We start from the raw sequence: 54,933 nt of genomic DNA on the forward strand, positions 1-54,933 counted from the left end.
TCTTTCGTTGGGATTTCATCCATTGTACCATGGCATCTAATACAAAAACTTGAATCAGGTCTTTCATTCGGGATGCCACTACCGTGACATGTTTTACAACTGCCACCTTTTCCCATCAACTTAAAATGATGTTCTTTAATGGGGACTCCACTTAACGTATTCTCCGTAGTGTAGGCTGATAAAGATGTCATTAATAAAGCACTAACCAAACCTAATTTATGTATATATTTCATCATTATCACCTATTACACTTTTCTAATCGCAGCTTGATTTCCTGCAATTTGTCCAAACACGAGACCATCAATAGAAGAGCAACCGCCTAATCGGTCCATTCCATGTGTACCACCAGTAACTTCACCAGCAGCAAATAAGCCTGAAATTGGTTCGCAAGTGTTAGAATCAATAACTTCTGCATTAGGTGTAATAGCAACCCCCCCCATGCAATAATGTAACTTAGGTGACAATCGGATTGAATAAAATGGAGGTTTTAAAATTGTTTTCTCATCTAAAGGTTTATTAAACGGATCTTTTGCTTTACCTTGAACAATCTCATTCCATTCATTTACTGAATTTTTTAATGCATCAATATCAACATCATAACGTTTAGCTAATTCATCAAGCGTTTCTGACTTTTTAATTGCACCATCACGGTAAGCCGCTTTAAAACCTTCAGCATGATTTGCCGTTGCTTCACCACAAAATACAAATGGCATATTCGGTTTTTCTTTCGTACCTGAGGCCAATACTGCCAACTGCGCATCCGCACGAGTTCGACGGTCTGCTAATTCATTCATGAATCTCGCGCCAGTTTTAGGGTCAATTGCGATCCCTTCTGCAAAAGCATAATCCGCAAAGAAACTCGCAGGGCCTGCGCCCTTCTCATCTGGTGTAGCCCAAGGACCTAACTGGTACATGTCTAACATTACCGGCAGGGCTCGAATAGACAATAATGACTTAATCATGGTTGCTGAGGCGCCAGGCTGAGCAGTGCTTTCAAGTTCCTGATATGCAGGCATTGTTGTTTTAATAAACTGGTGATCTTGTCCCCATCCACCAGAAGCAACAATTACCCCTTTTTTAGCCTTATAAGCGAATTGACCTCTATTGGAACCACTCTTAAAATCGTATTTTTCACTGACGACAATACCTGTCACACCACTGTCGCCACGAATGACTTCTTCAACATTCGTTCTATTTTGAAATATGATCCCAGCCTTACGAAGGTAGTTATGCATAGGAACGACAATGCCACCACCGGATGCACTTTCGGGTAAATGTGCACGTGGAGCACTATGCCCACCGAGACGAATTACCTTGTCTTGAAACTTTACGCCACATTCCATCAGCATATCGTAGGCTTTGTGCGCTTCTGTAGCTAAAGTGCGACAAAGTTCAGGATGATTAAAACCACGCCCAGCTTTAAGCATATCTTTGATCATTAATTCTGCGGAGTCTTTAATTCCTAATTTTTTTTGCATCGGCGTTAATGGCATACACATCAAGCCACCACATATAGCTGAGTTACCACCAAATGCCTCCATTTTTTCTAGCACTATGATATTTTTTATTCCTGCTTTATGAGCTGAATAAGCAGCCGACAGGCCAGCAAAACCACTGCCGATAATGATAATATCAAATTCTTTATCCCAAGCTCTTCCATAATTATCGTTCGATGCTTTAATTGGAAATGCCATAGCGGCGGTAACGCCTGTTGCTAACTTAAGGAAATCTCTTCTTCCGGCCATAATACCCTCACCCATTAAACATTCTATTTAATAATCAAAAAATAAATTAATAGAAATAATAAATCGCAATAAATCTAATTTTTGGAATTAATTTTACTGCTAATTAAAAAATCGATAATCTTGTAAGCAACATTTAAAATAGGCTAACAATTATCACGATGTATGAGCATATTATTTTTATTAAACATTTGTTAATGTGACTAACGACCGCCATTTATGTCCATAAGTTTTTCTTATAATCTGAGCGTGATCTAGATCTATCTAAAGGAAAAGTCGTGAGATAAATATTGATGCATAACTTTTTAGCATCAGACAAAAATTTAGTGTAAACAGCAAATAATGTCTTCAGTTCAAGAGGGGTAACTTAAAGATTTCCTGAATTAGCTAATACATTATTTGATATTAATTTACAAATAATTATTGGAAAGTGTTAAGGCTATTAATGACCGTTCAGTTAAAAAAAAGGAACCCTAGGGTTCCTTTTCTATTGATTCACTTAAATAAATGACTCGGTTTTTCGTTTGAGTCTTATTTTGCCTTGCGGTCTTTAATATGACTCAAGGCGCGTTTACGGCGACGCTCTTGGCTCATGGTCAGCTTTTCCACTTTGTTTTCAAACGGGTTATCACCCTCTTGGAAACGCAGTTGGATTGGCGTACCGACCACTTTTAATGAACGGCGGAAGTAGTTCATCATGTAGCGCTTGTAAGAATCCGGTAGCTTGCTGACTTGGTTACCGTGAATAACCACGATTGGCGGGTTATAACCACCGGCGTGGGCGTATTTCAGTTTCACGCGGCGACCGTTCACCAATGGTGGCTGATGGTCATCCTGCGACATTTGCATAATGCGGGTCAGCATTGAGGTGCTCACGCGGCGAGTCGCACTGTCGTAAGCTTCTTCAATCGACTCAAACAGATGGCCAACACCCGTGCCATGCAGCGCCGAAATAAAGTGAATACGGGCAAAGTCGATAAAGCCTAAACGACGGTCGAGTTCACTCTTAACACGGTCTTTAATGCCTTGGTCGATGCCATCCCACTTGTTAACGGCAATCACTAACGCGCGGCCTGCGTTTAGGGCAAACCCTAATAGGCCAAGATCTTGCTCGGCAACGCCTTCACGGGCGTCGATGATAAGTAACACCACGTTAGCATCTTCAACCGCTTTGAGGGTTTTAATCACCGAGAACTTTTCAATCACTTCATGGACTTTACTGCGGCGACGTACACCAGCAGTATCGATAATCACGTATTCGCGACCATCGCGTTCCATCGGAATGTAAATACTGTCACGAGTGGTGCCAGGTTCGTCATAAACCACCACACGCTCTTCACCTAAGATACGGTTGGTCAGGGTCGATTTACCCACGTTAGGTTTACCGATGATGGCGAGTTTGATCGGTAAGTCCTGTAGACGCTTTTGCTCAGCTTCGGCTTCTTCTTCAGTGTACTGACGCTCGTCAACTTCTTCCTCTTCGCCTTGGCGCTCAATGCCCATGGCTTCAGCGTAAGGAGTTAAGGCGTACTCAATCATATTGGTTACACCGCGACCTTGGGCGGCAGCCATTTGATAGACTTCACCTAAACCCAAAGACCAAAATTCGGCGCAGGCCGAGTCGGCATCAATACCGTCAATCTTGTTAGCCACCACAAAGGTGGTTTTTTGGCGGCTACGTAAATGCTGAGCGATAGACAAATCCGCAGCGGTTAACCCAGCACGCGCGTCGGTCATAAATAAGACTACATCGGCTTCTTCGATAGCGGCAAGGGACTGCTCGGCCATCTTAGTTTCGATCCCCTCTTCAGTGCCGTCGATACCGCCGGTATCCACCACGATAAACTCATAGCCGGATAAGAATGCTCGACCATATTTACGGTCACGTGTTAGGCCAGGAAAGTCAGCAACCAGCGCATCACGCGTACGCGTAAGGCGGTTAAATAAGGTGGATTTACCGACGTTCGGCCGACCAACAAGGGCCACTACAGGGATCATGATTTCGCCTCTAAAAAACTTTTCAATAAAAAGCCCCCGGAACACACTTCCAGGGGCTCTACAAGGATAACACTTTTAACTAAGGAAGTGTTACAACAGCTAACTTTCCGCTGCGACCTTGCACATAGATTTTATCATCCACCACTAATGGCTGGCTGAATAATCCAGAGCTGTCCACTTGGATACGACCGACAATACTGCCTGTGCTACGGTCGATAAAGTGCAGATAACCTTCAAAATCACCCACGACCAAATAGTCTTTATATACCTCTGGTGAAGTGAGTGTGCGATTGACCAACTCAGAGTTGCTCCACAACTCTAAACCGTTACGTCTATCCACTGAATAGATACGACTATGGTCATCAACCAAGAACAAACTTAAACCCGCCGTAGCTAACTCATTGAAGCTTGAGTACTTACGAGTCCAAATAATCCGTCCGGTGCGCAGTTCCATCGACACCAAGTTACCGTTGTAGCTCACCGCATATAAGTTATCGCCGAGGATCAACGGTGTCATATCCACATCGGCCATACGGGTAAACTCATTGCCACCTGTAGGATTATAGATGGCTTGCTCCCACGCAGCTTGACCGTTGTTTTTGACGACAACAGCCACTTTGCCATCGGCGGTACCAATAAAGAAACCACCCGCTTCATAAGCTGCTGAACCCGTTCCCCGGAGCGTCAGGTTAGGCAACTGCATGTTATAAACCCACAGTTTTGCGCCAGTATCAACGTTATAGGCTTCAAATGAACCTGAACTGGTGCTCACCACCACGACGTCGTCAGCCACGGTTGGCTTAGATAACAATTCGCCACCCGCAATAACATGCCATAATACTTGGCCGTCTTCTGCATTCAGCGCAGCCAAAAGGCCACTCTCACCGCCGATAAAGAGCTTATTGCGTGCCGCTGTTACACCAGCGGCCAAACGTGCACCTTTGTTTTTGGCTAAGGCGTTATCACGGAACTCTTCACTAAAATCTTTTTTCCAAACCTGTTCACCCGTTGCTTCATCAAAAGCAACGACTTCACCATAACGGTCGGCCGCAAAAATTTTACCATAACGAACTGCAGGTGTGAGACGAGAATAGTAATCCCCAACACCATCACCTACAGAGGCGCTCCAACTTACTTCAGGAAATACTGTCGCCTGAATCGCAGTTAACTCACTTACCGGTTCTTCTTCCACATCACTAGAAGAACAGGCGGATAACATGGCTAGGCTTAACCCAGCGGCTAGCAGGTTCTTGCACCAAGACTTCATCAAGGGATCCCTTATGCTTGATTTAAGTTATCAAGTTTGATTTTAAGTGCAGGGCTGGTCACAACACCGCCGTTATCCATTGCTGCCTGATAAGCAGTTTTCGCTTTATCGGTTTGGCCTTGACGAACAAAGAAGTCACCTTTCAGTTCTTCACGTTGTGCTAAAAAGGCTTTATCAGTCACTTGGTCTAGCGTGGCTAACGCAGTGTCAACTTGACCTTGTTCAGCCTGAATACGCGCTAAACGCAGCGTTGCAATGGTGTCTAATCCGGCGCCTGGTTTCGCAGCAATCACTTTCTTCAGTGCTTCTTCGGCCTTAGGAAAATCTTTCGCTTCCACCGCCGTTTTCGCAACGATCAGGTCTAGCAGTGATTGATAGCCCTTTTGGTCGTAATTTTTCGAAAACTCAGCCACGCCAGCAATCATAGCCGCTTCATCGCTTGATTTGGTGGTTAAGGTTTGGAACGCCTGTGATGCTTCTTCGGCCTTCACGATTTTCATGTCGGAATAAGTGTTCCAACCGTACAGGCCGCCTAAACCAACGACCGCCCCGATAACAATCGAGGTTCCATAGTCTTTCCAGAACTGTTTGATAGCATCAACTTGTTGTTCTTCTGTGCTATAAATTTCCACGCGCACGTCCCCTTATTTGCTAAGTTCAGCTAAAAATGCGTTTAATGCATTTCGAGCGACCCGTTGTTGTTCGTTGTCATTGCGTAAGTATTTTACGGTAACCACACCTTCGGCGAGTTCTTCTTCGCCAATCAGTAAGGCTACTTGAGCGCCGCTTTTATCGGCACGCTTCATTTGTTTCTTCAGATTGCCACCACCACAGTGACTCATGACTCGCAGAGTGGGCAATGCAGAGCGCAGTTCTTGAGCCACTTTGATAGCTTCAACTAGGCAGTTATCCCCCATAGCGGCAACATAAACATCCACTTCTGCTGGGATATCTTGTGTCAACTCTAAGGTTTCGAGTAGCAGGACGATGCGCTCGAGTCCCATCGCAAAACCGACGGCTGGCGTATCTTTACCGCCCAGTTGAGCGACTAAACCATCGTAGCGACCGCCCGCAAGTACTGTGCCTTGAGAGCCTAAGCTATTAGTAACCCATTCAAAAACCGTGCGATTGTAGTAATCCAGACCACGAACTAAGCGCGGGTTAACTCGGTATTGGATGCCAACCGCGTCGAGGAGTTCACGCAATTGTGCAAAATGTTGTGAAGATTCTTCGCCTAAGTAATCCATCAGCGCAGGCGCATCACCTAAAATGCTTTGCACTTGGGGATCTTTTGAGTCCAATACGCGCAGCGGATTGCTGTACATACGGCGCTGGCTATCTTCGTCTAGTTTGTCCTTGTGTTGCTCTAAAAAGGCAATCAAGGCTTCACGGTAAGCGGCGCGCTCGGCAGGATCGCCTAAGGTGTTCAGCTCAAGCGTCACATGCTCGCTAATGCCGAGTTTTTCCCATAGACGGGCAGATAACATCAACACTTCGGCGTCGATATCAGCGCTACCAATACCGTAGACTTCAACACCAAATTGATGGAACTGGCGGTAACGACCTTTTTGTGGACGTTCATGACGAAACATGGGACCCATGTACCACAAACGTTGTTCTTGGTTATACAGCAGGCCATGCTCATTGCCAGCACGTACAGTCGAAGCGGTACCTTCGGGGCGTAACGTCAGACTATCGCCATTACGATCTTCGAAGGTGTACATTTCTTTTTCAACAATATCAGTCACTTCACCGATAGAGCGTTTAAAAAGATCGGTATTTTCCACTATTGGAGTGCGGATCTCACTGTAACCATAAGCAGCAACGCTTGAACGTAGTACCGCTTCCACTTTTTGCCATAGAGGACTTTGAGTTGGCAGAATGTCATTCATTCCGCGAATCGCTTGGATCTGTTTTGCCACTGTATCGACTCGTCCGATTTCGCTAAATTAATAAAAAATGTCAGGCATTATAGGCTGTTCAACACTAAACGTAAAATGACCCCGTCAGTTTCGAGGTCTAGCTCAAGCCTTGAATGTTTTTATAACGCTTAACCTATGAGGTTATTCGGCTGCGGTTGTTACTCAGTCGTGTCTTTCACTTGAATGCGGTTAGCCATTTGGCTCGCCTTAGCGCGAATTTTCGCTTCGAGGGAATCGACTAGGTTATCATTGTCGAAACGCTCTTTTTGACGCTCACCTTCATCGTAATAACCACTCTTACGATGACCACCCGTTAAGCCAATGTGCGACACTAAGGCTTCACCAGGACCATTGACCACACAGCCGATGATAGACACATCCATCGCGGTCGTCACATCTTCAAGGCGGCGTTCTAACTCGTTTACTGTGCTGATCACATCGAACTCTTGACGTGAGCAAGAAGGGCACGCAATAAAGTTAATGCCACGGCTACGGATACGCAGTGACTTTAGAATATCAAAGCCGACTTTGATTTCTTCCACCGGATCGGCCGCCAAGGAAATACGCAGCGTATCACCAATGCCCTCGGCAAGCAGCATACCTAAACCGACGGCAGATTTGACCGCCCCCGCACGCGCACCACCCGCTTCGGTAATACCTAAATGCAATGGCTGGCGAATTTGCTTGGCTAATAAACGATAGGATTCCACCGCTAAGAACACATCGGAGGCTTTTACGCTGACTTTAAATTGGTCGAAGTTCAAACGGTCGAGAATATCCACATGGCGCATGGCCGATTCGAGCAGGGCTTCTGGCGTAGGTTCTTTGTATTTGTCCATCAGATCTTTCTCTAATGAACCACCATTAACCCCAATACGAATTGGAATGTTTTTATCGCGGGCGCACTCCACCACACTGCGGATACGCTCTTCGTTACCGATATTGCCAGGGTTGATACGCAAACAGTCCACACCATATTCGGCCACTTTCAGGGCGATACGGTAATCGAAGTGGATATCGGCAACCAAGGGCACTGACACTGATTGCTTAATCACTTTAAAGGCTTCGGCGGCGTCCATCGTCGGCACTGATACACGCACAATATCGGCACCCACTTTCTCTAGGGCGCGGATTTGGGCAATGGTCGCCTCAACATCAGTCGTTTTAGTGTTGGTCATTGACTGCACTGCGATCGGTGCACCATCACCAATCGGTACATTGCCCACATAAATGCGGGTTGAAGGACGTCTCTTTATGGGTGTTTCGTTATACATACTCAATACGCTCTTTTCGGTACTCTGCGCTAAGCGTGAGACTTAAGCCTGTGGGATAGTCAAACGCGCAACACGACCCTTAGGAAATTCAGCAAGACTGATGGCTTTACCATCAACCGTAAAACTAGACACAACGGTCGGGGCGCCTAAGATCACTTTAAACGGAGGCACACCACTGGCTTGAATAGTTGCGCCAGCACCTCGGACCCCATCAACAATCGCTTTGCCCTTGGCATCGACGATGTTGATCCAGCAATCACCCGTGAGTTGAATATTGATATTGGATTGTCCAGCAACCACAGGCATGGTTTGCTCACTCGAAGCCGCTGGCGTGGCACTGTTCACCGGCGCGCTGGCTGTTGGTACATTTTGAGCCGCTGCGTTTGTTGCAGAAGAATTTTGTGTAGAAAGCGTGTTTTGCGCAGTCACACCTGCCGTTTGCACCGCACCTGATGCACTTGGGGGAGTATTAGGCTCACTCGCATTGACTGTCGAATTGACAGACACCTGCCCTGCTTCCATTGCAGCCATATCACTGATATTCGGGTCAATAGTGCTAGCATCAGTATCTTTTACTGGACCATCGGTCGCCATTGAGCCGTTGACCGCGATCTCACTCAAACGTGCACTCGCATCCGTTTCGGTGAGTAAAACATCACCCGGCAAGGTTTGATTCGCAGCGGCTAACTCTTCAGCGGTTGGTTTTGAAATATCGACATGAGTCACTAGCGTCGTTCGTTGCATCCACCAAAGCACAAACAGACCGAGCAACACGATGACAATAAAAAAGCTCAGCCACTTTAATTTAGTGTCACGAGCTTGATAAGTGGTCTTACGGGAAAAACTTTGCATCGCAGGCTGTGTTACATAGGGCACCTGCCTTGCGAGACAGGCTTCGATGAGCGTGTTGTCGACCCCAAGCATACGCGCATAATTTTTAACGTATCCGCGTACGTAGGTTGATGAGGCAATATTAGAAAAATCATCGGCTTCGAGATTTTCAACAATACCAGGCCGCAAATGCAGCTTCACAGCTGTCTCTGCAATGCTCAAGCCCATCTGCTCACGAGCTGTTTTGAGTACGCTTCCGAGCGTTACATTAGGCGTCGACTCAGCTTCTTCTGTTGTCACTGGTTCTACTGACGCGTTCATTTCGTTATCTTTCATTGATGCAAATTAACTCTATATTGCTTGGCTTGAGGCGATGCTGGGAATTTGGCAAGCAATAAAATGCCAAATCGCTTCATGGCAGCATCATCATTCAACGCCTGCTCAATTTTTATTCCGAGCGTTAAACTCTCTGGAGTCTGGGCCGCAACTTGGTGGTAACGCGCTAACTGGTTACGCGCATCAACATAATCACCTTTATCTATCCCAAGCTCAACCAGCTCCAGTAAAGACACCGAGCGTCTCGGGTCATACTTTAACGCCATCTGAAAATACTGTCGTGCCTTTTCTGCTCGTCCCGCGTCTCTGCTGCAAAGACCTAAGTTTTCATAACTGGATGCGGTACGCGTATATTTGGGCATTTCTATTGCAGCCAAAAACATTTTTTCAGCTTTTTCGTATTGCTTTTGTTGGCACAAAAACACCCCAAAGTTATTCATGGAATCGCCAGAGGCGTCCTTAGTATTGATAGCGTCCTGATACGCCTGTTCGGTACGTACTAAATCGCCTACGGTTTGATAGTAATAAGCCATTGCCACATGCACATCTTCGAGCTCTGGCGCATATTCGATTGCTTTATCAAGATTATACTTGGCTTGTTCCGAGTTACCTCGATTAAGGTAGGTTAAACCGAGCTGCATACGCTCCCGCGCAGCGGCAACTTTATCCAGTTTTCGCTCCGACACCGGAATATCAGTCCCTGAATAGGTACGCTCAGTTACGCATCCTGTCACTAATAATGACAGGGCTATTGCTAATGAAAACCCTGACAATCCATGCTTCATGGGCAAGCCTATAAATCTGTGCAAACAAAGAGTTAATTCATTGTGACCGAAATCTGATTTTCTTGCATGCGTTTTTTTGCTAAACGCTTGGTTCGATCGCGAATATCCCCAGCCAGCTGTCCACAGGCGGCATCAATATCGTCACCACGGGTCTTACGCACAATCACGGTTAAGCCATATTGCATTAACACTTTCGAAAAACGGTCGATGCGCGAGTTTGACGAACGGCCATAGGGTGAACCTGGGTATGGGTTAAACGGAATAAGGTTTACCTTACAGGGGGTATCCTTCATTAATTGTGCTAATTCATGGGCTTGTTCGGTACTGTCGTTGATGTGATCGAGCATCACATATTCCACAGTGACACGGCCACGGTTAGCGTTAGATTTGGCTATGTAACGGCGGATCCCCGCAAGGAACTCCTGCAGTGGATACTTTTTATTCACCGGAACCAGAATATCGCGCAGCTCATCGTTTGGCGCGTGGATACTGACGGCCAATGCGACATCGAGGGCATCACCGAGTTTATCTAATGCTGGAACAACGCCTGAGGTCGATAGCGTTACGCGACGTTTTGACAGACTAAAGCCAAAATCGTCTAGCATGATGTCCATTGCAGGGATCACGTTAGCAAGGTTAAGTAGAGGCTCACCCATCCCCATCATCACCACGTTGGTAATGGGGCGCTCGCCAGTATCTTTCGCGAATCCTAAGAAATGCGAAACACGCCAAATTTGGCCAACGATTTCAGAGACAGTTAGGTTGCGGTTAAAGCCTTGCTGTGCCGTAGAGCAGAAAGTACATTCGAGGGCACAGCCCACTTGGGACGACACACACAAGGTAGCGCGGTCATCTTCAGGAATATAAACAGTTTCGACCTCTTGGCCTTCACCGACATGGATGGCGAACTTAATGGTGCCATCGGCGGATTTTTGATAGCTGGAAATCTCGGGCGCCACAATCTCACAGCGCGCCGCCAGTTTTTGGCGTAACACTTTGTTGATGTTAGTCATCTCTTCGAAGTCACTGACACCGAAATGATAGATCCACTTCATCAGCTGATCGGCACGGAAAGGCATCTCACCCAGATCGGCAAATAATGCCCGCATCGCTTTACGATCAAGGTCTAATAAATTGATCTTTTTTTCACTCATAGGACTAACCTCAACACCAAAACCTGCAACAGGGCGGCGAATTATACAGACGCAGAAAAATTTTAGCCAGCAACTCCATTCTCCTATGCTAGAATCGCCGAGGGTCAATGTTGGCCTAAATTATGGAGTTGTAATACCACCAATATGTTAACCCTCATCATTATAGTGCTTGTCGCTGTTGCAGTTTCTTTTCTGTGCAGTGTATTCGAAGCAGTGTTGCTCTCGGTTACCCCTAGTTATATCGCTACGCTCGAACAAACTGACAGTGCTGCGGCGACAAGGTTGCGTAAACTGAAAGAGAACATCGAAGCGCCATTGGTGTCTATTTTGACCCTCAATACTGTTGCCCATACCGTAGGTGCCGCCGTTGCTGGTGCGCAAGCCGCTAAGGTCTTTGGGGATGATATGCTCGGCGTTTTCTCCGGAGTGTTAACCTTTATTATTCTGTTCTTCTCAGAGATTATTCCTAAATCTGTCGGAGCCAATCACTGGCGCCGTTTAGCCCCGAGTGTGTCGATTGCCATTATGTGGATGAAGCGTGCTACCCAGCCATTAATTTGGATGTCGCAGCAAGTGACTCGCCTGCTAGGTAAAGGTGAAGAAGGCCAATATATTCGCCAAGAAATGAGCGCGATGGCCAAAATCGGTCAAGAATCCGGTGAGTTAGACGAACAAGAATCCAAGATTTTGACCCAAATGCTTAAGGTACGTGATGTGCCCGTTACCGCGATTATGACGCCGCGCACCGTGATGTTCTCTTTGCCTATTTCACTGACGCAAAATGAGTTTGTGCAAGAATATCGTGACAAGCCTTTTACGCGTATTCCGGTATACGATCAGGACCACGACGATATTATCGGCTATATCACCCGCACCGATGTGTTGCTGGCTGAGCGTTATACTCCTGACGCGCCAATTGGCGAACTCAAGCGTAGCCTGTTTGTCGTACCCGAAACGGCCAAAATCCTGCCGTTATTTGAGCGGATGATTAAGCGCAACACCCAAATTGCCATGGTAGTTGACGAATACGGCAGTAGCCAAGGTATTGTGACCCAAGAAGATATTATCGAGTCGCTACTGGGATTAGAGATTGTCGATGTGAATGACCCCGCGACCGACATGCAGCAATTGGCGCGTAAACTCTGGACCAAACGCATGAAGCAAAAAGGCATTCGCCTCTCCGATGATGGCGACTTCGAAGCCGCCGCCGAAGATGACGAGGCGCGCTCGGGTTAATGACATTATTTAGCCATTGTTAAAGTAAAGGGAGCTTGGCTCCCTTTCTTGTTTTTGGGGAGAAGGTTATAATCTCCCGCCGTAAAAGAGGTAGGTTATGACACAGGGATACACACTCTCACTCGCGCACATCAACGATACCCATTCGAATTTTGAGCCAAGCCGCGTCCATTTTTCCGTAAATTTGGGGCTTAAATCCCTCGATATCACCAGCCACAGTGGTGGCTATGCACGCCTTGGTTACCATATTAGCAAGGCGCGTGAGCAAGCAGATCAAAGCAAGACGCCGTTTTTATTTTTGCATGGTGGCGATAGTTTCCAAGGCACGCTGTATTTCAGCCATTTTAAGGGTAAGGCCAACGCCCATCTGCTGAATTTACTCGCGCCCGATGCCATGGTGATTGGTAATCACGATATTGATGAAGGCAATGCGCGCTTAGCTGAGTTTGCAAAGCAAATCGATTTTCCGCTGCTGGCGGGGAATATGGACTTGAGCCAAGAGAATATCCACAAGCCGGGTAACCTGCGTAGTGTGGCGAATATTCTGGCCTATGATGAACAAACCCAGCTTGCCAGCTACCTCGAAAAGCCCTTCTACGACAAAAAGCTCGCCATCATCGGCATTACACTGGATCAGATGAAAGAGATCGCCAGACCCGATCCCGATACCCACTTTGTCGATGCGATTGCGACCACAGCGCGCACCGTCGCGCATCTGCATGCCAAAGGCATCAAGCATATTATCGTACTGAGTCACTTAGGTTTAGATCAGGATAAAAGACTTGCCGAACAAGTCGATGGCATCAGCCTTATCGTCGGCGGCCATACCCATACCCTACAGGGCGATTTTAGCGCCTTGGGGTTAAGCAATATACCCTATGGTGAAACCATCCATGGCACTCCAATAGTGCATGCGGGGAAATATGCCGAAACCTTAGGCTTGGCCGAGATTGAATTTGATGCTGCTGGCCGCGCGATAAGTTTAAGCGGTGGCAACTACTTTATGCTCGATAAGCAGTTTATGTTGAGTTCGAGTGAGCAAGTGGATGACACCGACTATCAAGCCGTGCGCCAACGCTTTGATGAACATCCCTATATATTGTGGGATGAAGCCGATGAAGATATTCATGGCGTGATCCACGATATCTATCGCCCTGCGATTGCCGAGATGGAAAACAAAGTCTTAGCTCTAGTGCCTAAGAATCTGGTGCACACTAGACTGCCTTCTAAGGCGCTGCCCCATGGCAGTGAAATCGCGCCTTGGGTAAGTCGCAGTATGTTCCAAGAGGCTAAACTTGAAGACCCTCGCATCCACTTTGCCCTGCATAACGCGGGTGGTGTCAGGCAATCGGTCGCCCAAGGCAGACTGACCCTCGCCGATGTGTTGGGCCAATTGCTGCCCTTCGAACTGCCATTAGTCAAATACGAAATCCAAGGCCAATTTCTATATCAGGCGCTGGAGTCGGCGATTAACGCCGCCACCAATAACAGTGTACGCGGCACAGGCGCTGGCAGCTTCCCCTATACCTATGGATTGCGTTATTACTACGATGGTAGACGCCCCTTAGGGGAACGTTTATTCAAGCTCGAAATGATGCAGCAGTATGGATTATCACTCTGGTATCCAGTGCAACCCGATGCGCTCTATATGGGGGTATCGACCTCTTATACCGCTGCGGGGAAAGAAGGTTATCACCCACTGTTACAGGCACGCTGGCAAGAGCCGATTGAGACGCTCACCCTACCCCAGGCTTTTATTCGCTTCCTCAATCGGGCACCAAACCCCAATTTAGCGGACTTACTCTCACCCCATGTGCATTACACCAGCCATGTAAAACGCTCAGTGTAAGCGCCCGGTGTCAGGGATGTGTATCAGCGCTGCCACAAAGCCCTGCCCTCTTAATTCATCACAGTACTTAGGGCGTGTTGACGCTTCAGGGTTATTTTTGCAGCAGTTTGGCTGGCTTTTATGCAAGGTAAAGTCCGTACAGTGTAGTTATTCTACATAAACGGACGATAACGCAGCAGAAACGCCAGCCAAACGCTGCCCGAAGGGTTCGTCTAGCAAGCTCGTTCTCTTTGTCACTCGTCATTTGAGTAGAATAACTACACATCATTCCTCGTTTCGCGAGCACGAGCTTGCCAGAACGAACAAAATTTAATCTCGAAACGTCAACACGCCCTAGCAATGATTAAGTACTGTGATTAACTCAATCCACTAGCAGCACGTGTACTTTACATCCCACTAAAACAACCAGTCGCAATGGGGCAAACGCTCGGCAAACCACGCCTGCGCCTTGCCTTGGCTGCCCTTGCGCCACGCTAGAAACACTGGCTGCGCTGGTCTTGGGATCTCAACCTTGCACGCGACTAATGTGCCTGAAGCGAGTTCTTCGCGAATCAAATGCTTGGGAAGATAACCTACACCTAGCCCAAGTTGCTGCGCTTTAATCTTGGTCTGCATGTTCGGCACGCGGATGACTTGTCGACTATCAAATAACCCACTGGAGCGCTGCGCGAGCGCCGTTGAGCTGTCGGCCACCACCACGGAGGGAAATTGCAACAAGGCCTCGGTCGGGATTGGATGGTCAAACTGCGCTAAGGGGTGGTGAGGCGCAAGGGCAAAGATGAATTCAAGCATACCGATCTCAACTAAGTGATATTGCCCCTTAGGTAACTCCCCCGTGACCCCAATGGCAATATCGGCGCGGCCCGAATACAGCGCATCCCAACCGCCACCCAATGACTCCTCAGTGATATTGATGGTCACCTGTTTACCTAACTCGGTAAATTCAGCAATCAGTTTAAGCAGTGGTAAATCGGGCACTACAGTGTCTATGGCTAAGGTTAACGCCGACTCCCAGCCCGTTTCGAGTTGCCGAACCGCCTCTTCAAGCCTTGCGGTGGCGGCTAAGATCTCCCGCCCTTGGCGTAATACCAGTTTGCCAACTAAGGTCAGCTCGGCGCGCTGCCCCTTACGTTCAAATAATTTTACCCCTAAATCGCTCTCTAATTTCTGCACTGTATAGGTCAGCGCCGATGGCACTCGGAATAAGGATTCAGCCGCAGCCGAAAAACTGCCTTTCTTATCAATAGCATCTAGCACTATCAATCCATCGAGACTCATCACTGGCAACATAACCGCTCCACATTCAAATTTTTTGAAATATACTTTGAAAATGTTCCGATTTTCTTTCTTAAAGGTCAAGTCTAGACTGCAAACCAATGGAGAGATTGACGCTAAATCTCGACCGACAACCCCATTAACGACATAGTTAAAAAATTTGAATTAAGGAACATCCCATGAAAGCACTTATCACAAAATTACTGACCTCTGCGCCTAGTTTCGCCCCATTGGCCCTGCGTATTCCTATCGGGATCATCCTCATGGCCCACGGCTCGCAAAAACTCTTCGGCTGGTTTGGCGGCTACGGTTTAGAAGGCACAGGACAATGGATGGCCTCCATCGGCTTAACCCCTGGTTACTTAATGGCGCTGATGGCAGGTTCAAGCGAATTCTTTGGTGGCTTGCTGATCATTATCGGTTTACTGACTCGCCCAACGGCACTGGTATTGTCCTTTACTATGGTGGTCGCGATTTTCTCGGTTCACATTGGTAACGGTCTGTTCCTCAGCAATAACGGTTATGAATTTGGTTTAGCCCTGTTAGCCGCTACTGTATCTCTGGCCGTGTCAGGTGCAGGTAAACTGAGTGCCGACAACCTGTTAGCCGCACGCTTAAAATAAGGAGTTAACGATGATCCGTATACGTAAAGCGCAGGACCGAGGACAGGCAGACTTAGGCTGGTTAAAGAGTCAACATACCTTCTCGTTCGCAAGTTACTACGATCCGCGGCATATGGGTGTGTCTTCCCTACGAGTAATTAATGATGACAGAGTCGCGCCGAACTCGGGGTTTGAAACTCATGGCCATAAAGACATGGAAATCATCAGTTATGTGATTTCAGGCACCATAGCTCATAAGGACAGCTTCGGTAATATTAAGACCTTACCAGCGGGTGAGTTTCAGCTAATGTCCGCCGGTAAAGGGATTTATCACAGCGAGTTTAATGCATCAAACACTGAGCCACTGCACTTTTTGCAGATCTGGATCCAACCAGACACCTTAGGCATTGATGCGGGTTATCAGCAAAAAGCCTTCGAGCAAACCTCGGCGCTCACAGCCGTGGTCACGCCAACGGGTGAAAATGGCACCTTAAAAGTGCAGCAGGATGCGACCTTATATCGCCTAATGCTGGCACCGCAAGAGCAAGTGCAGATGCCGCAACTCAAGCCGCAGCGTCAGCTCTATGTGCAACTGGTGGAAGGTACGCTTAAGGTCAATGACCAAGTACTCATCCCGGGAGATGGCGCGCATATCACCGCCGAAGAAGTGGTTAGATTTAGCGCCACTGACAGCCCAGTCACAGCATTGGTGTTTGACTTAGCCTGATGATGCTTACTGACCAATAAAAAACCGCCAAGGAAACGAGGCGGTTTTTTATTACTCTGTGTATGGTGTATGGCTAAAACAGAACAGTCTCTTCAAGCGCAAACCTATGATAAGGACATGATCAAACTAAAGTTCACTAACACCTGCGCCCTGTCGTTTTGTTTGTCTTCAGCGGTGAGATAGCGGCGTAGTTCATTACGGCGAATGCAATTAAAGCCCTGTTTCTCAAAGAAAGGCCGCGCCTGATAGGAGGCTTCAACTGTGAGTCTTTTAAGATTTAGCCTTTTCGCCTCTTCGAGTAGTGCCAAGTATAAATGTGTCGCTACACCAGCACGACCATATTCAGGATGAACAAACAGACAATCAACTTCGCCGACTAAGCAATCAAGCTCTTTATCGGGGCACAACCTTAAACTGATAAAACCAACCAGCTTATCGTCTTCAAGTGCAACCCACGTGGTTGTATCTTCTAACTTGGCCAGCCAGTAGGTATCGCTGCGTGCCTCACCTTGATTTTGCGCCCACGCTAAACGTTCTGTCAGCGAGTAATATTCCTGTGCGCCCTCCATAACACTGGCGTTAAATACCGCCGCCACCTGCGCCACATCCGCAGGAGAAAATAAGCGTATCTGCATTGGAGTCCACTCCTATGGGTTAGTCATGACCAATGGGCACACAGGCTGTGCATTCCCATTCAGTTACAGTTTTTTAGTCATATAAAAACTCGGCAACACTTGGCCCAGTTTTTGTTGATAGCTGCGTTGCTGTTGGACGAATCCGAGTTTAATAAACAGCCCACGGGAAAGATAAGACGCATCGGCACTTAATTGGCTGTAACCTTGCTTCCTCGCCCATTGTTCTAACTGTCTGATAGCCAGTTCACCGAGTCCACAGCGCTGCCAATTAGGATGAATATACAAACTATCGATATATCCCCTATGGCGAAAATCCGTTTCAACATTGATAAAACCTGCACAAATCTTAGTTAAGCTCAGCGCATCTGTCACCAAAATAATCCAAGCTTGGGAACGACTTAAACGTAAATGCCAATGTTTACTGGAACGGGGCGAGGGTGACCAGGCATTTAACTGCGCAGTAGTATAACGCTCATGCTGTATTTGATGAACACAGTGATGAAAAAGCTGACTGACCGCACTTGCATAGCAACGCTGATAAGCGACGACTTCAATTTTCTCGTTAGTTTGGTTAGACATTGACACGGTATGCTCAAATATCATTGCGAGTATTTGCCGTATTTTGCAGTTATTTATTGAGAAGTGATAGCGTTGACATTTATTTAAGCCGAACACCGCTGAAAACAAAACCGCCTCGAACAAGGCGAGGCGGTTTAGGAACTCATCACAACATGAATGTTGCTAAGACATCGATTATTTCTTCTCGATTTGACCAACAAACAACAGCTTGTCGAAGGTGCGGTTTAAGGTTTTGCTGGTGAACTGGTTCATCCACATTTGCTCAACCACAGCTACTTTGTCACCTTTCTTGACTTCAGCTTCTGGGCCTGCAGCCCAAAACGTGTTGTCAGCTTCTTTAATTTGAACATAGGTGTAGCCGCCACCATTCATAGTATCAACCACAGTACCTTCATGAACTACGCCCTGTGCCCAAGCACTTGACATACCTAACGCTAATGTTGCTACAGCAGCTAATTTTACCAATTTTGCCATCATGCCTTTTGTTCCTTGTGTTTTACTAATATGCAGCATTAAAACATGCCATAGGTAATAAATCGCCAATCTCTATCACGAAATACAACACTTATCGCAAAAGTAGGATTTTTATCGCTTAGTAGGGAACTCATTTCAATAGCGGTTTTAACATGCCCTCAAGGCCATTGAGTTTTACCTCATAAATCAGCGCTAACTGCTCCCCTAATTTTCCCTTTGGAAAACCTTGTTGATGAAACCACACAAGATAGGGTTCAGGCAATTCGAGTAAGCGGCGGCCAGCATATTTGCCAAAGGGCATGACCTGATTTACGGCATCGATAAGCTGTTGTTGATCCATGACAGTATTAGCTTGAACTCAGACAGAAAACTAGATTGAGGATGCTACCCTAATACCCGATGAATGCCTATGGCTAATACAAGCTGAGAACGACTAAGGGGGGATAAACTCAGAGCAAACCGCAGGCTTACCCTGAGTTGATACGGCATCAAGCGTAGATTTTACGCAGATTCGGTCCAAGATTCGCACAATGTGAATACTCAAAACCGTACTCAATACAGAGTCGTTCTTCTTCTCCGTGGGCGTTAATGCTCACACAAGTTCCTTGACTCGCATGCTCATCAACAAAAGTCATGACTCGCTCTAACATTATTTTTGCCAGCCCCACATGCCGATACTCAGGTAAAACAATAAAATCCTCAATCGCCAGATGGTTAGCCTTATCACCATATACGCAGGCTGTTGCCACTATCGCGCAGGTATTTTTTGACTGATCACTCGTTAAGCGAATAGATACCCAATATAAAGGCTGTAACGGATGCCCATCAGCCATCTCAACGCCGATAGAAGGATACCCAGCCGCATCGCGTAGATTCAGCAACTCATGAAATAAAGGAGCAGTTTCAACCAGCTCAAATTCAATAGGCATTGACATTTTAATATCCATTTGGGCATCCCTTCACGAATGGTAGAAAAATCAAGGTGATTAGACGGCATTAATGGGAAAGACTAACTCAACAAGGTGGCAATTTGATGACACTCAAGCTTTATGCAAGACAACTTTCGTTTGAAAAGTAGTCGTGAGAGGCCAATGTTTTAATAATATTTTTGCATAAAAAATCAAAATAAACGTTCAAAGTAAACTATACCAAGCCTTAATTTCAATATCATTGCCGCAATGGAGAACAAACATTCATAATCAATTGATGTTAAAAATTCACTAAAAACCTTAATAATCAGATAACTAAAATTCAAAATCGCCTAAGTAATCCCGCTAGCAGAAAGAGTCAAATTAACGGCATATTACATGGTGGCGTCAAATATTAATCACGCGACATTTTATAAAAAAACGTCAAAAATCAGATAATTGACCAACGTTAACACAGGGTTTACATTCGTTTATGACAACAAGGTGCGGTAAAAAAACCATAAGCAACATATTACCGCCCAAGTGATAGCCTAAGCATTGAGGAACTCGTCATGATAGTGTTAGTCGGCGGCGAAAAAGGCGGCAGCGGTAAGAGTTGCCTCGCACAAAATATCGCAGTATTTCTCACCACCGAATGTGGTGCCTCTGTCATCATGGTGGATTGCGATCCACAGCGAACCACATCGGATTGGATCCAAGCCAGAAACAATAATCCGAAACTGGCAAGCATTAACTGTGTACAACTTTATGGCAAGATCCGTAACGATCTTCTGAGCTTAGAACAACACTATGACTTTGTACTCGTTGATTGTGGTGGGCAGGATAATCTTGCATTAAGGGCAACCATGTCAGTTGCATCGCATATATTAATGCCGCTCAGACCCAAACGCCGAGATTTAAAAACCGTGAGTCATATGGATGATATCGTCGCAACTTGTAAGATGATTAACCCTAAATTACACGCGTCTTTCGTTATCACGCAATGCCCCAACCTTCCCAATCAAGCGAATCGTATTTTAGAGGCTAAAGAGGTCTGTAAAACCTACGATATCAATGTATTAGATGCAATTACCTATAGTCGTAATATCTATGATGACAGTGAAGAGTCTGGATTGTCGGTGATGGAGATAGAACCAAAGGGTAAAGCCGCAGCTGAAATCCGTGCTATCGCCTGTGAAATGTTTCAAGTGGACTGCACAGCCTCGTTAACGGCCTTACTCAAACCAAGCACACCAATAGCCGCGCATCGTGCCGCTATCAATCAACCTCAGCCGAATCATCTGAGAGGACAATATGGGACTCAGCGACCTCAAGAAAAACGCTATGCCATCTAGGGGAGGCGTCCAGCCCCTCTCCCTCGATGAGTTTATTGATGCCGCAACCCTTTATGCTATGGGAGAAAGTCATATTCCAAGCACGGGCAACTCAGTGGCGGCGATGGAGCGAGTGAAAGAATCACCACTTGAAGTCACCTTGGATACTTCCAATGTGGTAACTTTGCATCGACCACAAACAGCATCAAGATCCCTTGATACCACGATTGACGACGAACGGCCACATTACCGCAAAGCCACATTTTCACTGAGTGAGGCGGCAATAGCCCATTTAGCAACGCTCTCAGAGGAAAGTGATATTTCTAAATCTAAATTGATCCGTTTTTTAATTGAACAACATTATGCTTTGCCAACCGCATTGAGGCAGATGCGCGAACAGCAAATAAAACAAGCTTAATTGCGCACCATCTCCCACCCTTTACCGATGATCTGAATTAATTAGGTCATCGGACTTTTTTTGTCTAAAAAACCGATAAAAAAATTGAGTCAATTTTTTTTACAAATCTATCCTTAATGTACAGCTGAGCTGATTAATGCTATTGATTAGCATCAATAGCCCGAGTATTTAAGGAGTTATTCTTGTTAACACGTTTGTCAATCCTATTATTCGGACTGGGATTAACGCTAGCACCTCCCGCCTTAGCGGAGTTTTCTTTGGATCAAATTCCCCCCTTGCCGAATAAAACGCCAATCACTTTAGTTGCCGAAAAAGGCTTTTGGACTGACTATCTCACCCAGCAAATGCTACCCAAATTCACCGAAAAAACCGGTGTTAAAGTCAATGTGATTAGCACCGAACTTGAAAGCATGTTCGAACTTCAGACCCACGCATTATTAATGGGGGAAGGAAAATACGATCTGCTCACTATGGAGGCTGGCTGGGCAAAAGAATGGGCGGCAAACGGCTATACAGTCCCCCTGTTGGAATTAGCAAAACTCTATGATCCCGATGGTGAAAAAGCGATGGAAAGCTACCTCGAACCCTACTATCCATCATTACTGAATATTTTATCCTACCACGGAGAATTGCACGCAATTCCCTATAATAACTACGTAATGGGAAGTCATTACCGCGCCGATTTATTTGAAAATAAAACCGAACAGTCTCATTTTCAACAACGGTTTGGCTACCCACTCAAACCCGCGACCAACTTTCAAGAATTAGAAGATCAAGCCGTCTTCTTTACGCGAAAAGCGGGTGAACTCCTTGCAGACAAACCATTGACCCATAACTTTTATGGCCTAGCGTTGATGTCGGGTAATAAACCCCATATTAACGATGAGTTTTCCAGCATTATTTGGAGTTTAGGCGGCGTTTGGATGTGGCCTATTTATGATCAACAAAAAAAACTGACTCACTTTGAAGTTCCGAGTGTCAATCAACAGGCAATTACCGCTGGAATAATCTATCGCAAACTAATGCCCTATGCCTATCCTGCTGATGATAAGTTTGCCTTTAATGAAGCCGCGAATGCTATGGCGACGGGACAGGTAGCCATATGGCCCTTTGCCTATAACAACCTTTGGCCAGCCTCTTTTAAAGTTGAAGCCAATATACCTGGTGCTCGACTTGGGGTATCTCAAGTCCCCGGAGGAACTCCTTACAATGGTGCCTATGCCTTTGCGGTGAGCTACGACAGTAAAAATCCACAAGCCGCCTATTGGTTACTCAAATATATGGGCACTTTTGAAGCCCAATATGCCTATGCGCTTGGCGGCGGAAATCCATGCCGAATGGATGTCGTTACGGCTCCCGAATTTAAACAAGCTTCAAAAAGGTCTGTTGCTGGTGCATTTGAGGCAAGCCACATTGCTAACTTGTTCTGGTCGACTAAAGTATTGGAAGTAGGACACTTTACCACTACAGCAATGGGGCAGATTTATCCAGAATTAAGTCATGCTTGTTATGCCGCAAGCCAGCATGAAGCCAATAGTACAGATATTTTTATTGAGTTAAGCACCAAAATTAAACATTTGCAGAACACCTACGGGGAAGTCCCTGCAATCGACAAGAAAAACAAATGAACTCAAAACGACTGACCAGTCTTAAACAGAAAATTACGCTAGCCTTCTATATTATTCTCGGCATGGCGTTACTCAATGGCATTATCGCTATCCTATTGTCACAACAATTGAGAACTGAAATTGAGCAACTGGTAAATAGTGATGTCGTGAAAGTCACCACTGCGCTGCAACTAGCGAAAAACAGTGAAAGGTTGCAAATTATCACCACAGAATTAAACCACTATGATACTGAGCAACAACGACTGTCCCTACTTTCAGAGTTAACTAATCAATGGGAGCATTTGTTAAAAGATACAAAAGTATTACTAAGTCTTGAAACCACTCCCGAGATGTATCAAGCCCTAAACACAACGATTGATACTCAGCTTTATTATCAGCAACAACTCCCATTGCTCAATACGCTTACGGACAGTGCTTTACAGGCAAAGTTACAGGCACAAAATATTCAAACAAATTTGGCCGGTATGTCATCAGCATTTTCTGATGAAATGCAGACTCAACTGAATCAGACCCATGAACGATTCGCTCTATTAGTTGACCATAAAGATCTCAGTGGAATTACCGACAATCAGATAGAACATCAAGCTATTTCGGAATACCTGCACCAAGGTGAGCACCTGTTTGTGTTATTAGATGAAGTAAAAAATACCCAAAATATAGCGACGTTAAATCACCTTCAACGGGAAGCGATGCGACGACTTATTCAAATGGAAAATATCGTCGCGTCTATGCATTCGAGTAATACAATTTATCTCAACTGGTTATCGCAAATAAAACAAAACATGGTTGGCAATGACAACTTATTTGAGCTATCCCGTAATGCCTTAAAAAGTACTCAAATAGCCAATGCTCATTTTGGCTATCAAGCCAGTGCAGCGAGGCAAATAGCAACCTTCACCCAAGAGTTAGTCAACCATGTTGAAGATGAAATTCAGATCGCAGGCACCGATCTCAAGAGTGATAGTACCTCGTTTGTCATCCTCATCTTTTGTGGAGGTATTCTTTATTGCTTTTTTATCTGGCTCACCAGTTGGCACTTTATTGCTAAAGGTATTATTAAACCCGTGATTGAGACTCGTGATGCAATGAATGCCATCGCCAATGAAAAACTCGATACCCAAATGCCGATTACCGATAACCTTGAACTGCAACAAATGGTGAGTTCACTTGAAACCCTAAAAACCTACGCAGCTCAAGTTAAAGCGATGGCAGAAACCGATGGACTCACTGGATGCTATAATCGCCGCTATTTAGATAGCCAAATACTAAAAGAATTGAGTTACGCCAACGATCATAATATGCCATTGAGTATTGTGATGTTCGATTTAGATCACTTTAAGGAATTTAATGATCAATATGGCCATGTTGTCGGTGATCAATGCTTAAAACAGATCGTCGAGGCCACCAAAGCAATTCTACAACGTCCCACAGATATTCTAGCTCGCTATGGTGGTGAAGAATTTATGTTACTCTTGCCCTCAAGCCATATTGAAGATGCTTACAAAATTGCCGAACATCTGCGCGAAACCATTATAGACTTGCATATTCCCCATCAAGGCTCATCAAACATGGGGATTGTCACCATTAGCTTAGGAATTGCCTGCTGGCAACCTCCGCAATTACTCGATGCAAACAAGCTGATAAGCCATGTTGATGAGGCGCTCTATCGTGCCAAACTAGCAGGGCGAAATCGCACAGAAGTCTTCATTGGCGCTCACTAATACCACTCATCCCGCATTAAGCCACTCACTGAAAGCGTTTTATTTTTAACCAAAGGATTGAGTTCAGTACACTCAATCCCCATTAGCTAATATAACTGACATCAATACCACACTGAGGGACTATGCTCGCCAGTTTAACGATTCTAATATTTGGCCTCAGTGCGATTGCTTGGTTGGCCTCCAGTCGTTGGCGCAAAAACTTCCATCGTAAACAAGTGATGGCAAGCCCCTTTCCAAAGACTTGGCGAGCAATACTAAAAAGAAGACTTCCATTTTTTCATGCATTACCTGCAGATCTTCAATTGCAACTTAAACGTCATATTCAGGTATTTTTAGATGAAAAGCATTTTGTTGGCTGCGATGGTTTACTCATAACCGATGAAATTCGAGTCACTATTGCTGCCCAAGCATGCCTACTGCTACTTAATCGCAAGACCGATTTCTACCCTAAACTAAGACAAATTTTGGTCTACCCCGATGCATTTATAGTCGACAGCCAACGACAAGATCCATCAGGCTTAATCAGGGAGCAACGTAACGTACTCGCTGGAGAATCATGGGAACAGGGACAAGTAATACTTTCATGGAAAAATACGCTTGAAGGCGCTGCCAATCCACACGATGGCAACAATGTTGTCATCCATGAGTTTGCCCATCAATTAGATCAAGAGGATGGCCACGCCAATGGCGCCCCAATTTTAGCTCGTGGCCAAGATTATCTGTCTTGGTCAAGCGTATTTAATCAAGCATTTAATGAACTAGTTGAAGATACTGCCGTCGGTAAACCAGCCCTATTTAATGGCTACGGGGCTACCAACCCAGCAGAATTTTTTGCCGTAGCGACCGAAGTTTTTTTTGAAAAACCAGCAGAACTCAACCAAGAACATCCAGCACTTTATCGAGAGTTAAGTCATTTCTATCAAGTCGATCCGCTCAATTGGCACTGATGTCATTACAAAGTAATAAACACAAGGAATACCCTATGACAATAGCTAAATACAAACATCTTTCAGCCACTTCGCATAATGCCACTCGGCAAAATTCAAGTCGATTCTGTACCACTATGTTCATTCTTGTTGTGGTAGCGTTACTCTTCAGCTCGAATAACCATGCTAATGATAATAATGCCATCATACCAGCAACAAGCGGCATATCAGTCCCATCTGCCGATGAACAAGCCGCAGCTCAAGTACTTGATCAATTGAATCAATATTCCAGTAGTGCCGATTGGGATAAATATTTTTCACTGTATCGTCAGGATGGGATTTTTATCGGAACAGATGCGAATGAGCGCTGGGGAATGGCAGAATTTGAACACTATTCCCGTCCCACAAAAGGCTGGCGCTACGATTTAACTTCGCGCCATTTAGTGCAGCATGGTGATGTAATTCTGTTCGACGAACTGCTCAATAGTCCGAGTTATGGCGTGAGTCGTGGTACAGGAACATTAATCAAAACCAATGGAGAATGGAAAATAGCTCAATATCATTTAAGTTTTCCCATCCCCAATGGTATAGCGAAAAAAATCACTGCTGAAATTAAAAAAGCACAGTAAATCGTTATTTTAAGGACACGGTAAAACACACATTTGCCAGCTGTGAGAAGTGGATGAAAGCTTGAAAATCCACTTCTGTAAAACACCTCTCAGATGGTCCTCTATCTGCATAATAAAAGCCGATCACTTTATTATCCACCAACAAGGGTGCCACTAAAAAACCCGACTCTGGCAATTGCACTTTCAACTCACGACATTGTTCTTGCCATTTTTTGGCACTCGGATTATCAACCCAAAGTGACTCCTTATGCTCCATCGCCATTGGAAATAACCCCTTCTTATCTCCAAGTTCGATAATAAATAATCGCTTCATTTCCTCTGCATCTCTGCCAAGCATAATCCTTGGCTGTAGCTGTTTACGGCTAGGAGACAACAGCAACACACCACAGCGATCAACTCCAACCCCCTCTAAAATACCCTCAAGTACGGTTTGCATGATTTGATTAAAATCGGCTTTATTGATTGCAAAAGCGGTAAGCTCACGCAGTTTAGCTAATTGGATATTTAAATTGGCAGCAAAAATCGGTAGTTCTACTTCAGGCAAACGAGACTCAAGCTTATCGAGCCTCTTGGGATCAGGTAGATAGTCAATCAACACTTTAGCGCCATAGGCTTCAGCTAATTTATGGGTCGCCTTGGTACAACGCTGCATTCTTAAGGTAAATTCACTCTCATCCAGCCCGGTAAAGTTAGCCGCTTGAGTTATAAATTTCTCAAGATCGATCTGATCTGGTATCGCCACTGAGAGCGTTTCGCAAAGTTTATCCGCTAAAAATATACAGCGTATTTCAGGACGAGAGTCATCGGGATTATTTACCGCTTGGATCAATAACTCCCCCAATCCCCAATGGCGAGCAATACTCTGGGTTAGCTGTGAAAAAGAGGTACCTAATGATTCACGAATAAGAGTTCGCTCTTCTGCTGGAGTTTCACATTTCGTTAATTGGCTATCGAGGGTTTCGGTAAATTCTCCCCCGATACTCCAAAACGCACTCTCACCAATATGAAAAAGCAAACAGGCTATAAAGGCCTCCTCTTGAATATCATCATCATAATGACTCAGCATCATCCGAGTTAACATGGCAGCTTGAAATGCCTTAGCCATTAATTTGATTAATCTTTGATATACTGAAGGCGAGAGGTTTTTACTTTCTAACAAGCTAGATAATAATTGTGCAGTGATACAAATATTACGAACTGCATCAAAACCAAGCACAATAGCGGCTCGGCTTACAGTAGAAATTTGCGTACTGCCCTTATGGTAAATAGCGCTATTTGCGACCCGTAAAATACGTGATGTGAGGGCGTTATCATGCATCACGCTACGCCCTAATAAGGCAAGTGAAGAAACGTCATCCTTGGCAAGCTTTTCTAACGTTTGGACGGTGGAACAAAGCGCTGGCATTTCCAACTCACTTATCCGTTTTGTCCAATAATCAACCCCTTTATTAGTATTATTAGGTTTCAACCTAGCTTTCCCTTGATGGTTTAATGTTATTGTTTTTAGTATAGATAGGCTTAAAAAATTCGCCTTGCATCTGGTTCACAATTCAACGATTGATTTTTAAATCCGCAATAGGCTGAACTGAAAACAAAGAAAAGCCCAAGGTTTAACTTGGACTTTAATCAATTACGCCTGCAGATGTAATTTAAAAACCCGCAGTACTTTATCAATATCCTGGCGCGAGACATCTTTATGGGTAACAAAACGTATGGTACGCCCAGGACTAATCAAAATGCCCTCATTACGACAGCGTTGCGCTAAGGACTGTTCATCGATATGAGAAGCTAAGGTTGCAAACACCATATTGGTTTGAACGGATGGCAAGTCAATTTCAAACTCGTCTAATAGGCTTAACTGTTGGGCCAGATATGCAGCGTTTTGATGATCATCTGCCAATCTTTCAACTTGCGCAGTTAGAGCTAACTCCCCCGCAGCTGCTAGAATCCCAGCTTGACGCATACCGCCACCAAGCATTTTTCGCCAACGCGTCGCTTTTTTAATGAGGCGTTCATCGCCTAAGAGTAACGATCCGACTGGCGCGCATAATCCCTTTGATAAACAGATCGAAACGGAATCAAAGTGTACGGCGATATCAGCAATAGCGATCCCTTGTGCCACTGCGGCATTAGCCACTCTTGCACCATCTAAATGAATTTTTAAACCGCGCTGAAAAGCCAGTGCCTGCGCATTGGCAAGATAGGTTTGGGGCAACACTTTCCCCCCGATAGTATTTTCCAAACTCAGCAAGCGCGTTCGGGCAAAATGAATATCATCAGGCTTGATTGCCGCTTCAATTTCGCTAAGAGCAATAGTCCCATCTAATTGATTTAATAGCGGTTGTGGTTGAATACTACCTAACACCGCCGCACCACCACCTTCAAATTTATAGTTATGAGCTTGCTGACCGCATAGATATTCATCCCCGCGCTCACAATGCGACATCAAAGCCAGTAGATTGGCTTGGGTGCCAGATGCCGTAAAAAGTGCTCCCTCAAAACCAAACATCTCGGCGGCCATGTCCTGTAAACGGTTAACGCTCGGATCATCACCATAAACATCATCACCCACTTCAGCCCTCGACATGGCTAAACGCATTGCCTCAGTAGGCTGGGTTACAGTATCACTGCGTAAATCTATCATTTTGTCCTCAACTTCTTCTGCCTATCCCCTATGCGCATATCAAACACGCCTAGCGACTCTAGCCTTAAAGGAAAAAATTGTATAGCTTCCTGACATAGCTGCCGATAAAACATACAACCTAATGCAAAATTTAATCTGATATAATTGATTTATATCGAATAAATGGCAAAACTTGGCGTTATAACGTTTAAAAGCTACAATAGCCAACTAGGATGCTCATGCTAAAGCAATGCCAATCTCCTAGTGATTTTGACTGCTAGATATTAAACATAAGGTGATTTGTGGTGAATATATCCGTAATGCAATGGATTAAACTAGCCTCTTTAGCATTGAGTTTAACCCTAATGCTACCAGCTTATGCGTGGCAGGATACAGATCAAGATGGCGTGCCCGATATTAAAGATGCCTGCCCCAACACAACCGCTAACACTACGGTGATGGCAAATGGCTGTGTTTATGAAGTCGAAGCCACGGCCACTAATATTCAATGTAATCTCAATGACCCCAGCACCTATTCAGCTCCTGATTGTCATCATATTGAGACAGCCATTGTGTATTTTGAGTTTGCGATAGCAGAGGTAGATTTATCGCAGTGGAAAGCATTAGCCTTAGTCAAAGCATTTTTAGAGTCAAATACTGATGTTCATTTAATCTTGGTTGGGCACACAGATATTGTCGGCACACCTGAGTTTAATTATCAGTTATCACTTCAACGTGCGCAAAATGTGAAACAAATTTTGGTTGAAGACTATGGATTCAACCCAAATCGCTTTACCGTTGTCGGTAAAGGTATATCTGAACCAGTAGCAGATAATCGTTCTAGCGAAGGTCGCAGATTAAATAGACGAGTACAATTTTTCGTCAATAATAAGTAGTTTTGTTAGCGTATTTTTAGGGAGTAATTTAATGGAAAACCTTGAAGGCTTATTAAAGCAGGCTCCAGATCTGATCATGACCTATGGAGTGAAGATCTTATTTGCCCTTGTTATCTTTTTTGTCGGTAAATATTTTTCCGGCGTTGCGCAAAAGGTAGTGCGAAAGCTACTCAACAGCCGCAAAGTTGATCCAACGGTGGTCTCTTTTGTAGCCAACTTATCGTGGGCTGTTGTGTTTGTCTTCACCATTATCGCCACCTTAGGCCAAATTGGTGTGCAAACCGCATCTTTAGTCGCGGTTATCGGTGCCGCCGGTTTAGCGATAGGTTTAGCGCTGCAAGGATCATTATCTAACTTTGCTTCAGGCGTGTTAATGGTGTTATTCCGCCCATGTCGCGTGGGTGACTATATTGAAGCTGCTGGTATTGCTGGCACTGTTGATGAAATCACCATTTTCTCAACTAAATTACGCACGCCAGATAATAAGGTTATCGTTGCGCCCAACTCTTCAATCATGAATGGCACGATCACCAACTACTCAGCCTTAGAAAATCGTCGTATCGATTTAGTCATTGGCGTGTCTTATTCTGCGGATATTGCCCAGACTAAAAAAGTTTTAACCGAGATTTTAGATAACAACCAATATGTGCTGAAAGAACCGGGTTACACCGTGGGTCTGTCTGAACTAGCAAATTCTTCAATCAACTTTGTAGTTCGTCCTTGGGTAAAAACGGCGGATTACTGGACAGCTCGTTTCGAGATTTTAGAACAAATCAAAAATGCGCTTGATGCAGCCAATATTGAAATTCCATTTCCACAAATGGATATTCATGTAAAACAACTGCCCGAGAGCAAATAATCAGCAGTGATATTAGAAGGCCGGTGAAAACCGGCCTTTTTTATGGTGATAAGTCGGATTTTGGCGTACCTTAACCGAATATGCACACATATCTGAGTAAGAGAGAGAATATGCCAAAGTATGTTTCATTTCTGGCCGCTGGCTGTGTTTTTAGTTTAATGCTGCTCAGCCCTATGGCGATTGCTAGCAATAAAACCCAAGTAATGATGGGTGAAAAGACTGTCACCCTAGAAGGAAAATTACCTCAACTTGAGCAAATGGCCCCAAGATTTAAAGTCGTTGATGATAAATTCAATCCAATCAACTTAACCGACTTTAAGGGAAAAACCATCCTGATTAGTGCAGTGCCTAGCTTGGATACGGGTGTTTGTGCGTTACAAACTAAACGCTTTAATAGTGAGGTCAGCCACTTTTCTGATGATGTCGTCATGCTAACCATCAGCACGGATTTACCTTTCGCGCAAAAACGTTTTTGTAAAGTTGAGAATGTCGAAAATATTAAAGTGTTATCAGATTCTGTTTGGCGTGATTTTGGCGAGAAGTATGGTCTGTTAATTGAAGATTATGGCTTACTTGCACGGGCGATTTTCATCGTCGATGCCGAAGGTAAACTCAAGTACCAAGAATTAGTACCCAACATTGCCCAGCATCCAAACTATGATGCCGCGCTAGAGGCGCTAAAAACCATTCAAGCACAGTAATAAGCATAAAAATAGGGCATTTAATGCCCTATTTTTTACTAGTGCGTATGTTGGTCACCATTGGCTTGATAGTCGAAGGTAGGCATAGACCAATGATAGCGTAATGCTAACATCCGCCAGCTAAATCCAAAACTTAAGCAAATTAATAGATTAACCCACTCAGCCAATTGATAGGCTTTTAGCGTGATATATAACCCCGCCGTAAAGAGTGAGATTACCGCATAGAGCTCTTTCTTAAAAATCAAAGGCACTTGATTACAAAGAATATCGCGAATAACCCCACCAAAAACACCGGTAACCAATCCCATAACGGCCGCAATAGTTGGACTAAAACCAAGCATCAGGGTCTTTTGCGCGCCAACAATTGAGAACACAGCTAAGCCTAAGGCATCGATTGCCAAAAACAGCTTAGACAAATAACGCATAACTGGCGCAATCGCGACAGTTAACAAAGATGCAAATGCAATCGCAATTAGATAGTGGACATTCTCGACCCAAATCAAAGGGTAATTTCCAAGTAACATATCTCGTAAGGTGCCGCCACCAATAGCGGTAGCACAACCGATAATGACTACGCCGAATAAATCCATCTGCTTACGGCCAGCTGCTAATGCCCCAGTCATGGCCTCAGCCAAAATCCCAATCAGCCATAATAATCCGATAAATTGCGCTTCTTGCATTTAAACTACTTATTACCCATGCATAAAAAACGGATTTTGCCTGATAATCCACGGGCTGGATAATGAGATTATTTAAATTTTGTCATTAGAATATTTAATCTATTGATACCATTTATGCATTAGTCATTTCTAACTTTCAATATCACGCTACGCCACAATCCTTAAATAACAATAAATTAACTAATAGATAGCAGTCCACCACATTCAATTAAGCTTATTTTTTGATAAGTTTTAATAAAGCATAATCAATTAAACTTTGAAATTTTGTAGAAAACTCAACATCACGTCATTCAAGCCTAAATTTTGGCCACAAAAAAGCGGCCTAATAGCCGCTTTTTTAGACTAAAAGTAAATTATTTGTTTTCAGGTTTCGGAGGATAATTCGCCATGACACTTCCAACAGCGTCATTGATGAGCTGGACTCTTTCAGAAGGAGTATTTTTATCACGAATGGTGTCAGCCACCGAACCACGCCATATTAACTTAGCTGTTTTATTATCAACTAAATCAATGATCAACGTACCAACTTCGTATTCTCTCACCGTGGTTTGAGTTTGCATGTTGCCACCCCATCCCCAACCAGGACCATAGTAAGGGTTATAGCCAAAGTTGGTATTGAAAGTATCTACATTAATCTTTTTGTCGATTTTAGTCAGATAGTTAACTAGGACATCAGCGTCTTTTGCATCGACTAACGTCATGCCCTTAGCAGAAAGTTGTGCATTAACTGCATCACGCACTCGCTGATCCATCAGACCATCGAGATGATAACCTGAAGCATCGGTCTTTTGTGCTACCCAAGCATAGGTTTTGTATTGAGAGAAATTGGCACTGGGATCATAGTCCCAACCAGACTTAAGAGAACTACAAGCACTCAAGGCCAGCACTGCTAACCCTACGATAAAATTTTTCATGGTGATTTCCTTGGATTTCGTAAAGAACACAAATGAGCCGATAAATAAATTTAGCTTACAGAGCAATGGCCGATTCTACAACTCAATATAATGAAAAGCAGAGCGTTATTCAGCTTGACTTCAGCAACCGCTTTAAATGATAATGATTATCACTTAAAGCGATTAAGGGATAAATAACATGTACTGGTTCATTAGCGCATTGATTGTTGCATCAGCAATTTTCTGGCTAGCGCCACAAAAAGCCTCAATCGACACCAATAACAATAAACTCACGCCTCATCTCCCGATGATGTTATTGTTTTTGCCTTTGATTGTAATGAGTTGGCTGATATTCGAAGCTGTATCAAATGGTGCAGACTACACCACAATTGCCGCATTTGGTTTTGTTTCCACAGCCTGTTTAATTGCACTTCCCAAATTACATCGTTTTATTATGCCCTGCGCCCTACTCACCGCATTGGCATTAATCGCTATGGTTTTGCAACATCTATAAATTCCGTTTGAAAACATGCTACTTCCCTGCAAAGAGCTAGCATTTACCTTCGGCCACTTTCAGTCTCTGTCTGTGGCCTTTTTTTACCTCTACTTTTTACCTCCACGAAGCATAATGAATTTGATAGACTTAAGCAGTTTACATTCAGATAAAAGATGACTTATGAGAGTAGATCCCAACGTTTCCTTAGTATACAGCACTGATAAAGGTCGCATTACTGCCGAACCAGAAGCAAAAGCACTCCCCGCATCCGATGGCATTGTGCGTATCCACAGAGACAGCAAAGGCCGTAAAGGTAAAGGTGTCTCGGTCATTTCAGGCCTAGGGCTTGACGATGCTGGCTTAAAAGCACTAGCACAAACACTTAAAAAACAATGTGGTTGTGGTGGGACGGTTAAAGATTTCACGATCGAAGTGCAAACCGATAACCGTGAACTACTCAAACAGTTGCTTGAAAAACAAAACTATAAAGTCAAATTAGCCGGCGGTTGATACGCCACGATCCTAAGTAGCTGGATTTTATCTATCGATCAATGCATGTGGGCTGAACGGAGCATTTAATGGAGAGTTTGCAGAACCATTTTTTAATCGCCATGCCATCACTCGATGACACTTTTTTTGAGCGCACCGTCATCTATTTATGTGAGCACGATGAAAAAGGCGCCATGGGACTAGTGATTAATAAACCGCTGGGCATTGAAGTTAACTCATTGCTCGAGCAGATGGATCTCCCAACAGAGCAAGTGTCTGCCGATTTTGCAATGGGAGCGCAAGTCTTAATGGGCGGGCCAGTTTCCCAAGATAGAGGTTTTGTACTACATACTTCCCAACCCTATTGGGCCAATAGTACGGAATTATGCTCGGGACTGATGCTTACCACATCTCGAGACGTATTAACCGCTATAGGCAGTAAGCGCTCACCAGATAAGTTTCTCGTAGCATTAGGTTATGCTGGCTGGAGTAAAAATCAGTTAGAGCAAGAACTTGCCGATAACTCTTGGCTTACGATCCCCGCTGATCACACCTTACTCTTCGAAGTAAACCACGAAGATAGATGGCAACAAGCTAGCCGTTCACTGGGATTTGAGGCTTGGCAACTTTCAACACAGGCAGGCCACGCTTAATCTCACTTTATTTAACGAGTTAATATCAGATGAATACTAAAACCGTGTTAGGTTTTGATTTTGGTACAAAAAGCATCGGCGTTGCCGTAGGGCAACAAATTACCTCCAGCGCAACACCACTTTTATCTCTTAAGGCCGTTGATGGCATTCCAAATTGGGATGAAATAGCCAAACTCATCCAAGAGTGGCAACCCGATTTAGTCGTCGTGGGTTTACCGCTCAACATGGATGGCACAGAACAAGAAATGACCCACAGAGCAAGAAAATTTGCCAACCGACTAAACGCTAAGTTTGGGGTCAAAATTGTCACTCAGGATGAAAGACTCACCACCACAGATGCAAAAGCTAGGCTATTTGAACTCGGCGGCTTCAAAGCCCTCACCAAAGGTCAAGTTGATGCTGTGTCAGCCGTATTGATTGTCGAAAGCTATTTTGAAAATCATTTCGGCGACTAATGAGCGATATCAAAACAAAAGGATAGCCTGAGCTATCCTTTTTTATCTCAACTGTTATAAAGCTTACAGATAGGGTTTAACCAAGCTCGCCATCATGCTGATATGGTCATCATTATCATTTAGCGCTGGAATATAACGGAACTTCTCCCCCCCAGCATGAGTAAAGATATGGCCATTTTCGCCCACGATCTCTTCTAACGTCTCTAAACAATCGGCACTAAATGCTGGACATACAATCGCAACATCACGCACACCTTGACTCGGCAGAGCCGCCATCGTCGCATCCGTGTAAGGTTGTAACCATTTAGCTTTACCAAAACGTGACTGGAATGTAATCGCAAATTCATCTTTGGCCAAACCCAATTGCTCAGCCACAAGACGAGTGGTCTTCATGCAAAAACAATAATAGGGGTCACCCAGATGAAGATTACGCTCAGGCATACCATGGTAAGACAGCACTAACTTTTGTGGCTTGCCATGTTTGTCAAAATCGGCACGAATCGAATTGACTAATGCAGCAATAAACTCAGGGTTATCGTGATAAGTATTAATAAAATGCAGCGAGGGCAAATAGCGCCATTGACAAAGTTCCTTGGCAATAGCGTCAAAAGCGGAACCCGTTGTCGGCGCAGCATATTGGGGATATAAGGGTAAAACAACTATCTTATCAATCCCTTGCTTATGCATATCCTGTAACGTGTTTGCCACTGAAGGGTTACCATAGCGCATAGCTAAGTGAACCGACACTGGATAACCATCGGCGGTTAATTTATCAGACAATTTAGCCGTTTGCCGCAAACTGATATCCATCAGTGGCGACCCAGCTTCTGTCCACACCTTTTGATAAAGTGCCGCGGACTTTGCTGGGCGAACGCGCAGCACTATGCCATGTAAAATCAGCATCCAGAGGAGTTTTGGAATTTCTACCACCCGAGGGTCGGATAAAAACTCTGCAAGGTAACGCCTTACGGCCGATGCCGTTGGCGCATCTGGCGTGCCAAGGTTAAGTAACAACACACCCACTTTGCCACGCGTTGCGTGACCCATCTCTTTTGATAATCCTGAAAACCTAGCCAAAGTAGCCTCTTAAAATTTGTAAATGAATAAATTGGGCATTAAAGCACGGATTCTATTGCCTGCTTAAGCTCGGCACTATCGGGTTTAACCTTAGAATTAAATTGCTGCACAGTATTGCCATCGCCACTCACTACGTATTTGTAGAAATTCCACTTGGGTGAGCCAGCTTTATCGCCTAAGTATTTGAATACACTGTTAGCATCACTACCTCGGACGGGAGACGTCGCGAGCATGGTGAAGGTGACACCATAGTTGATGTAGCACACCTTAGCTGTGTCTTTTTCATCATTCTCCTCTTGGAAAAAATCATCCGAAGGGAAACCAATTACCACTAACCCTTTATCTTTATATTGTTGATGGAGTGCTTCTAAGGCTTTAAATTGCGGCGTATAACCACAATTACTCGCGGTATTGACCAGCAGCACAGGCTTACCCTGAGTGAGCTCACATAAGTTAACGCTCTGTTCTGAGTGCAATTTACGCACTTCAACATCAAGGTAGCTTGGGCATGTTGCCGCCAAAGCGCTGGTGCTCATCAAGCTAGTCAAGATAAATAGCGGGAGTTTCATCATAATGTCCTTCTTATTCAATGATCCAAGATAGGCGAACTTATTCTTATTACGTCACTTGCTACGGTCAAGATCATATTGAATAAAAAAATAAAAGCTACAAGGAGTTATCGATTGCTTTAGCTGATAAAAAAGCAGCTCAATCGAGCTGCTTTAACACACGACAAAATAGGATTAATCCATATCCAAGGTCACGCCTTCCATAAAGCTCGAACTGGCGGGTTCTTTATTTTGCAATTTAATCATTAACCGCAAGTCGTTGGGTGAGTCAGCATGGTGAAGCGCGTCGGCATAACTGATCTCCCCATCGACATAGAGCTTTAACAGAGCTTGGTCAAAGGTCTGCATGCCTTGCTCATTCGATTTGGCCATGGTTTCTTTGAGTAGATGCAGTTCATTTTTAGCAATCAAACTCGCGACACGTGGCGTATTGATCAAGACTTCAATCGCCGCCCGGCGACCTGTTCCATCAACTTTAGCCACCAGCTGCTGCGCCACAATACCGCGCAGGTTGAGTGACAAATCGAATAATAGCTGTTGATGTTTACTTTCTGGCACTAAGTGCATAATCCGGTCTAATGCTTGGTTAGCATTGTTAGCATGCAGTGTCGCCATACACAGATGGCCCGTTTCAGCAAAGGAGAGCGCAAATTCCATGGTTTCTTGGGTTCGAATTTCACCGATAAGGATCACATCAGGCGCCTGACGCAACGAGCTTTTCAGCGCCGCATCAAAGGACTCTGTATCTATGCCCACTTCACGTTGGGTAATGATACTTTTGCGATGATCGTGAACAAATTCCACAGGGTCTTCAATCGTCAAGATATGCCCGCGGGCATGGGCATTGCGATAACCGACTAATGCTGCTAAGGAAGTCGATTTACCGGTCCCTGTCCCCCCCACCATGATGATAAGTCCACGCTTACTCATCACCAGATCTTTTAAAATCGGTGGCAGTTTTAAATCATCCACTTCAGGGATTTTGGTCTCAATCCGGCGCATAACACAACCAGGAGACTCACGCTGCCAGAATGCGCTGACGCGAAAACGCCCCAACTCCTTAACCGCAAAAGCAAAGTTACACTCGCGAGTCGTGTGAAACTCCTTCTTTTGCGCCTCCGTCATCACGGACTCGACAAAATCCAAAGACTGCGCGGGCGTGAAGGCACTCTCGGCTAATGGGCGTAACTCGCCATCAATTTTGGCGCTAGGCGGAAACCCTGCGGTAATAAACAAGTCCGAGGCTTTACGCTCCACCATGACTTTTAAAAACGGACGGACATCCATCATAAATCCTTAAAACGTCGCTTGTTTGTTTGAGCTCTTCGCCATGGCATCCTCACGGGTGATGAGGCCACGGTTAACTAAGTTTTGCAGACACTGCTCAAGAGTTTGCATGCCATGGGCCATCCCCGTTTGAATGGCAGAGTACATCTGCGCCACTTTATCTTCACGGATAAGATTTCGGATAGCGGGCGTACCCATCATAATTTCGTGGGCAGCCACACGGCCACCACCGATTTTCTTAATCAGGGTTTGTGAAATAACCGCCTGTAATGATTCAGACAACATGGTACGCACCATGTCCTTTTCACCGGCAGGGAAAACGTCAACCACACGGTCAATAGTCTTAGCCGCCGAGGTGGTGTGTAAGGTACCAAAAACTAAGTGACCCGTTTCAGCCGCCGTCATCGCCAGACGAATAGTTTCAAGGTCACGCATCTCACCCACGAGGATAACGTCAGGGTCTTCACGCAGTGCGCTACGCAGTGCCGCGTTAAAGCTGTGGGTATGGCGATGCACTTCCCGTTGGTTAATCAAACATTGCTTGTTGGGATGAACAAATTCGATTGGGTCTTCAATGGTTAAGATATGATCATGGCGGTTTTCATTGATGTAATCGACCATGGCCGCAAGTGTGGTACTCTTACCCGAACCTGTAGGCCCAGTGACTAACACTAACCCACGGGGAAAACTGGCAATTTTTTTAAAAATTTCAGGCGCACCTAGCTGCTCAAGTGACAAGATATCACTGGGAATGGTACGAAATACCGCCGCAGCGCCGCGAGATTGGTTAAAGGCGTTCACACGGAAACGCGCTAAATTAGGGACTTCGAACGAAAAGTCGATTTCTAAATGTTCTTCAAAGTCCTTGCGTTGTTTATCATTCATAATGTCATAAACAAGGCTGTGTACACCCTGATGATCGAGCGCGGGCAGATTGATTTTTCTCACTTCACCGTCGACACGGATCATGGGAGATATCCCTGCAGAGAGGTGTAGATCCGAGGCTTTGTGTTTTACACTAAAAGCTAATAACTCAGTGATTTCCATAGTTTGGGATATCCTTGCAACTAGATAATTACATCATGACAACAATAGCAGACAGACTCGCCCACGCCCAGAGCAGGATCGCGCAAGCGGCGCAAAAATGCGCACGCTTACCTCACACTATTCGCTTACTTGCCGTCAGTAAAACTAAACCTATCGCAGATATTATAGCCGCCTATAATGCAGGCCAGCGTTGCTTTGGTGAGAACTATGTTCAAGAAGGTGCGACAAAAATTGAAGCGCTAAAAGATACTCATCCCGATATTGAATGGCATTTTATTGGGCCTCTACAATCCAATAAGACCGCCTTAGTTGCCCAGCACTTCGATTGGATGCACACCCTTAGCCGAGAAAAAATTGCCCAGCGGCTTAATGAGCAGCGCCCCACTCACCTTGCGCCACTTAACGTGTGTATTCAAATCAACATCAGTGATGAAGACACAAAATCTGGTATCGATGCCGAGCAAATGCTACCGCTAGCCAATATCATCAGCCAACTGCCGCAGTTAAGGCTCAGAGGCTTAATGGCTATTCCCACTGCAACCGATAACATTACCCAGCAAACCCGGGAACTTACCGAGCTCAAGCAGTTATTCGAGACACTGAAACAGCATTATCCCGATGTCGATACACTATCAATGGGCATGAGTAATGATTTGGACATCGCTATCGAGTGCGGCTCAACCATGGTGCGCATTGGCAGCGCCATCTTTGGAGAGCGGGATTATTCCTCAAAAGAAACTATCAATTGAGTCGATAAGTATCAAACCTATTGCCATTAAAGAGGCCATTGCCAACTGTCGCTATCACAGATTGAAAACTAAGGTATAGCGACTGACTCGGTATTTGGTCTTGTTTTTACAAGCTAAAGCCCAAATACTGTAAAGAGACATTAAATAGAAATTTTTATCCGGTCTAATTTTGTCATCGCTGAACCATAGGATTCAGCCCTAGGCCAGACATTATGGGGTACACATGAGTCAACAAAAAATCTGCTTTATCGGCGCGGGCAATATGACCCGTAGTATTATCAGCGGCTTAATTCGTAGTGGTTATCCAGCATCACAGGTTCAGGCGACCAACCCAAGCCAAGGTAAACTCGACGCCCTCGCTCACGACTTTGGTGTGCGTGTATCCCAAGATAATGTCAGCGCCGCCCAAGATGCCGATGTCATCGTATTATCCGTTAAGCCGCAGTTAATGGAACCAGTCTGCCAAGCACTGCAAGACATTGATATGTCTAACAAGCTGATCATTACTATTGCCGCAGGGATTAAAGCTGAACGCTACAGCCAGTATTTAGCACAACCCATCACGCTGGTTCGCACTATGCCAAACACCCCAATGCAAATCGGCGTCGGCATGACGGGACTCTACGCACCGCAACCCCTATCGGATGCACAAAAAGCCATTACTGAACGATTGATGTCCAGCGGCGGTGAAATAGTGTGGGTAAATGAAGAATCTGAAATTAATCAAGTCATTGCCCTTGCTGGTAGCTCACCAGCATATTTCTTCCTGCTGATGGAATCGATGATTGATGCGGGTAAACAAATGGGCATGGACGAAGCCAAAGCTAGAAGCTTAGTGCAGCAAGCCGCCCTTGGTGCTGCTATGATGGCTAAACAAAATCCTGAGCTCACGCTGGGTAATTTACGGGAAAATGTCACCTCTAAAGGTGGAACAACGGCGCAAGCCATCGCCACATTCGAAGCGGCAGATCTCCGTGGCGTCGTAAAAAATGCCATGGAAAACTGCATTAATCGCGCAGAAGAAATGGCAAAAACATTTTAATTAAACCACTTTCCCGACGGCTCAAACAAAGATAACGGGCGTTTTTAATTGGACTCATATAGGCAGAAATCTCGATGAATGCATTAACCTTCTTGATCAGCACACTCTTCGATTTGTATTTGATGGTAGTGATTTTGCGGCTCTGGCTCCCCTTGGCACGGGCCGATTTTTATAACCCTTTTAGTCAATTTATCGTGAAAGCAACTCACCCACTCATCGCCCCAATGCGCCGAGTGGTCCCATCAATAGGAAGATTTGATACAGCCTCGTTTGTGTTGGCATTATTGGTTGTCATCGTAAAAGTCTTGCTATTGAGCCTTATCGCCGGTGGCGCTATTGATATTGTGCTGTTCTTTGTATTTGCGCTTGTCACTGTCATCAAACAGACGGGCATTTTGCTGTTTTGGATGTTGATCATCCGGGCGATTTTGAGCTGGTTCAATCAAGGCTATAATCCGATCGTGATGATTATGGGGCAATTAACCGAGCCCATTTTGGCCCCAGTGCGCCGCATCATTCCGCCAATTGGTGGCTTAGATCTGTCGGTAATGTTGGTGATTATCGGCATGAACTTTATCAACATGCTGTTGGCGCAATACGTACCTTTTTGGGCCGTGATTTAATGAGCGCAGTCATTATGCAGCAAGGCGACTTGCTGCTTAATTTGTATATTCAACCTAAAGCGAGTCGCGATCAGATAGTTGGGCTTCATGGTGATGAGTTAAAAGTCGCCATTACCGCCCCGCCTATTGATGGCAAGGCTAATGCCCATTTAAGCAAGTATTTAGCCAAGGCCTTTAAAGTCCCTAAAAGCGATGTTCACATCCTTAAGGGCGAATTGGGGCGCCATAAACAGGTACGGATTAGCGGTCCTAAAAACGTCCCGACAGAAATCGCGACACTGCTCGAATAAACACAGCGTTGGAAGTCTAGGTTCAGATACATATAATCAAGCAATCTCTCATATTAAGTTAAGGTACAACATTATGTTACGTAACCTCCTAATCATGCTCGCATTAACAGCTAGCCTTTGTGGTGTCGCTAATGCCGAGCAAAAAGAAACCGTCGGTAATTTTGATATTCATTATATCGCGTTAGGAAGTACCTTTCTGACCACCAGTATTGCTAAAACCTATGGCATTGAGCGTAGTAGCTACAAAGGTATTATCAACATCGCGGTATTAGATACGAGTGAAGAAGGCTCACCCGCCGTGCCTGTTGAAATCACCGGTGTTGCCAATAACTTACTCGATGCGCGTATCGATTTAAAATTTAGAGAAATCCGTGAAGGTAAGGCCATTTACTATATTGCTGAAGTCCCATACCGCGACGATCAAGAGATTAATTTCAACATCGCCATCAAGTTTAGGAACCAGCTGAATACTAACCTACAGTTTAAACAAAAGTTCTACGTCGAATAATTTCAGCCTCACAGGCAGGACGATACCAATTATCGTCCTGCCTTTTTCTGTCCTTTACCGCCAAGCTTGGGTATTATTGCCGCCGTAAACATCGCTCAATGAAATAGGTATCCCATGCAACAAATCGTCCTCGCCAGTGGCAATAAAGGTAAACTTGCCGAATTCGATCAAATGCTCGCCGCCTACGGCGTAAAAGTGCTGCCACAAAGCCAATTTAACGTTAGCGAAGTGGCCGAAACGGGCACCACCTTTGTCGAAAACGCCATTATCAAAGCCAGACATGCGGCACAAATTACTGGACTTGCCGCCATTGCCGATGACTCGGGATTAGAAGTCGATTTACTCCAAGGTGCACCTGGCATCTACTCTGCGCGCTATGCAGGGGAGAATGCCAAGGATCAAGACAATGTGTTAAAACTCTTAGACACATTAAAGGATAATCCTGCGCCGCGTACGGCCAGATTCCAATGCGTTTTAGTCTATATGCGCCATGCGAAAGACCCAACGCCAATCATTTGCCAAGCCGCGTGGGAAGGCCAAATCGATTTCGTACAACGGGGTGACAACGGCCATGGTTACGATCCGATTTTTATTCCAGAACACCATGATTGCAGCGCCGCCCAAATGAGCAGTGACGAGAAAAATGCCTTGAGTCACCGTGGTAAAGCGTTAGTGCAACTGATTGCTGCCATGCAGGCAAAAGGCGTATTTACCGACGGGAACGCCCAATAATGTCAGTTAATGTGTCATCTCAGTTAACCCTGCCGCCATTGAGCTTGTACATCCATATCCCTTGGTGTGTACAAAAATGCCCTTACTGCGACTTTAACTCCCATGGGCAAAATGGCGAATTACCCCAAAAGGCCTATGTGGATGCGCTGCTAGCGGACTTACACCAAGACTTGCACTTAGTACAGGGCCGTAAGCTGCACACTATTTTTATTGGTGGTGGAACGCCGTCTCTGTTTGATGCCAATCAAATCAAACGGATATTAGATGGTGCCAATGCGCTCATTCCCTTCAGTGACGATATTGAAATCACCATGGAGGCCAACCCAGGCACCCTAGAGCACGATGACTTTAGCGCCTACCGCGCCGCCGGGGTCACCCGGTTATCGATTGGGGTACAAAGCTTTTCTAAGGATAAGCTTAATCTGCTGGGGCGAATTCACGATCAAAACGAAGCCCAAACCGCCGCCCAAAAAGCCAGCCAAGCGGGTTATTTAAGTTTTAATTTGGATTTGATGCATGGACTTCCGAATCAAAGTTTCACCGAAGCCATGGCAGATATCGATACCGCAGCCGCACTCAATCCTCCGCATTTGTCTTGGTATCAATTGACGATTGAGCCCAATACCCTGTTTCACTCCAAGCCACCGCAACTGCCCGACGATGAAGATCTCTGGCAGATCTACGAACAAGGGCAACAAAAGTTAGCGGCACTCGGTTATGAGCAGTATGAAATCTCGGCCTATGCCAAACCTGGCTATCAGTGCCGGCATAACCTTAACTATTGGCAGTTCGGCGATTATTTAGGTATAGGCTGCGGTGCCCATGGCAAAGTGACCTTACCTGAAGAAAATCGCATCATTCGTACGGTCAAAATTAAACACCCTAAAGGTTATTTAGCGGCCAGCAACTATACCTTCGAACAAACTGAAGTCGCTCAAGAAGATCGCGCCCTCGAATACTTGATGAATCGTCTGCGCCTAATGACGCCAATCCCTAAACAAGAGTTTGAAGACAGAACCGGTTTACACCGAGACACCTTAAAGGATGGGATGGAAAAGGCCAAACAACGGGGTTTACTCACCGAATCAGCTGAACATTGGCAATTAACCAGTAAAGGTCACATGTTTGTGAACGATTTACTAACGCAATTTTGTTAATTCACTGATTAAATTCCCCGTATAAATAATGTGTTAGCCTAGGTTTCTCGATGAGATATCTATTATGGCTAACACATTTTCTAACATTTATATTCATACATTTTTCCCCTGCTTCTTTAGAATTGCCTGAACATTGTTAAGGAAGCCTGATCATGCCAATAAAAACGAACATCAGCTTAGTCGCATTTACTCTCTCCGCCCTGCTTGTACTGCCTTCCTATGCAGTGCCCAGCTTAAATGACTCACATAATGTAACCAGTAAAAGTATTGCCGCCCAAAGCGAGTCAGAAAAAGCCAACGCCTTGTTTGAAACCATCTTCATGGAAAACATCATGGCAAGCCCAATTGCGCAAACCTATATGGGCATTAAGCAGGACTATGATAAGTGGGATGACATTGGCGACGAGGCGGATGCCCGTGAATTGGCGCGCACGAAGAAACAACTGGCCGAAGTGAATCAACTGGATGCGAGTAAGCTTGACCCCCAAACTCGCCTAAGCCTGACGTTACTCACCCAAAACCTGAATAACGATATCAAAGACTATCAGTGGCGTTACCATAACTACCCAGTAAATCAGATGCATGGCGGCCACTCGATGATCGCCTCCTTCCTGATTAATCAACACCAGATCACCGATGTCAGCGATGCTAAAGCCTATATCAGCCGCCTAAATGGGGTACCCAAGCGCTTAACTCAATTACAAAAAGCTCTCGAAGTTCGTGCTGAGAAAGGCATTATTGCGCCTAAATTTGTGTTCGGTTACGTGATATCTGACAGCCAAAACATCATTAAAGGCGCCCCCTTCGATAAAGGCGAAGACAGTGCACTGTTGGCGGATTTTCGCAAAAAAGTGAATGCACTCAGCATCTCCGAAGCAGAAAAAGCCCAACTGATTGCCGATGCAGAAAAAGCACTAGTCTCGCAAGTTGAGCCTGCATACAAGACGCTTATCGCCTATATCAAAACCTTAGAAGCCAAGGCCGATACCCGCGATGGAGTTTGGAAACTCCCCGACGGCGAGGCATTTTATAACAATGCCCTTGCACGCACGACGACTACCCACATGACGGCGGATGAAATCCATCAACTTGGTCTTGCCGAAGTGGAACGCATCCATAATGAAATGCGCGCCATTATGAAAAAGGTGAATTTTAACGGCACCTTGCAAGAATTCTTCACCTTTATGCGCGATGATCCACAGTTCTATTATCCAAATACCGCCGAAGGCAAGGCGGCATATTTAGTCGATGCGACCAAGCTTATCGATAATATGCGCTCACGCTTGGATGAAGTCTTTAAGGTCAAGCCAAAGGCAGCCATGATAGTCAAACAGGTTGAAGCCTTTAGGGAGAAATCTGCGGGTAAAGCCTTTTATGAACAACCGGCGCCCGATGGCTCTCGTCCTGGCAGCTACTACGCTAATCTCTACGATATTAAGGCCATGCCCAAATACCAAATGGAAGCACTGGCTTACCACGAAGGGATCCCTGGCCACCATATGCAAATCGCCATTTCGCAGGAGCTGAAGGATATTCCTAAGTTCCGTAAGTTCGGTGGCTATACCGCCTATATCGAAGGTTGGGGGCTCTACAGTGAGTCTTTCCCGAAAGAAATGGGCTTATATGCCGATCCATACTCCGATTTTGGTCGACTGGCGATGGAGTTATGGCGAGCTTGCCGTTTAGTGGTCGATACCGGGATCCACGCTAAGCAATGGACCCGCGAACAAGGGATTGCTTATTACGTCGATAATACCCCTAACGCAAAATCCGATGCGAAGAAAATGGTGGAGCGTCATATCGTTATGCCATCGCAAGCCACAGCCTATAAAGTTGGGATGATTAAGTTACTCGAACTGAGACACAAGGCGGAAAAACAACTGGGTGATAAGTTTGATATCCGGGATTTCCATACTTTAGTCTTGGCAAATGGCGCGCTGCCTTTGGATGTGCTGGAAGAGCAAGTCGATCAATGGATTGCCAGTGTTAACAAAGCCTAAGCGTGAAACCTTGGGAGGCTCACGCTAGTCTCCCTTGAACACCGTTGCGAATGAAGTGATTAAATCGCAGCCAATAAAAAAGCCACTATCAAGTGGCTTTTTTATTGGGTTTATCACCAGCTTGGTCATAATACCCTATCTCACTGTGGATCACTATATTTGATGAATTAAGCTCAATACTTAACACTCGGTGTGACTTTAGGGTACAGAGAGACAAAACTCATTTCCCACGATTAAACCATCAGAAAAAAATTACCTCAGCCTAATAAGCTGAGGTAAACCAAAAACTAGGATGATGGTTTAAAAGCCAACATTGTTTTAGTTCGCAAACTTCTGCTGGCGGTGATTCGAAACCGCAATATTGCAGACCTGTACACTCATATCGAAAGGGGTCATTTCCAATAAAAGCATAGGACTCAGGTCATTCCGAATCATCTGGCAATCATTGTATTCATTTAAGAACAGACTTCAATACAAGCTTCAAAAACTTGTTTTAGACAATGCTAAAAAACCAAACTAAAATGCAAGACCAAAAACATGTAAGCAGCTGATTTTATTTAACTTAAAATATCGACAAACGCTTCCAAAACGCATTAAACGCATTTTAAGAACAATGTTTCCAAAATTACTGACGCTCACTGAAAAGTTCAGCATAAGGGATATCCCAATAAGGCGGATTACCAATATGGTCTTTAATAAACTCAATGAAAGCACTCACCTTAGGCGCTAAATGCTTACGACGTGGGTACACCGCCTGTAGCGGTAAATGATGAGTCAATTGCCAATCTCTCAATAGTGGCACCAAGGTACCTTTAGCGATCTCATCTTCCATCAAGTAACTAGCAAGATACACAACCCCTAAGCCACTGATCGCAGCTGATTTTAAAGCAGGAGCGTTATCCACCCTAAAGTTACCTGAGACACCTATCTCACAGTAATCATCGCCCTTTTTAAACTGCCACATACTGTGCTCATGCCACTCACCTTGATACACCAAGCAGTTATGGTCGACCAATTGCTCTGGACGCGAAGGTTCGCCATGTTTAGCAATATAATCGGGTGAGGCAACGAGTAGGAACTGACACTTCATCAAAGGTCGCGCCACCATACCAAGAGGAAGCTGCTCAGACATAGTTAACAGTAAGTCTAAACCTTCACTGACCACATCCACCTTATGATCAAGCAAACTGACTTGCAGTTCGAGCTCAGGGTGTTTTGCCATAAAGGATGGCAGTGCGGGAATGATATGCATAGCGCCAAAGGACTGAGAAATACCCACCTTTAACACGCCGCGGGTTGCATCGTTTAAATTATGCACGCTAGCAATCGCCTGCTCAGCATCGCGGAGTAACTCTTCACCTTGCAGATATAACAAATGCCCAGCTTCAGTCAAACTTAAGCTGCGAGTAGTACGCTGGATCAGTTGAACACCGAGTCTATGCTCGAGATCGGCTACCTGCGTACTAACCTTAGATTTAGAGATCCCAAGCCTTCTTGCGGCCGCACTGAAACTTCCGGCTCTGGCCACATGAGTAAAAATCGCAATAGGTTCTAACAGTTCTAACATGGAAAGTCGCCTTAAGCAGTTTCGACAGTGATTTAAACTTTCGGAATAACGCAGGAATGCAGCATTCCATAACGCCTTAATATCTCACAGCAAATGGGTTCGTTGTAGAGATTTAAACCGAAAAAGTCAGCTAAAGTAGAGTGTTTTATCTGACTGAGTTGCCAGCTTTTCATTATATTTTAAGAGTATACCAAACATTAGTCTGAAGAATGTAACATTCCACACTAAATAGCCGCAAGCATTGGGATTAATATCAAGGTGCTTGGTAACCATTCCCCAATAAAAAGCCCCAAACACAAAGGTGCTGAGGCATTGATCATTTAAACTGCTTTATTCATTTTGCCAGCTAGGCAAACGTTCTAGCGTAAAAACCAGTTTACTCCCTTAGATATCTTCTGCGATATCTACTCACGCAATTCGTGGTGAGTGTTTTGCGTCAATACATAGGGTGCTAACTCAGGCACTTCTTTACGCAGTTGATTTTCAAGCACTAGCAGGTTTTCAAAACGGTCACATAAACGGTCGGCTTTCGCTTCAATCCCCTTGGATTGGGATTCAATTTGCTGCTCAATATCATCGCCTAATCTATCCATTTTTTGTGAAAATGCCTCCATCTTAGCATCGAAGGACTCACCATCGCCGGCAAGAATTTGGCCACCGATGTTCATCATCAGAGTGCCAATGGAGTTTTGCACGACTTGCTCCATTTCCTGTTCAAATTCGTCGTTAAAAGTGTTTTGCATCGACTCTTCGGTCGCACCAAGGTAAAAACTATCGCCCTGCTTGTAGGCTACGGCATCGACACGCTTCTGCACGCTCGCCATCATCTCATCAAACTTAGCGCCAGCGGCATCGCCCATCAGTGGCGTTAACGCCATACTCACAGCTTGAGAGGCTAGTGCAACCGCTTCATTGACTAATTCAATCACCTCAGGTACCTGAGTTGACACCTCATCGGCATATTGGCTAACTAGCTTCTTCTGCTTATCAGTTAAAGTTACCTGCTTGCCTTCAACGTATAACTTGTCAACCTCGATACGATACTTCTCGGCGCCCTTCTCACTCATCACTAATTTTTTAGGTTCGACTCTCACATCATAATTAAGGGAAACCTCACAGCGCTCATCAATTTGCGGCTCGGTTTTCGCTTGTGCTGATTGCAAGCCAGAAGCACCTAAAATAACGCCCGATAATGCCACTCCAGTTAATAGCGTATTTATTTTCATTGTGGTTCATCCTTTAATCTGAGTAATTCGACTAAGCTAACATGCTAAAAGACAAATAGCAGAAGATGTGCCAACTCTGTAACAATATGATTAGTATGGAGTTATAAAAATTAGCACCGATAGCAGATTAGTGATTTTCACCAATATTTAGCCTAACAGTGCTAATAAAAGAGTTAAATCAGAAGATTGAACGTCCGAGACGCTGGCTGAGATGCTCAAGCATCGCCGTCCCCGCGAGGGAATTGCCTTGATTGTCTAATTCGGGTGACCAAACGCAGACCGAGAGCTCCCCAGGGATCACCGCAATAATGCCGCCACCGACACCACTTTTGCCTGGCATTCCGACACGATAGGCAAACTCACCAGCGCCATCGTACAAGCCAGAGGTTGCTAACAGGGCATTTAACTGCCGAGTCTGCACTTGCGAAATAAGCTCGGTACCGTCTAAAGTTTTACCGCGATTAGCTAAATACAGCATCGCCCGCGATAGATCGGCGCAGTTCATTTTTAAGGCGCAGTAATGAAAATAAGTGCGCAGCACTGTATCGACATCACCTTGAAAATTGCCGAAGGATTTCATCAGATAGGCGATGGCCGCATTGCGAGCACTATGCTGATATTCAGAATCCGCCACTTGCTTATCGAAACAAACTTTATCGTTTTGACTCAGCGCCCTGACCAATTCCAACATCCTATGCTTAGGTGCCCCTAAACGGCTCTGTAATAAGTCAGCGATGACTAATGCGCCAGCATTAATAAAGGGATTGCGAGGTTTACCCCGCTCGAGTTCGACTTGGACTAATGAATTGAAGGAGTGTCCAGAGGGTTCTTTGCCGACGCGGCTCCAAATTTCTGTTTCTTCATATAAAGTTAGCGCTAAGGTTAAGCTGAAAACTTTAGAAATACTTTGAATTGAAAATGGCTCAAGGTAATCGCCTGCGCCTATGGTTTCACCGTCAATAGTGGTCACGGCTATGCCCAATTTGCCAGCATCAACATTGGCGAGCGCAGGGATATAATTAGCAACCTTTCCTTGGCCGAGCAAGGGTCGAACTTTGTCGACCACTTCCTCTAATAACGCCTGTTCTGGCATTAACTCCACCAGATATCGTACAGTTCGCTAACTTCGAGTTGAGTCACTTTTTGACCCGCCCAGAATGCCTTAACAGCAGCGATATCTTCCTCGGTGCACTTACCGATAGTTTGGGTCGCAATAATACCTTCCCATTCGATATGACCACCGCCATGGAAGCCTAGCTTACGGGCTTCAATCACCTCATCAATAAACTTATCGACAGTTGCATCAATTTCAGCTTCAGAGACAGATGCATCGAACGTCCAAGTGATGTCAAAACCTAACTCTTGGAATTCATCGACACGCATTTTCTTACGTAAACGACGGCTACGATTCGTTGCCATAGTGATTTTCCCCGTTGTGTTAAAAAACCAATAAAAAGATAACGATATTAAGCGATACGCTCGAACATCAGATCCCATACGCCATGGCCAAGGCGATGACCGCGGGCTTCAAATTTCGTGAGTGGACGATGATCCGGACGCGGTACAACAGTACCATCGGCAGATTGATTCTTGTAACCGCTCGCCACATTCATCACTTCCAGCATATGTTCGCTGTAGTTTTCCCAGTCGGTTGCCATGTGGAATACACCGCCGATCTTCAGCTTACGGCGGATCAATTCGGCAAATTCAGCTTGTACGATACGGCGTTTGTGGTGGCGCTTTTTATGCCAAGGATCGGGGAAGAACAACTGCACACGCGTCAGGCTGCCATCGGCAATCGCATGTTCTAATACTTCCATCGCATCATGGTGATACACACGAAGATTGGTCACGCCCGCGGCAGCGGCATCACTTAAGCATGAGCCAACACCAGGCTTATGGACTTCAATACCGATAAAGTTCAGCTCTGGTGCTTCTTGCGCCATTTGCACTAAAGATGCGCCCATACCGAAACCAATCTCCAGTACAGTGTCAGCTTCGCGGCCAAAAACTTCGGCTAAATCCAATGGTGTTGGGCTGTAATCTAAGCCCATTGTTGGCCACTGAGTCTCAATGGCTTGCGCTTGACCTTTAGTCAAACGCCCTTCTCTTAGGACAAAGCTTCTGATCTTACGCAGATACTTGCCTTCTTCATTAAATTCAGCGGTAGTGACTTCGCTCATTTTTGCCTCGTCTCGTGGACAACACCCTCTAAAAAGAAGGGCATTATCCAAAGTTCAACTTACAGTGCAAGCACTAATGGAGGCGAAGTATAACAAGATTCTTCGCCGGAGCGAATCTAGCACTGTTTTTCCTGTGAGAGTGACTTGTTTGCCGCCCTATCTCCCGCTACACTGCGCCGATGAAATCTACAGCCTCCTTTGCAACACGTATCGTTAATTGGTACGACACCCACGGTCGTAAAACCCTCCCTTGGCAGCAAGATAAAACCCCATATAGTGTATGGGTTTCAGAGATTATGCTGCAACAAACTCAGGTGGCGACTGTTATTCCCTATTACCAGCGTTTTATGACGCGTTTCCCCGATGTATTAGCCCTCGCTAACGCGCCGGATGATGAAGTATTGCACCATTGGACTGGCCTTGGTTATTACGCTAGGGCTCGCAATCTGCATAAAGCCGCTAAGATGATCCGCGATGAATATCAAGGACAATTCCCGACGAATTTTGAGAAAGTGCTTGCACTGCCAGGTATTGGCCGCTCGACAGCGGGTGCTGTGCTATCCCTATCACTTGGGCAGCAGCATCCGATCCTCGATGGCAATGTTAAGCGCGTCCTAGCAAGACATGGCGCGATTGCGGGCTGGCCTGGACAAAAACCAGTGGAGGAGCAACTCTGGCAATTAACTGAACAGTTAACGCCAGAGCAGGATATTCAAAAATATAACCAAGCCATGATGGATATTGGTGCCAGTATTTGTACTCGCAGCAAACCAAATTGCGCCGCTTGCCCTGTTGCTGTCGATTGCAAGGCCCAACTTATGGGTAGGCAAACCGATTTCCCGGGTAAAAAACCGAAGAAAACTATCCCAGAGAAATCTGCTTGGATGTTGGTTTTGCTCAAAGATAATCAAGTCTTCTTGGCTAAGCGCCCTCCTGCAGGCATTTGGGGCGGACTCTGGTGCTTCCCCGAGTTTAATACTCAAGCCGCACTCAATGCAGAGCTTGAGGCCCAAGGTTATAAAGCCGCTCAACTCGAACCATTAATTGGTTTTAGGCATACCTTTAGCCACTTTCATTTAGATATTCAGCCCATGCTACTGAATTTAGATAGTCACGCGAATGGCTACGACAAGCAAACCGCGGGTAAACAGATCGTGGGCGCAGTCATGGAACAAAATCAGTCTCTCTGGTATAACATAAATCAACCTTCCAAAGTGGGGCTCGCCGCCGCAACCGAGCGTGTGCTAGCCAATTTGGAGTCACTCATAACCGCTACAGTCAGTAAGCAGTAAGGAATAATCATGGCGCGTACAGTCAATTGCGTATATTTAAATAAAGAAGCCGACGGCCTAGACTTTCAACTGTATCCAGGTGATTTAGGTAAACGCATTTTTGATAACATCAGTAAAGAAGCTTGGGGCCTATGGCAGAAAAAACAGACCATGCTGATTAACGAAAAGAAACTCAACATGATGAATGTTGATGATCGTAAGTTTTTAGAAGAGCAAATGACATCCTTCCTGTTCGAAGGTAAAGACGTTGAAATTGAAGGCTTTGTGCCTGAAAAAGATCAAGAATAAGCCTAAGCGCCTATCCATAAATAGCAAAAAAGCGCCTAAGGGCGCTTTTTTGTTACAGGAGAAATGGCGTGCTTACTTACGCACACCTTCTACCACTAAATCTAATTCAACATTGGCAGATGCCGGACCTAAGTCCATCTTGATGCCATAATCTTTCATCGCAAACGTGGTAGTACCGGTAAAGCCGGCACGATATCCGCCCCAAGGATCTTGACCTTCACCCACAGCATGCGCTTGAATAGCCAACGGTTTAGTCACACCGTTTAGCGTGAAGTTACCCTTGATAACCATATCGCCATTACCTTTATCTTCAACCGAAGTAGAAACGAAAGTCGCTTCGGCAAATTTAGCAGCATTTAAAAAGTCAGCGCTACGGATGTGTTTATCACGCTCAGCATGGTTTGAATCCACACTTAAGGTGTTCACTTTTACATTCACTTTGGCTGCAGCTGGATTTTTAGCGTCGTAGCTGAAATCACCGCTGAAATCATTAAAACGGCCAACCACATAGCTATAACCTAAGTGACTCACTTTAAAGGTAATAGAGGCATGGGCACCTTCACGATCAATCACATAATCGGCAGCAGATGCAGCCATAGGAACCAGTAAAGACCCGCCAATCAAAGCCGCTAATAGTTGTTTTTTCATTATATTATCCTCGGTTAAATTTAATCATCTTGAGTAATGTTGAATCTTTATCGATAAAATGGTGCTTTAGAGCACCTAAGGCATGCAGTACAACCAAAGCAATCAAGCTATAGGCGGCATATTGATGAATATCCCCCGCTATATCAGCCTGATTTTCAATCAGCGGCGTCAGACCAGGTAACTCAAACCAGTCAAACACCATAATTCCTCGCCCCTCTGCCGTTGAAATCAAAATGCCTGCGGCCATAATCAGCAGTAATAAGAGGTAAATCGCGCCATGGGCAATCTGGGCAGTAACCTTTTCCCATGGCTGATGATTTTGCTCTGGTGCAGGCTTTGGATTAATCAAACGCCAAACTAAACGAAATAACGTTACCGCCAGCAGCAAAATCCCGACGCTTTTATGCCAATGTGGCGCCGTTTTGTACCATGGGCTGTAGTAGGTCAACTCAACCATCCAAACCCCCATGGCAAATAATCCAATCACGGCTACAGCGCTCAACCAATGGCTTGCAATAGCAATAAGTCCATAACTTAACTTAGTATTTCTAAACATACTGCCACTCCGAACCTTTATACTTCTGCCACATAATTAAATAATAGTCATTATCATAGAACGAAAATTAAAAACTAAAATCAGTAAAAATAGCTCATATCTTTCTAAAATTTAGAATGTTTGCCATTTTAACGTTTTGAAGCTGATAGCAAGGTTAGTAAAGGCAATATATTCGAGTGGAAATACAACTTAGTGATATTAAACTGAACCGATTTTGATAGGTTTATAGATAAAAAACAGCCAAAGTGCACATTAAACAGTCGAACACATCATTTATCAGGAAAAAGCACTTGCAGCGGCTAAATACCCTCGCTAATATAGCCGCACTTCGAACGAGACAGCATTGAGTTGTCAGTTTTAAGTAGTCAACTAACGCTTAGTTTAGTTGCCCGAATAGCTCAGTCGGTAGAGCAGAGGATTGAAAATCCTCGTGTCCCTGGTTCGATTCCGGGTTCGGGCACCATTATTCAGCAGTATAAGCCGGCATAGCTCAGTTGGTAGAGCAACTGACTTGTAATCAGTAGGTCCCGAGTTCGACTCTTGGTGCCGGCACCATAAAAAACAAAAAAGCCACTCATTGAGTGGCTTTTTTGTATCTGGGATTTCAATCAAATCATATAACTCCACTCTAAGTCACAGCCAACCTACTCTCGATAATTGCAGCGGTTTCCAAGCTCGACTTTTGCTCCTGATGCTCCTGAAACCTTCAAACAAATATTGATTTACGGCTTTACACTTAACTTTGCCAATTTTCAAAGTTCGGAGGCAGAGACTAAGGTGTTATTCGCGCCTCCCACTATTTAATTGTATTAAGCCATTGATAGTTAGGCTAATTAAGCTTTGCACATTCAAGTAAAGCAATAAATATTGCGCATTTTGTTTAATACTTGGCCAGTCGAATTAAAAGGGCTTGCACACTGAAAGCGTGCACTATATGATACGCGCACTTCGAACGAATGGGGTGTTAAACTCACGATTTGAAGTAGACAACTAACGCTTAGTTTAGTTGCCCGAATAGCTCAGTCGGTAGAGCAGAGGATTGAAAATCCTCGTGTCCCTGGTTCGATTCCGGGTTCGGGCACCATTATTCAGCAGTA

58 protein-coding genes and 3 tRNA genes (1 of these 61 only partly in view) are annotated in these 54,933 nt (G+C 45.0%); 30 read left to right on the top strand and 31 right to left on the bottom strand.

Annotated features, from left to right (window positions below):
• The 10 genes from HG547_RS10650 to HG547_RS10695 form a co-directional block, all read right to left on the bottom strand.
• Positions 1-236 carry the 5' portion of a cytochrome c3 family protein gene (locus HG547_RS10650; protein WP_052183958.1) on the bottom strand. The gene continues 139 nt to the left of window position 1, outside the view, so 236 of the gene's 375 nt are visible here — the first part of the coding sequence; its start codon is at positions 234-236; the stop codon falls past the left edge of the window.
• A 9-nt stretch (positions 237-245) separates the two neighbouring features.
• Positions 246-1,760 (bottom strand): flavocytochrome c, encoded by a 1,515-nt coding sequence (locus tag HG547_RS10655; protein WP_231570468.1) that lies wholly within the window; start codon positions 1,758-1,760, stop codon positions 246-248.
• Positions 1,761-2,273: 513 nt separating this feature from the next.
• Positions 2,274-3,740 (bottom strand): ribosome biogenesis GTPase Der, encoded by a 1,467-nt coding sequence (gene der, locus HG547_RS10660; protein ID WP_037420678.1) that lies wholly within the window; start codon positions 3,738-3,740, stop codon positions 2,274-2,276.
• A gap of 79 nt (positions 3,741-3,819) precedes the next feature.
• Positions 3,820-5,007 carry an outer membrane protein assembly factor BamB gene (gene bamB, locus HG547_RS10665; protein ID WP_037424915.1) on the bottom strand — a complete coding sequence of 396 codons (1,188 nt, stop codon included), beginning with the start codon at positions 5,005-5,007 and terminating at the stop codon, positions 3,820-3,822.
• Positions 5,008-5,018: 11 nt separating this feature from the next.
• Positions 5,019-5,639, bottom strand: coding sequence for a tetratricopeptide repeat protein (locus tag HG547_RS10670; protein ID WP_037424918.1), 621 nt, complete (start codon positions 5,637-5,639; stop codon positions 5,019-5,021).
• 12 nt (positions 5,640-5,651) lie between these two features.
• Positions 5,652-6,929 carry a histidine--tRNA ligase gene (gene hisS, locus HG547_RS10675; RefSeq protein ID WP_169547828.1) on the bottom strand — a complete coding sequence of 426 codons (1,278 nt, stop codon included), beginning with the start codon at positions 6,927-6,929 and terminating at the stop codon, positions 5,652-5,654.
• Positions 6,930-7,087: 158 nt separating this feature from the next.
• Positions 7,088-8,203: a flavodoxin-dependent (E)-4-hydroxy-3-methylbut-2-enyl-diphosphate synthase gene (gene ispG, locus HG547_RS10680; RefSeq protein WP_037420691.1), complete on the bottom strand. Its 1,116-nt coding sequence runs from the start codon at positions 8,201-8,203 to the stop codon at positions 7,088-7,090.
• A gap of 42 nt (positions 8,204-8,245) precedes the next feature.
• The gene (locus tag HG547_RS10685; protein WP_169547829.1) at positions 8,246-9,370 is read right to left on the bottom strand and encodes a RodZ domain-containing protein; all 1,125 of its coding nucleotides are present in this window, start codon (positions 9,368-9,370) and stop codon (positions 8,246-8,248) included.
• Entirely contained in the window at positions 9,367-10,155 is a 789-nt protein-coding gene (gene pilW, locus HG547_RS10690; protein ID WP_037420698.1) for a type IV pilus biogenesis/stability protein PilW, read from the bottom strand. Before pilW ends, HG547_RS10685 begins: the two co-directional genes overlap by 4 nt.
• A gap of 32 nt (positions 10,156-10,187) precedes the next feature.
• A complete protein-coding gene (locus HG547_RS10695; protein ID WP_169547830.1) occupies positions 10,188-11,309 on the bottom strand; it encodes a bifunctional tRNA (adenosine(37)-C2)-methyltransferase TrmG/ribosomal RNA large subunit methyltransferase RlmN in 1,122 nt (373 codons plus the stop codon).
• A gap of 144 nt (positions 11,310-11,453) precedes the next feature.
• On the opposite strand from HG547_RS10695, the gene HG547_RS10700 reads away from it, so the two are divergent.
• Complete coding sequence (locus HG547_RS10700; RefSeq protein ID WP_169547831.1) at positions 11,454-12,545, top strand: hemolysin family protein; 1,092 nt, start codon at positions 11,454-11,456, stop codon at positions 12,543-12,545.
• Positions 12,546-12,642: 97 nt separating this feature from the next.
• Positions 12,643-14,394 carry a bifunctional metallophosphatase/5'-nucleotidase gene (locus HG547_RS10705; RefSeq protein ID WP_169547832.1) on the top strand — a complete coding sequence of 584 codons (1,752 nt, stop codon included), beginning with the start codon at positions 12,643-12,645 and terminating at the stop codon, positions 14,392-14,394.
• A 396-nt stretch (positions 14,395-14,790) separates the two neighbouring features.
• Here HG547_RS10705 and HG547_RS10710 read toward each other — a convergent pair whose 3' ends face one another.
• Complete coding sequence (locus HG547_RS10710) at positions 14,791-15,684, bottom strand: LysR substrate-binding domain-containing protein (protein WP_169547833.1); 894 nt, start codon at positions 15,682-15,684, stop codon at positions 14,791-14,793.
• 164 nt (positions 15,685-15,848) lie between these two features.
• On the opposite strand from HG547_RS10710, the gene HG547_RS10715 reads away from it, so the two are divergent.
• Positions 15,849-16,292: a DoxX family protein gene (locus HG547_RS10715; protein ID WP_011716306.1), complete on the top strand. Its 444-nt coding sequence runs from the start codon at positions 15,849-15,851 to the stop codon at positions 16,290-16,292.
• Between the two features lie 10 nt (positions 16,293-16,302).
• Positions 16,303-16,998, top strand: coding sequence for a pirin family protein (locus tag HG547_RS10720; protein WP_169547834.1), 696 nt, complete (start codon positions 16,303-16,305; stop codon positions 16,996-16,998).
• A 104-nt stretch (positions 16,999-17,102) separates the two neighbouring features.
• Here the strand turns inward: HG547_RS10720 and HG547_RS10725 are convergent, their stop codons facing one another.
• The 5 genes from HG547_RS10725 to HG547_RS10745 form a co-directional block, all read right to left on the bottom strand.
• A complete protein-coding gene (locus HG547_RS10725; RefSeq protein WP_169547835.1) occupies positions 17,103-17,633 on the bottom strand; it encodes a GNAT family N-acetyltransferase in 531 nt (176 codons plus the stop codon).
• Between the two features lie 63 nt (positions 17,634-17,696).
• Positions 17,697-18,212 (bottom strand): GNAT family N-acetyltransferase, encoded by a 516-nt coding sequence (locus HG547_RS10730; RefSeq protein WP_224021810.1) that lies wholly within the window; start codon positions 18,210-18,212, stop codon positions 17,697-17,699.
• A 174-nt stretch (positions 18,213-18,386) separates the two neighbouring features.
• Positions 18,387-18,689 (bottom strand): hypothetical protein, encoded by a 303-nt coding sequence (locus tag HG547_RS10735; protein ID WP_011622005.1) that lies wholly within the window; start codon positions 18,687-18,689, stop codon positions 18,387-18,389.
• A gap of 127 nt (positions 18,690-18,816) precedes the next feature.
• Positions 18,817-19,026: a DUF3820 family protein gene (locus HG547_RS10740; protein WP_011622004.1), complete on the bottom strand. Its 210-nt coding sequence runs from the start codon at positions 19,024-19,026 to the stop codon at positions 18,817-18,819.
• A gap of 148 nt (positions 19,027-19,174) precedes the next feature.
• A complete protein-coding gene (locus HG547_RS10745) occupies positions 19,175-19,633 on the bottom strand; it encodes a GNAT family N-acetyltransferase (RefSeq protein ID WP_037429408.1) in 459 nt (152 codons plus the stop codon).
• A gap of 533 nt (positions 19,634-20,166) precedes the next feature.
• Here HG547_RS10745 and HG547_RS10750 point away from each other — a divergent pair.
• From HG547_RS10750 to HG547_RS10775, 6 genes are all read left to right on the top strand, one after another.
• On the top strand, positions 20,167-20,949 hold the full coding sequence (locus HG547_RS10750; RefSeq protein WP_140907521.1) for an AAA family ATPase: 783 nt from the start codon (positions 20,167-20,169) through the stop codon (positions 20,947-20,949).
• Complete coding sequence (locus HG547_RS10755) at positions 20,909-21,346, top strand: hypothetical protein (protein WP_037429410.1); 438 nt, start codon at positions 20,909-20,911, stop codon at positions 21,344-21,346. Before HG547_RS10750 ends, HG547_RS10755 begins: the two co-directional genes overlap by 41 nt.
• Before the next feature lie 200 nt (positions 21,347-21,546).
• The gene (locus HG547_RS10760; protein WP_224022134.1) at positions 21,547-22,974 is read left to right on the top strand and encodes an extracellular solute-binding protein; all 1,428 of its coding nucleotides are present in this window, start codon (positions 21,547-21,549) and stop codon (positions 22,972-22,974) included.
• Positions 22,971-24,695 carry a GGDEF domain-containing protein gene (locus HG547_RS10765; RefSeq protein ID WP_069453274.1) on the top strand — a complete coding sequence of 575 codons (1,725 nt, stop codon included), beginning with the start codon at positions 22,971-22,973 and terminating at the stop codon, positions 24,693-24,695. The genes HG547_RS10760 and HG547_RS10765 overlap by 4 nt, the downstream gene beginning before the upstream one ends.
• A gap of 122 nt (positions 24,696-24,817) precedes the next feature.
• Positions 24,818-25,642, top strand: coding sequence for a M90 family metallopeptidase (locus tag HG547_RS10770; RefSeq protein ID WP_169547837.1), 825 nt, complete (start codon positions 24,818-24,820; stop codon positions 25,640-25,642).
• A gap of 116 nt (positions 25,643-25,758) precedes the next feature.
• Complete coding sequence (locus tag HG547_RS10775) at positions 25,759-26,250, top strand: nuclear transport factor 2 family protein (RefSeq protein WP_081990944.1); 492 nt, start codon at positions 25,759-25,761, stop codon at positions 26,248-26,250.
• 4 nt (positions 26,251-26,254) lie between these two features.
• Here HG547_RS10775 and HG547_RS10780 read toward each other — a convergent pair whose 3' ends face one another.
• Positions 26,255-27,718: an HDOD domain-containing protein gene (locus tag HG547_RS10780; protein WP_169547838.1), complete on the bottom strand. Its 1,464-nt coding sequence runs from the start codon at positions 27,716-27,718 to the stop codon at positions 26,255-26,257.
• A 162-nt stretch (positions 27,719-27,880) separates the two neighbouring features.
• Positions 27,881-28,894: a low-specificity L-threonine aldolase gene (gene ltaE / locus HG547_RS10785; protein WP_169547839.1), complete on the bottom strand. Its 1,014-nt coding sequence runs from the start codon at positions 28,892-28,894 to the stop codon at positions 27,881-27,883.
• A 299-nt stretch (positions 28,895-29,193) separates the two neighbouring features.
• On the opposite strand from ltaE, the gene HG547_RS10790 reads away from it, so the two are divergent.
• The 3 genes from HG547_RS10790 (at position 29,194) to tpx (ending at position 31,329) form a co-directional block, all read left to right on the top strand.
• Positions 29,194-29,769 carry an OmpA family protein gene (locus HG547_RS10790; protein ID WP_069453278.1) on the top strand — a complete coding sequence of 192 codons (576 nt, stop codon included), beginning with the start codon at positions 29,194-29,196 and terminating at the stop codon, positions 29,767-29,769.
• A gap of 31 nt (positions 29,770-29,800) precedes the next feature.
• Positions 29,801-30,628, top strand: a complete 828-nt coding sequence (locus HG547_RS10795; RefSeq protein ID WP_037420742.1) for a mechanosensitive ion channel domain-containing protein — start codon at positions 29,801-29,803, stop codon at positions 30,626-30,628.
• A 110-nt stretch (positions 30,629-30,738) separates the two neighbouring features.
• Positions 30,739-31,329 (top strand): thiol peroxidase, encoded by a 591-nt coding sequence (tpx, locus tag HG547_RS10800; RefSeq protein WP_037429419.1) that lies wholly within the window; start codon positions 30,739-30,741, stop codon positions 31,327-31,329.
• 38 nt (positions 31,330-31,367) lie between these two features.
• On the opposite strand, the gene HG547_RS10805 is transcribed toward tpx, so the two are convergent.
• Complete coding sequence (locus tag HG547_RS10805; protein WP_169547840.1) at positions 31,368-32,009, bottom strand: trimeric intracellular cation channel family protein; 642 nt, start codon at positions 32,007-32,009, stop codon at positions 31,368-31,370.
• Between the two features lie 353 nt (positions 32,010-32,362).
• The gene (locus tag HG547_RS10810; protein WP_037420751.1) at positions 32,363-32,923 is read right to left on the bottom strand and encodes a DUF4136 domain-containing protein; all 561 of its coding nucleotides are present in this window, start codon (positions 32,921-32,923) and stop codon (positions 32,363-32,365) included.
• Positions 32,924-33,101: 178 nt separating this feature from the next.
• Here HG547_RS10810 and HG547_RS10815 point away from each other — a divergent pair, with 178 nt between their 5' ends.
• The 4 genes from HG547_RS10815 (at position 33,102) to ruvX (ending at position 34,995) form a co-directional block, all read left to right on the top strand.
• Positions 33,102-33,416 carry a hypothetical protein gene (locus HG547_RS10815; protein WP_169547841.1) on the top strand — a complete coding sequence of 105 codons (315 nt, stop codon included), beginning with the start codon at positions 33,102-33,104 and terminating at the stop codon, positions 33,414-33,416.
• Between the two features lie 162 nt (positions 33,417-33,578).
• Positions 33,579-33,908, top strand: a complete 330-nt coding sequence (gene yciH, locus HG547_RS10820; RefSeq protein WP_047533731.1) for a stress response translation initiation inhibitor YciH — start codon at positions 33,579-33,581, stop codon at positions 33,906-33,908.
• Between the two features lie 68 nt (positions 33,909-33,976).
• Positions 33,977-34,540 (top strand): YqgE/AlgH family protein, encoded by a 564-nt coding sequence (locus HG547_RS10825; protein ID WP_169547842.1) that lies wholly within the window; start codon positions 33,977-33,979, stop codon positions 34,538-34,540.
• 29 nt (positions 34,541-34,569) lie between these two features.
• Positions 34,570-34,995 (top strand): Holliday junction resolvase RuvX, encoded by a 426-nt coding sequence (ruvX, locus tag HG547_RS10830; RefSeq protein ID WP_037420762.1) that lies wholly within the window; start codon positions 34,570-34,572, stop codon positions 34,993-34,995.
• Positions 34,996-35,058: 63 nt separating this feature from the next.
• Here ruvX and hemH read toward each other — a convergent pair whose 3' ends face one another.
• The 4 genes from hemH to HG547_RS10850 all read right to left on the bottom strand — a co-directional run bounded on the left by hemH (position 35,059) and on the right by HG547_RS10850 (position 38,975).
• Positions 35,059-36,042 (bottom strand): ferrochelatase, encoded by a 984-nt coding sequence (gene hemH / locus HG547_RS10835; RefSeq protein ID WP_211164613.1) that lies wholly within the window; start codon positions 36,040-36,042, stop codon positions 35,059-35,061.
• Positions 36,043-36,110: 68 nt separating this feature from the next.
• Entirely contained in the window at positions 36,111-36,644 is a 534-nt protein-coding gene (locus HG547_RS10840) for a glutathione peroxidase (RefSeq protein WP_037420768.1), read from the bottom strand.
• A gap of 171 nt (positions 36,645-36,815) precedes the next feature.
• Positions 36,816-37,928 (bottom strand): PilT/PilU family type 4a pilus ATPase, encoded by a 1,113-nt coding sequence (locus HG547_RS10845; RefSeq protein WP_037420771.1) that lies wholly within the window; start codon positions 37,926-37,928, stop codon positions 36,816-36,818.
• Positions 37,929-37,937: 9 nt separating this feature from the next.
• Positions 37,938-38,975, bottom strand: a complete 1,038-nt coding sequence (locus tag HG547_RS10850; protein ID WP_037420775.1) for a type IV pilus twitching motility protein PilT — start codon at positions 38,973-38,975, stop codon at positions 37,938-37,940.
• Positions 38,976-39,010: 35 nt separating this feature from the next.
• Here HG547_RS10850 and HG547_RS10855 point away from each other — a divergent pair, with 35 nt between their 5' ends.
• The 8 genes from HG547_RS10855 (at position 39,011) to HG547_RS10890 (ending at position 46,076) form a co-directional block, all read left to right on the top strand.
• Complete coding sequence (locus HG547_RS10855; protein ID WP_037420778.1) at positions 39,011-39,724, top strand: YggS family pyridoxal phosphate-dependent enzyme; 714 nt, start codon at positions 39,011-39,013, stop codon at positions 39,722-39,724.
• A gap of 223 nt (positions 39,725-39,947) precedes the next feature.
• Positions 39,948-40,766: a pyrroline-5-carboxylate reductase gene (gene proC, locus HG547_RS10860; protein WP_037420781.1), complete on the top strand. Its 819-nt coding sequence runs from the start codon at positions 39,948-39,950 to the stop codon at positions 40,764-40,766.
• A 74-nt stretch (positions 40,767-40,840) separates the two neighbouring features.
• Positions 40,841-41,389, top strand: coding sequence for a YggT family protein (locus tag HG547_RS10865; RefSeq protein ID WP_169547844.1), 549 nt, complete (start codon positions 40,841-40,843; stop codon positions 41,387-41,389).
• Positions 41,389-41,679 (top strand): DUF167 family protein YggU, encoded by a 291-nt coding sequence (gene yggU / locus HG547_RS10870; RefSeq protein ID WP_144375264.1) that lies wholly within the window; start codon positions 41,389-41,391, stop codon positions 41,677-41,679. Before HG547_RS10865 ends, yggU begins: the two co-directional genes overlap by 1 nt.
• 73 nt (positions 41,680-41,752) lie before the next feature.
• On the top strand, positions 41,753-42,187 hold the full coding sequence (locus HG547_RS10875; RefSeq protein ID WP_169547845.1) for a DUF4426 domain-containing protein: 435 nt from the start codon (positions 41,753-41,755) through the stop codon (positions 42,185-42,187).
• Positions 42,188-42,301: 114 nt separating this feature from the next.
• Entirely contained in the window at positions 42,302-42,919 is a 618-nt protein-coding gene (rdgB, locus tag HG547_RS10880) for an RdgB/HAM1 family non-canonical purine NTP pyrophosphatase (protein WP_144375268.1), read from the top strand.
• Positions 42,919-44,076: a radical SAM family heme chaperone HemW gene (gene hemW, locus HG547_RS10885; RefSeq protein ID WP_169547846.1), complete on the top strand. Its 1,158-nt coding sequence runs from the start codon at positions 42,919-42,921 to the stop codon at positions 44,074-44,076. The genes rdgB and hemW overlap by 1 nt, the downstream gene beginning before the upstream one ends.
• A gap of 152 nt (positions 44,077-44,228) precedes the next feature.
• The gene (locus tag HG547_RS10890) at positions 44,229-46,076 is read left to right on the top strand and encodes a DUF885 domain-containing protein (RefSeq protein WP_169547847.1); all 1,848 of its coding nucleotides are present in this window, start codon (positions 44,229-44,231) and stop codon (positions 46,074-46,076) included.
• A 625-nt stretch (positions 46,077-46,701) separates the two neighbouring features.
• On the opposite strand, the gene HG547_RS10895 is transcribed toward HG547_RS10890, so the two are convergent.
• The 5 genes from HG547_RS10895 to trmB form a co-directional block, all read right to left on the bottom strand.
• Entirely contained in the window at positions 46,702-47,643 is a 942-nt protein-coding gene (locus tag HG547_RS10895; RefSeq protein WP_011625622.1) for a LysR family transcriptional regulator, read from the bottom strand.
• Positions 47,644-48,047: 404 nt separating this feature from the next.
• Entirely contained in the window at positions 48,048-48,869 is an 822-nt protein-coding gene (locus HG547_RS10900) for a YggN family protein (protein WP_169547848.1), read from the bottom strand.
• 178 nt (positions 48,870-49,047) lie between these two features.
• On the bottom strand, positions 49,048-49,962 hold the full coding sequence (gene glsB, locus HG547_RS10905; protein ID WP_011621971.1) for a glutaminase B: 915 nt from the start codon (positions 49,960-49,962) through the stop codon (positions 49,048-49,050).
• The gene (locus tag HG547_RS10910) at positions 49,962-50,288 is read right to left on the bottom strand and encodes a YggL family protein (protein WP_037420808.1); all 327 of its coding nucleotides are present in this window, start codon (positions 50,286-50,288) and stop codon (positions 49,962-49,964) included. Before HG547_RS10910 ends, glsB begins: the two co-directional genes overlap by 1 nt.
• Positions 50,289-50,335: 47 nt before the next feature.
• Entirely contained in the window at positions 50,336-51,052 is a 717-nt protein-coding gene (gene trmB / locus HG547_RS10915) for a tRNA (guanosine(46)-N7)-methyltransferase TrmB (protein WP_037420811.1), read from the bottom strand.
• 179 nt (positions 51,053-51,231) lie between these two features.
• Between trmB and mutY the strand changes: the two genes are divergently transcribed.
• Both mutY and HG547_RS10925 read left to right on the top strand, forming a co-directional pair.
• Positions 51,232-52,344 (top strand): A/G-specific adenine glycosylase, encoded by a 1,113-nt coding sequence (mutY, locus tag HG547_RS10920; protein ID WP_047533766.1) that lies wholly within the window; start codon positions 51,232-51,234, stop codon positions 52,342-52,344.
• Positions 52,345-52,353: 9 nt separating this feature from the next.
• Positions 52,354-52,632, top strand: coding sequence for an oxidative damage protection protein (locus HG547_RS10925; RefSeq protein ID WP_037420816.1), 279 nt, complete (start codon positions 52,354-52,356; stop codon positions 52,630-52,632).
• A gap of 72 nt (positions 52,633-52,704) precedes the next feature.
• Here HG547_RS10925 and HG547_RS10930 read toward each other — a convergent pair whose 3' ends face one another.
• Entirely contained in the window at positions 52,705-53,280 is a 576-nt protein-coding gene (locus HG547_RS10930; protein ID WP_047533770.1) for a YceI family protein, read from the bottom strand.
• Between the two features lie 4 nt (positions 53,281-53,284).
• A complete protein-coding gene (locus HG547_RS10935) occupies positions 53,285-53,836 on the bottom strand; it encodes a cytochrome b (RefSeq protein ID WP_047533772.1) in 552 nt (183 codons plus the stop codon).
• Positions 53,837-54,223: 387 nt separating this feature from the next.
• Between HG547_RS10935 and HG547_RS10940 the strand changes: the two genes are divergently transcribed.
• The 3 genes from HG547_RS10940 to HG547_RS10950 all read left to right on the top strand — a co-directional run bounded on the left by HG547_RS10940 (position 54,224) and on the right by HG547_RS10950 (position 54,920).
• A tRNA-Phe gene (locus HG547_RS10940) sits at positions 54,224-54,299 on the top strand.
• Positions 54,300-54,315: 16 nt separating this feature from the next.
• Positions 54,316-54,391 (top strand) — tRNA-Thr (locus tag HG547_RS10945).
• A gap of 453 nt (positions 54,392-54,844) precedes the next feature.
• Positions 54,845-54,920 (top strand) — tRNA-Phe (locus HG547_RS10950).
• Positions 54,921-54,933: the final 13 nt, after the last annotated feature.

Origin of the sequence: Shewanella sp. DNRA4, from assembly GCF_012843185.1 — a bacterium.
Lineage (GTDB): Bacteria > Pseudomonadota > Gammaproteobacteria > Enterobacterales > Shewanellaceae > Shewanella > Shewanella xiamenensis.

Coding starts and splice junctions, on each gene's coding strand:
- HG547_RS10655 (WP_231570468.1), bottom strand. CDS start 1,760: ATGGGTGAGGGTATTATGGCCGGAAGAAGAGATTTCCTTAAGTTAGCA.
- der (WP_037420678.1), bottom strand. CDS start 3,740: ATGATCCCTGTAGTGGCCCTTGTTGGTCGGCCGAACGTCGGTAAATCC.
- bamB (WP_037424915.1), bottom strand. CDS start 5,007: ATGAAGTCTTGGTGCAAGAACCTGCTAGCCGCTGGGTTAAGCCTAGCC.
- ispG (WP_037420691.1), bottom strand. CDS start 8,203: ATGTATAACGAAACACCCATAAAGAGACGTCCTTCAACCCGCATTTAT.
- HG547_RS10685 (WP_169547829.1), bottom strand. CDS start 9,370: ATGAAAGATAACGAAATGAACGCGTCAGTAGAACCAGTGACAACAGAA.
- pilW (WP_037420698.1), bottom strand. CDS start 10,155: ATGAAGCATGGATTGTCAGGGTTTTCATTAGCAATAGCCCTGTCATTA.
- HG547_RS10695 (WP_169547830.1), bottom strand. CDS start 11,309: ATGAGTGAAAAAAAGATCAATTTATTAGACCTTGATCGTAAAGCGATG.
- HG547_RS10700 (WP_169547831.1), top strand. CDS start 11,454: ATGTTAACCCTCATCATTATAGTGCTTGTCGCTGTTGCAGTTTCTTTT.
- HG547_RS10705 (WP_169547832.1), top strand. CDS start 12,643: ATGACACAGGGATACACACTCTCACTCGCGCACATCAACGATACCCAT.
- HG547_RS10710 (WP_169547833.1), bottom strand. CDS start 15,684: ATGTTGCCAGTGATGAGTCTCGATGGATTGATAGTGCTAGATGCTATT.
- HG547_RS10715 (WP_011716306.1), top strand. CDS start 15,849: ATGAAAGCACTTATCACAAAATTACTGACCTCTGCGCCTAGTTTCGCC.
- HG547_RS10720 (WP_169547834.1), top strand. CDS start 16,303: ATGATCCGTATACGTAAAGCGCAGGACCGAGGACAGGCAGACTTAGGC.
- HG547_RS10725 (WP_169547835.1), bottom strand. CDS start 17,633: ATGCAGATACGCTTATTTTCTCCTGCGGATGTGGCGCAGGTGGCGGCG.
- HG547_RS10730 (WP_224021810.1), bottom strand. CDS start 18,212: ATGTCTAACCAAACTAACGAGAAAATTGAAGTCGTCGCTTATCAGCGT.
- HG547_RS10735 (WP_011622005.1), bottom strand. CDS start 18,689: ATGATGGCAAAATTGGTAAAATTAGCTGCTGTAGCAACATTAGCGTTA.
- HG547_RS10740 (WP_011622004.1), bottom strand. CDS start 19,026: ATGGATCAACAACAGCTTATCGATGCCGTAAATCAGGTCATGCCCTTT.
- HG547_RS10745 (WP_037429408.1), bottom strand. CDS start 19,633: ATGGATATTAAAATGTCAATGCCTATTGAATTTGAGCTGGTTGAAACT.
- HG547_RS10750 (WP_140907521.1), top strand. CDS start 20,167: ATGATAGTGTTAGTCGGCGGCGAAAAAGGCGGCAGCGGTAAGAGTTGC.
- HG547_RS10755 (WP_037429410.1), top strand. CDS start 20,909: ATGGGACTCAGCGACCTCAAGAAAAACGCTATGCCATCTAGGGGAGGC.
- HG547_RS10765 (WP_069453274.1), top strand. CDS start 22,971: ATGAACTCAAAACGACTGACCAGTCTTAAACAGAAAATTACGCTAGCC.
- HG547_RS10770 (WP_169547837.1), top strand. CDS start 24,818: ATGCTCGCCAGTTTAACGATTCTAATATTTGGCCTCAGTGCGATTGCT.
- HG547_RS10775 (WP_081990944.1), top strand. CDS start 25,759: ATGTTCATTCTTGTTGTGGTAGCGTTACTCTTCAGCTCGAATAACCAT.
- ltaE (WP_169547839.1), bottom strand. CDS start 28,894: ATGATAGATTTACGCAGTGATACTGTAACCCAGCCTACTGAGGCAATG.
- HG547_RS10790 (WP_069453278.1), top strand. CDS start 29,194: ATGCAATGGATTAAACTAGCCTCTTTAGCATTGAGTTTAACCCTAATG.
- HG547_RS10795 (WP_037420742.1), top strand. CDS start 29,801: ATGGAAAACCTTGAAGGCTTATTAAAGCAGGCTCCAGATCTGATCATG.
- tpx (WP_037429419.1), top strand. CDS start 30,739: ATGCCAAAGTATGTTTCATTTCTGGCCGCTGGCTGTGTTTTTAGTTTA.
- HG547_RS10805 (WP_169547840.1), bottom strand. CDS start 32,009: ATGCAAGAAGCGCAATTTATCGGATTATTATGGCTGATTGGGATTTTG.
- HG547_RS10810 (WP_037420751.1), bottom strand. CDS start 32,923: ATGAAAAATTTTATCGTAGGGTTAGCAGTGCTGGCCTTGAGTGCTTGT.
- HG547_RS10815 (WP_169547841.1), top strand. CDS start 33,102: ATGTACTGGTTCATTAGCGCATTGATTGTTGCATCAGCAATTTTCTGG.
- yciH (WP_047533731.1), top strand. CDS start 33,579: ATGAGAGTAGATCCCAACGTTTCCTTAGTATACAGCACTGATAAAGGT.
- HG547_RS10825 (WP_169547842.1), top strand. CDS start 33,977: ATGGAGAGTTTGCAGAACCATTTTTTAATCGCCATGCCATCACTCGAT.
- ruvX (WP_037420762.1), top strand. CDS start 34,570: ATGAATACTAAAACCGTGTTAGGTTTTGATTTTGGTACAAAAAGCATC.
- hemH (WP_211164613.1), bottom strand. CDS start 36,042: ATGGGTCACGCAACGCGTGGCAAAGTGGGTGTGTTGTTACTTAACCTT.
- HG547_RS10840 (WP_037420768.1), bottom strand. CDS start 36,644: ATGATGAAACTCCCGCTATTTATCTTGACTAGCTTGATGAGCACCAGC.
- HG547_RS10845 (WP_037420771.1), bottom strand. CDS start 37,928: ATGGATGTCCGTCCGTTTTTAAAAGTCATGGTGGAGCGTAAAGCCTCG.
- HG547_RS10850 (WP_037420775.1), bottom strand. CDS start 38,975: ATGGAAATCACTGAGTTATTAGCTTTTAGTGTAAAACACAAAGCCTCG.
- HG547_RS10855 (WP_037420778.1), top strand. CDS start 39,011: ATGACAACAATAGCAGACAGACTCGCCCACGCCCAGAGCAGGATCGCG.
- proC (WP_037420781.1), top strand. CDS start 39,948: ATGAGTCAACAAAAAATCTGCTTTATCGGCGCGGGCAATATGACCCGT.
- HG547_RS10865 (WP_169547844.1), top strand. CDS start 40,841: ATGAATGCATTAACCTTCTTGATCAGCACACTCTTCGATTTGTATTTG.
- yggU (WP_144375264.1), top strand. CDS start 41,389: ATGAGCGCAGTCATTATGCAGCAAGGCGACTTGCTGCTTAATTTGTAT.
- HG547_RS10875 (WP_169547845.1), top strand. CDS start 41,753: ATGTTACGTAACCTCCTAATCATGCTCGCATTAACAGCTAGCCTTTGT.
- rdgB (WP_144375268.1), top strand. CDS start 42,302: ATGCAACAAATCGTCCTCGCCAGTGGCAATAAAGGTAAACTTGCCGAA.
- hemW (WP_169547846.1), top strand. CDS start 42,919: ATGTCAGTTAATGTGTCATCTCAGTTAACCCTGCCGCCATTGAGCTTG.
- HG547_RS10890 (WP_169547847.1), top strand. CDS start 44,229: ATGCCAATAAAAACGAACATCAGCTTAGTCGCATTTACTCTCTCCGCC.
- HG547_RS10895 (WP_011625622.1), bottom strand. CDS start 47,643: ATGTTAGAACTGTTAGAACCTATTGCGATTTTTACTCATGTGGCCAGA.
- HG547_RS10900 (WP_169547848.1), bottom strand. CDS start 48,869: ATGAAAATAAATACGCTATTAACTGGAGTGGCATTATCGGGCGTTATT.
- glsB (WP_011621971.1), bottom strand. CDS start 49,962: ATGCCAGAACAGGCGTTATTAGAGGAAGTGGTCGACAAAGTTCGACCC.
- HG547_RS10910 (WP_037420808.1), bottom strand. CDS start 50,288: ATGGCAACGAATCGTAGCCGTCGTTTACGTAAGAAAATGCGTGTCGAT.
- trmB (WP_037420811.1), bottom strand. CDS start 51,052: ATGAGCGAAGTCACTACCGCTGAATTTAATGAAGAAGGCAAGTATCTG.
- mutY (WP_047533766.1), top strand. CDS start 51,232: ATGAAATCTACAGCCTCCTTTGCAACACGTATCGTTAATTGGTACGAC.
- HG547_RS10925 (WP_037420816.1), top strand. CDS start 52,354: ATGGCGCGTACAGTCAATTGCGTATATTTAAATAAAGAAGCCGACGGC.
- HG547_RS10930 (WP_047533770.1), bottom strand. CDS start 53,280: ATGAAAAAACAACTATTAGCGGCTTTGATTGGCGGGTCTTTACTGGTT.
- HG547_RS10935 (WP_047533772.1), bottom strand. CDS start 53,836: ATGTTTAGAAATACTAAGTTAAGTTATGGACTTATTGCTATTGCAAGC.